The following is a 55,921-nucleotide window of genomic DNA, read 5'->3' as shown; positions in this document are numbered from 1 at the left end:
CCAGGGCGATTTCATGCCCGTCCATGGCAACGCCGTGGAACTGCTGACCGACTACGACGACTCGCTGCGCACGTTGATCGCCGATATCGACCAGGCCGAGGACCGTGTCCACCTGCTGTACTACCTGATGTTCGACGATGCGGTGGGCGAGGCCATCGTCGATGCCCTGCAGCGCGCCGCCGCCCGTGGCGTGCAGTGCCGCGTGCTGCTGGATGCGGTGGGTGCCAAGCGTGGCCTGCGTGCCTACCGGCAGCGGCTGGAAGCACGCGACATCGAGGTGCGCGCGATGCTGCCCGGTGGCCTGCGCTGGCGCCGCAGCGGGCGCATGGACCTGCGCAACCACCGCAAGATCGCCGTGATCGACAACGAAGTGGGCTATGTAGGCTCGCAGAACCTGGCCCGGCCCGAGTTCGTGCCCGGTCATCCCAACCGCGAACTGGTCGCGCGCGTGCGCGGCCCGGCCGTGGCGCACCTGGAAGCCGTGTTCGCCAGCGACTGGTACATGGAAACCGGCCAGCGCCTGGATGTGATCGCCAACGTGCCGGTCTGCGCCGATGACGTGCCGACCCAGCTGCTGCCCAGCGGCCCGGCCTACCCGTACAGCAACGCGCGCGATGCGGTGAACGCGCTGATCCACCTGGCACGCCACCGGCTGGTGCTGGTGACGCCGTACTTCGTGCCCGATGAAGCCACCCTCAGCGCACTGCGCATCGCCGCGTTGTCCGGTGTGGACGTGCAGCTGATCCTGTCGGCCAGCAACAACCAGCGGCTGACCTCGTGGGCGCAGGAAGCCTATTACGATGAACTGCTGCGCTGTGGCGTACGCATCGCGCTGTACGAACCACAGTTCCTGCACGCCAAGCACATGAGCGTGGACGATGACATCGCCGTGCTCGGTTCGATCAACATGGACATCCGCTCGTTCGCGCTCAACGCCGAGATCGGCCTGATCTGCTACGACCCGCGGCTGGTGCAGCAGCTGCGTGAAATCGAAGACGGCTACCTGGTGCAGTCGCGGCCGTTGCAGCTGGCGCAGTGGCGCCGCCGCCCGGCATGGCGCCGCAGCCGCGAAGGCATCGCCCGCCTGGCCGATGCGCTGATGTGACGGCGGCGTGGCGATGCGCCTGGCCGCCCGCCGATCCCCCGGGCCGTTGGCCTACAATCACTGCATGAGTGATCCGTCCTTCCTTCCCCTGGACCTGGCGATCATCGGGGGTGGTGCCGCCGGCGTGCTGGTGGCGCTCCAGGTGCTGCGCCAGGCCCGCTCGCCGCTGGCGGTCGCCCTCGTCGAACCTGCACCGTCGCTGGGCCAGGGCATCGCCTATGCGACAGCATGGCCGCAGCACCTGCTCAACGTGCCGGCCGCGAAGATGAGCGCCTTCGTGGATGTGCCGGGCGATTTTGTCGATTATCTGCAGCAGGCCGCCGCCTACCCGCAGGACACGCGTGAACAGCTGGGCGAGCGCTTCGTGTCGCGCCTGCATTACGCACGCTACCTGCAGCAGCGCCTGCAGGACGCTGTGCAGGCCAGCCCCGCGCAGTTGCAGGTGGTGCCGTACGCTGCCGTGGGCCTGCACCCGGAGGATGGCGGCTACCGGTTGCAGCTCGACGGTGGCCCCCTGCTGCATGCCGCGCAGGTGGTGCTGGCCTGTGGCAACAGCATGCGCCCGCTGCCGGTCGCCGGAGCCGAGGCCCTGCCAGCCGGCGCGGTGGTGGAGGCCTGGCACTACGATGCCGTAGGGTCACTGGCCGGTGACCAGCCGCTGGCCATCATCGGCTCGGGCTTGAGCATGGCCGATGCGGTGCTGGCGCTGATCGCTGCCGGCCACCGGGGCCCGCTGCAGGTGTTTTCGCGCCATGGCCTGCTGCCGCTGCCGCATGCCCATGGTGAGCTGCCGCCGTTCGATCCGCAGCCGCTGCTGGCGATGACGCTGCGCCAGCGCGTGCGGGCGCTGCGCGACCATGCGCGCCGGGCCGTTGCCGCCGGCCAGCCCTGGCAGGGCGTGATGGACCGCGTTCGCCCACTGGGGCAGGCGCTGTGGCGCAGTCTCAGCGTGGCCGACCAGCAGCGCTTCCTGCGCCATGTCGTGCGCTACTGGGACATCCATCGCCACCGCGTCGCCGAATCAGTGCATGCGCAGTTGCAGGCCCTGCAGGCTCAGGGCCAGCTGCGCGTGCAGCGCGCCCGTCTGCAGCACCTGGCGGTGCAGGGGGATGCGCTGCAGCTGTCCGGGTGGACCGCCAGCGGCGAACAGCAGTGGTCCGTGGCCGCCGTGGTCAACGCCACCGGTGTGCAGACCCAGGCACGGGCACTGCGCAATCCACTGCTGCGGCAGCTGCTGGCCGATGGCCTGGCCCGCCCTGGGCCGCATGGGCTGGGCCTGGACAGCGTGGCCGATGGCGACCGCTTGCTGGATGCCGACGGCCGAGCGCAGCCGCGGCTGGGCGTGCTGGGCAGCCTGCGTATCGGCACCCTGTGGGAAAGCCTGGCCGTGCCTGAACTGCGCCAGCAGGCGCAGGCGCTGGCCACGCAGGTGGTCGCAGGAGCCGCGACGGCGATGCCGTAAAATGGGGGCATGGATGTCTCCCACCTGCTCGATGGCCTGAACCCGGCCCAGCGCGAAGCCGTTTCCGCTCCCCCCGGCCACCACCTGGTGCTGGCCGGTGCCGGTTCCGGCAAGACCCGCGTACTGACCCACCGCATCGCCTGGCTGCATGAAGTCGATGGCGTGCCCACCCACGGCATCTTCGCGGTGACCTTCACCAACAAGGCCGCCGGCGAAATGCGCCACCGCATCGACGCACAGCTGCCGCACGGCAGCCGCGGCATGTGGATCGGCACCTTCCATGGCCTGGCCAACCGCCTACTGCGCCTGCACTGGCAGGACGCGAAGCTGCCCGAAGGCTTCCAGGTGATGGATTCGGACGACCAGCTGCGGCTGGTCAAGCGCGTGGTGCAGGCCCTTGAGCTGGACGACGGCAAGTACCCGCCCAAGCAGATCGCCTGGTGGATCAACGCGCAGAAGGATGAAGGCCGCCGCCCGCAGCACATCCAGCCCGAGCAGCATGATGCGTGGCTGGAAACCATGCGCCAGGCCTACATCGAATACCAGGCGCGCTGCGACCGTGCCGGCCTGGTCGATTTTGCCGAGCTGCTGCTGCGCGCGCACGAGCTGCTGCGCGACAACCCGGCGCTGCTGGCGCACTACCGCGCCCGCTTCCGCGAAATCCTGGTGGACGAGTTCCAGGACACCAACGCCATCCAGTACGCCTTCGTGCGCGTGCTGGCCGGTGATTCGGGCCATGTGTTCGTGGTCGGCGACGATGACCAGGCCATCTATGGCTGGCGCGGCGCCAAGGTCGAGAACGTGCAGGGCTTCCTGCGCGATTTCCCCGGTGCGCAGACCATCCGCCTGGAGCAGAACTACCGCTCCACCGCCAACATCCTCGGTGCCGCCAACGCGGTGATCGCCCACAACCCCGACCGCATCGGCAAGCAGCTGTGGACCGACAGCGGCGACGGCGAGCCGATCGACCTGTATGCGGCCTACAACGAGATGGATGAAGCACGCTACATCGTCGAGCGTGCCCGCCAGTGGGTGCGTGATGGTGGCAGCTACACCGAGATCGCGGTGCTCTACCGCAGCAACGCGCAGTCGCGCGCGCTGGAAGAAGCACTGCTGAGCGAGCAGGTGCCGTACCGTGTCTACGGTGGCATGCGCTTCTTCGAACGCGCCGAAATCAAGGATGCGCTGGCCTACCTGCGCCTGCTGTCCAACCGCAATGACGACGCGGCCTTCGAGCGTGCGGTCAACACGCCCACCCGTGGCATCGGCGAGCGCACGCTGGATGAAGTGCGCCGCGAGGCACGTGCGCAGGGCATCTCGCTGTGGGAAGCGACCATGCTGGTCACCCAGGGCAACGCCCTGGCCGCGCGTGCCCGCAATGCACTGGCCGGCTTCCTGGTGCTGGTGAATGAACTGCAGGCGCAGAGCGTGCACATGACCCTGGCCGAGCGCGTGGACCACGTGCTGGCCCGCTCGCAGCTGCGCGAGCACTGGAGCAAGGAAAGCCGCAACGCGCTGGATTCGGAATCGCGCACCGACAACCTCGACGAACTGGTGTCGGTGGCCTCGCGCTTCGTGCGCCGTGCCGATGACATCGAGGAAGTGGGTCAGGACATGGACGAGCTGGTTGCGTTCCTGGCCTATGCCGCGCTGGAAGCTGGCGAAGGCCAGGCCCAGGCCGGCGAGGAGGGCGTGCAGCTGATGACCCTGCATTCGGCCAAGGGGCTGGAGTTCCCGCTGGTGTTCCTGGCCGGGCTGGAAGAGGGCCTGTTCCCTAGCGGCCGTTCGCTGGAGGAAAGCGGGCGGCTGGAAGAGGAACGCCGGCTGGCCTACGTGGGCATCACCCGGGCACGGCAGAAGCTGGTGCTCAGCTATGCCGAATCGCGCCGTATCCACGGCCAGGACAACTACAGCCTGCCGTCACGTTTCCTGCGTGAGATTCCGCGCGAACTGCTGCACGAAGTGCGGCCGAAGGTGCAGGTCTCGCGTCCGGCCTCGCTGGGCACCAGCCGCGTGATGGGCCATGCCGCCATCGAGGCGCCGCCGATCAAGCTGGGCGCGCTGGTCACCCATCCCAAGTTCGGCGAAGGCATGGTCACCGACTACGAAGGCAACGGCGCCCACGCCCGCGTGCAGGTCGAATTCGCCGATGCCGGCAGCAAGTGGCTGGTGATGGCGTACGCCAACCTGACGGTGATCTGAGTACCGCGCTGCGTCATCTGCAGCGCGGTGCCGCCGTTCCTGCGCGGGGGCGTGGCGAGGGTGCCGGCCACTGGCCCGCACCCCGCAGGATCAACGGGTGCAGCCGGTGGCGGCCTCACACCGTGCGTTGTCCATTTCTGCCAGGGCCTTCCCGGCGGTGTAGCCGGCCACGACCAGCGTGAATGCCAGCATGCCGGCCAGTAGCAGCACCTGTTCGCTGCGCCGCTGGAGGGAGGGGGTGCGTTCCTGCATCGTCTTCTCCTTGGGGCCCCTGCGGGCGTGTGCATGCAGCATGCACGGGGTGCGCGGTGGGGGCAACCGGGCCCGGACAGTCAGCGGGGCCGGCCACGGGCGGGGCCGCACCCTGTGCCGGATGTGGCGTTCGGCGGCGCATTGATCCTGATCACAGCGCCACCTGCACACCGGGTGTGTAATGGTGGCGTTCCCATTCGGCAGTTCGACACGGAGCCACCATGTACAAGCGCATCCTGATTGCCACCGACGGTTCGGAGCTGGCCGACAAGGGCCTGGCCAAGGGCCTGGAGCTGGCCAAGGACCTCAACGCCGAGGTCGATATCGTGACCGTGTCCGAGCCGTGGGCCGTCGGCATGTACGACGCCATGGGCTGGAGCGTGGGCTACATCAACAGCCCCGAGTACAAGGCCGACCGCGAGGAAGGGGCGCAGAAGATCCTGCAGCCGGCGTTGGCCAAGGCGCAGGAGCAGGGCATTACCGCCAACCCGATCCATGTGCTGGACCGCTATGCCGCCGACGGCATCATCGATACCGCTGCCGAGCGCAACAGCGACCTGATCGTGATGACCTCGCATGGCCGCCGGGGCGTGACCCGCGTGCTGCTGGGCAGCCAGACCGCCGAAGTGCTGGCACGCAGCACCCTGCCGGTGCTGGTCATCCGCTGAGATTCACCGCGTTCCCGGGGAGGGGACCCGACGCCGGTGCGCAGGATGCGTGCCGGCGTCATCTTTTGCGGGCACCGTGATGGTTCATCCACGCATGGCGTGGATCTACCGAACGTGGATCGGCCGTGAGGCGGTTGTAGATCCACGCCATGCGTGGATGGCCCGTCACCGTTTGCCCGCAGCGGGGTTCACCGGTAGATCCACGCCATGCGTGGATGGGGCGTCACCGTTCGCCCACGCCAGGGTCAGCGCCTGCCGGCCCCCACGCTGCACCTCACCAGCTGTACAGCTTCCAGTAGACCGGCGAGACGCCGTCCTTGCTGCTGTCCATGTGGCCATCGCCGTTCTTGTCGTACATGTAATAGGCCGGGCCGCGCAGCGGCGTCACCTTGACCATGCGCAGCTGGCCGCCGATACGGTATTCCGCCAGCGTATCGCCGTTGTCCAGGGTGCGCGTGGCCACCTCGGCCCCGGTCACGTCCATGGGGGGCGCACCGGCACCACCGGTCGTGGCGCAGCCTGCGAGGAGGAGCAGCGAGGCCAGCATCAGGGTCTTCATGGGCCGCAGTGTCCGAAGCAGAGGGAGGCCCTGATTATGCCCCATGCCGCTGTGGGCGCCGTGTCGCCGCGGTGCAGGGGCGGGCGCGTAGAATCGCGGCATGAGCAGATTAGTCCTGATCGACGGGTCCAGTTACCTGTACCGCGCGTTCCACGCGCTGCCGCCCCTGTCCAACGCACAGGGTGAACCCACCGGCGCGCTGTTCGGCGTGGTCAACATGCTGCGCGCCACGCTGAAGGAGCGCCCGGCCTACGTGGCGTTCGTGGTCGACGCGCCCGGCAAGACCTTCCGCGACGACCTGTACGACCAGTACAAGGCCAACCGCCCGCCGATGCCCGACGACCTGCGCAGCCAGGTCGAGCCGATGTGCCGCATCGTCGAGGCATTGGGCATCAGCATCCTGCGCGTGCCCGGGGTGGAGGCCGACGATGTGATCGGCACGCTGGCCCTGCAGGGCGTGGCGCAGGACCTGAACGTCACCATTTCCACCGGTGACAAGGACTTCGCCCAGCTGGTGCGCCCGGGCATCGAGCTGGTCAACACCATGACCGGCAGCCGCATGGATTCGGACGCGGCGGTGATGGACAAGTTCGGCGTGCGTGCCGACCAGATCATCGACCTGCTGGCGCTGATGGGCGATACCGTGGACAACGTGCCCGGCGTGGAGAAATGCGGGCCCAAGACCGCAGCCAAGTGGCTGGCCGAGTACCAGAACCTGGACGGGGTGATGGCTGCCGCGCCGGCGATGAAGGGCAAGATCGGCGAGAACCTGCGCGCGGCCCTGGACCGCCTGCCCCTGAACAAGGACCTGGTGACCATCCGCACGGATGTGGAACTGGAGGCCGGCCCGACCACGCTGGCCCTGCGTGACCCGGACGTGCCGGTGCTGACCGAGCTGTACACCCGCTATGGCTTCACCCAGGCCCTGAAGGAGCTGGGGGCGCCGCTGGCGGCGCCGACCGTGGCCAGCGATGCCGCAACGCCCAGCCTGCGTGGTACGGCGGCCGGTTTTGCCCGGGGCAGCGCCGAGGCACCGCCTGCCGGCGCGGTCGATCCGGCACTGTCAGCCGCCGGTGAGTACGAAACCGTGCTCACCGTCGCGCAGCTGCAGGCCTGGGTCGAGCGCGTGCAGCAGGCCGATCTGGTCAGCTTCGATACCGAAACCGACGCGCTCGATGCCATGCGCGCGCGCCTGGTGGGCATCAGCCTGGCGGTGGAGCCGGGCAAGGCCGCCTACATCCCGGTGGGCCATGACTATCCCGGCGCGCCGGCGCAGCTGGCGCTGGACACGGTGCTCGATGCGCTGCGCCCGGTGCTGCAGGACCCGGCGAAGAAGAAGCTCGGCCAGCACGGCAAGTACGACCTGCATGTGCTGCGCCGGCATGGGGTGGAGGTGCGTGGCTACCACGACGACACCATGCTGGAGAGCTTCGTGCTCAACTCCACCGCCACCCGCCACGACATGGATTCGCTGGCCCTGCGCTACCTGGGCTACAACACCCTCAAGTTCGAGGATGTGGCCGGCAAGGGCGCCAAGCAGATTCCGTTCTCGCAGGTGGGCATCGACGAGGCCAGCCGCTACGCTGCCGAGGATGCCGACGTGACGCTGCGCCTGCACCACGTGCTGCAGCCGCAGCTGCTGGCCGAACCGGGCCTGGCCCAGGTCTACCGGGGCATCGAGATGCCGCTGGTGCCGGTGCTGGAGCGCATCGAGGCCAACGGCGTGCAGATCGACACCGATGAGCTGCGCCGGCAGAGCCAGGACCTGTCCTCGCGGATGCTGGCCGCCCAGCAGAAGGCCACCGAACTGGCCGGGCGCAGCTTCAACCTGGATTCGCCCAAGCAGCTGCAGGCGGTGCTGTTCGATGAACTGCAGCTGCCGGCGGTGGTGAAGACCCCCAAGGGCCAGCCCAGCACCAATGAAGAAGCGCTGGAAGCCATCGCCGACCAGCACGAGCTGCCGCGGGTGATCCTGGAGTACCGCGGCCTGGCCAAGCTGCGCAGCACCTATACCGACAAGCTGCCGGAGATGGTCAATCCCGATACCGGCCGGGTGCATACCAGCTACCACCAGTCCGGTGCCGCCACCGGCCGCCTGTCCTCCTCCGACCCCAACCTGCAGAACATCCCGATCCGCACCGACGATGGCCGCCGCATCCGCCGCGCGTTCGTCGCGCCGGCCGGCTGCCAGCTGCTGGCGGCGGACTATTCGCAGATCGAACTGCGGATCATGGCGCACCTGTCCGAAGACCCGGGCCTGGTGCGTGCCTTCGAGCAGGGCGCCGATGTGCACCGCGCCACCGCGGCGGAAGTGTTCGGCCGCACGCTGGAGGAGGTCACCCCGAACGAGCGCCGCGCCGCCAAGGCCATCAACTTCGGCCTGATGTACGGCATGAGTGCCTTCGGCCTGGCCCGCAACCTGGGCATCGACCGCGGCCAGGCGCAGGATTACGTGGCGCTGTACTTCAGCCGCTACCCGGCCGTGCGTGACTTCATGGAGCGCATGCGCCAGCAGGCCCGTGAACTGGGCTACGTGCAGACCCTGTTCGGCCGCCGCCTCTACCTGAACGACATCAACGCCCGCAACCAGGGCCTGCGCGCCGGCGCCGAGCGCGCCGCCATCAACGCACCGATGCAGGGCACCGCCGCGGACATCATCAAGCGGGCGATGGTCGAGGTCGACCAGTGGCTGGCCGAGCGCAAGGCACCGGCGCGGATGATCCTGCAGGTGCACGATGAACTCGTTTTTGAAAGTGAAACCGGGTTTATCGACGAGCTGCGGGAAAACGTCGTTCGATTGATGTCACAGGCCGCGCAGTTGCGGGTGCCGTTGGTGGTGGATACCGGCACCGGCAGCAACTGGGATGAAGCGCATTGATTCTCGTTTAAAGCCAAAAACGACGTGAATTTGTTCAGATGGCTTTACATTCTGACTAAAGCATGAATATCGCCCTCAGAACGTTTGTATAAATTGGCTTCCTTCACGAACTATCAATGTTGAAAGTGCTTCCATAACCCTCGACAGGCGCAATGCCTGTCGTGGATCTCTCCCATCCCCTGGAGCAGATCTCGGAACGGGGGCTCCTCCCCAAGCGCCCGTTCCCCGGCCCCGTTGACCTCCCCCTGGTCAGCGGGGCTTTTTATTTGCGGCCGTGGAAAGCAGCCCCCCTGGAGGGCTTGCGCTTGCCGGGGTCGTGCGCGAGGCTGCCTGCGACTCCCCGGGACCCGCGTTCATGTCCGATCTGTTCACGCTGGCGATGCCGTGGTGGGAATTCATCCTGCGCGCGGTGGTGGTGTACGTGGTGGTGCTGGGCATGGTGCGGCTGAGCGGCAAGCGCCCGCTGGGGCAGATCACGCCGTTCGACGTGCTGCTGATCGTGCTGCTGGGCAATGCGGTGCAGAACGCGCTGCTGGGCCAGGACACGTCGCTGGGGGGCGGCCTGCTGTTGGCGGCCACCCTCATCCTGCTCAACTATGGCGTGGGCTGGCTGACCACGCGCAGCAACCGCATGGAACGGCTGATCGAAGGCGAGCCGGTGGTGATCGCCCGCGATGGGCGCCTGCTGGAGGCCGTGCTGCGGCGCGAGCAGGTCACCCGCGCCGATGTCGAGGCGGCGCTGCGGCAGCAGGATTGCCGGGGCGTGGAGGACGTCCAGCTGGCGCTGCTGGAAACCAACGGCCACATCACCATCATTACCAAGCGGTAGCGCGCCGCCAGACGGCACGGTACCGCCCCCGCGCGGGGGCTACACCCAGTCGCGCGGCACCAGGTAATCGGCCAGTCGCGCCTCGGCACTGCCGGCGTCCGGGGTGAAGCCGTACTCCCAGCGTACGCGCGGCGGCAGGCTCATCAGGATGCTCTCGCTGCGGCCGCCGCTCTGCAGGCCGAACAGCGTGCCGCGGTCATAGACCAGGTTGAACTCCACATAGCGGCCCCGGCGGTACAGCTGGAACTCGCGCTCGCGCTCGCCGTAGGGCGTGTCCTTGCGGCGCGCCACGATCGGCAGGTACGCCTGCAGGAAGCCGTCGCCCACCGCGCGCAGGTAGTCGAAATCGCGTTCGAAATCACCGTGCAGGTCGTCGAAGAACAGGCCGCCCACGCCGCGCGTTTCATTGCGGTGGCGCAGGAAGAAGTATTCATCGCACCAGCGCTTGTGTGCCGGGTAGCGCTCGGGCCCGAACGGCGCGCACAGGTCGTGCGCGACCTGGTGCCAGTGCCGCACGTCCTCGTCCTGCGGGTAGAAGGGGGTCAGGTCGAAACCGCCGCCGAACCAGCTGGCCACCACCTCGCCATCGCGCTGGGCCTGGAAGAAGCGCACGTTGGCGTGGGTGGTCGGCACGTAGGGGCTGAGCGGATGGAACACCAGCGAAACGCCGGTGGCGCGCCAGGAGGCGCCGGCCAGCTCAGGCCGGTTGGCCGAGGCCGACGGCGGCAGGCGGCTGCCGGACACATCGGAGAAGCCGATGCCGGCCTGCTCGAACACCGCGCCGTCGCGCAGCACGCGGGTACGCCCGCCGCCCCCCTCGGCCCGCTGCCACAGATCTTCGCGGAAGCGGGCCTGGCCATCGAGAGATTCGATGGACGCGCAGATGCGATCCTGCAGGCCGGTGAGGTAGCTACGTACGCGCTCGAAATCGTTCATGGCGCCTACTTTACCGCAGGGCCTGCATGCCCCTGCAGTGGGGGAACAGGTACGCCCGCGCAGCGGCGATCAATGGAACAGGCGGCGCACATCCGGCCGCAGCAGGCGCCAGGCCAGCCAGCCCTGCAGCAACAGCATCAGCACGGCGCCGCCATACAGGGCCAGGCCGGCCACCACGCGCTGCACCTGTAGCTGGCCGGCCTGCCGCGGGTCATCCAGCAGGGCGCCGAAGCGGGCCAGCAGGTCATCGACCCACCAAGCTGCGGCGAAGTTGAACACGATGCCCAGTACCAGCAGGACCACGAAGCTCCACAGGCCCCAGCGCCGCCAGCGGTACATCCCCCAGCTGGACAGCGTGGACAGCAGGCACAGCAGCACTGTCCACAGGCTCAACGGGAACAGGTGTGACAGTGGCCACATCGCACTGCCGGGCCAGTTCCCGGCCTGCCCCAGCGTGACCAGCTCCTGCCATCTGTCGCCGCCCTGGAACCCCCATGCCATCAGGGCTGCAGCGAGGCTGCACAGCGTCAGCGCGGCACCGACCAGGGTCGCGGCCAGGGCCAGTGGGCGCACCAGGTTGTGGGCGATACCAGCAGGATGGGGGGGCGCAGACATCCGCTGTCCTCGGGGAAGCCGGGGCGCAGGATAGGCGGTGCGGGCGGGAGTGCCAAGCGCTGGCGGCTCACGCGCCGCCGGACAGGGTCCGCGCCGCAGGCAGGATGTGGTGTTCGCTCAGCGGCGCCAGCGGCCGGCCATGGGGCGGCAGCAGCGGTACCCAGGCCAGTTCGGCGATCTCCGCGCGGGCGCAGGGTTCGCCGTCCACCCGCACCTGCCACACCTGGGCGCTGACGCGCTGGCCGGGCTCGTTCACCGCCCAGTCCTCGAACGTGCCCAGCGGGCGTGCCGATGCCGTCAGCAGGCGCACGCCCAGTTCTTCGTGCAGTTCGCGGGCCAGCGCCTGCAGCGGTGCTTCGCCTGGATCGGGTTTGCCGCCGGGCTGGATGAAGCAGGTGGCCCCGTGCTTGCGGACCACCAGCACGCGGCCCTGGCCGTCCTCGACGACGGCCGCCACGATGCGGATCGTGGCGGCGCCGGCCGGCATCACTTCAGCGTGGTCTCGAACAGCTTCAGGATGCGCTTGTACTGGTCCAGCCAGGAATCGGCACGCACGTAGCCATGGCGCTCCAGCGGGTACGGGGCGATGGACCAGTTGTCCTTGTGCAGCTCGATCAGGCGCTGGGTCAGGTGCACCGAGTCCTGGAAGAACACGTTGTCATCCATCATGCCGTGGGCGATCAGCAGGTTGTCCTGCAGGTTCTGCACGTACTCGATGGGCGACGAGGTGCGGTACGCCTCCGGGTCGATGTCCGGGGTGTTGAGGATGTTGGCGGTGTACCCGTGGTTGTAGTTGTGCCAGTCCAGCACCGGGCGCAGCGCGGCACCGGCCTTGAAGGTGCCCGGGGCACGGAACAGCGCCATGAAGGTCATGAAACCACCGTAGGAGCCGCCGTAGATGCCGGCGTGGTCACGGTCACCCTGCTGGGTCTGCACCAGCCAGTCCAGGCCGTCCTGGTAATCCTCCAGCTCCGGGTGGCCCATGTTGCGGTAGATCGCCGTGCGCCAGTCGCGGCCGTAGCCCTCGCTGCCGCGGTAATCCATGTCCAGCACGATGTAGCCCTTCTGCACCAGCAGGTTGTGGAACATCTGCTCGCGAAAGTAGGCCGGATAGCGCTGGTGCACGTTCTGCAGGTAGCCGGCACCGTGCACGAACATCACGATCGGGTACTTCTTCCCCGGTTCCTTGTGCTCGGGTTCGTAGTACTTGGCCCAGACCACGCCGGCACCGTGCTTGGACGGCACGGCCACCAGCTTCGGCTGCACCCACTGGCGCGCCTTGTATTCGGCGGTGCGGGTGTCGGTCAGCACGCGGGCCTGGCCACCGGCGGCCGGCAGCACGGCCAGCTGCGGCGGCAGGTAGGCGCCGGAATAGCGCACCAGCAGCTGCTGGCCGTTGGGCGAAAGCGAGAAATCCTCCACGCCGTTGAGGTCGGTCAGCTCGCGCACCTGGCGGCTGGCCACGTCCACCGCGCAGACTTCGTAGTCATGCGGGGCCTGCTGGTTGCACAGGAAGTAGAAGCCCTTGCCATCGGCCGACAGCACCGGCGCGGAGGTTTCCCACTTGCCGCTGGTCAGCGCCTGCGGCTTGCTGCCGCCGGCCTGGGTGTACAGGTGCGAGAAGCCCGATTCCTCGGAGAGCAGCCACAGCGTGCGGCCATCGGCCATCCAGCCGAAATCGTTGAAGCCCCAGTTGATCCAGGCGTTGTCGGTCAGCCGGTGGCGGTTCTGCACACGGCCGTCGGCCGCACCGACGCTGATGATCCAGCGGTCCTTGTTGTCGTTGGCGCGCAGCATGATCGCCACCTGCTGGCCATCGGCGCTCCAGCGGATGCCACCGCCCATGAAGTCGCTCATCACTTCCAGCGGGCGGTTGCCCTTGAGCGCGTCCTTGCCGGCCTTGCGGCGCAGCTCGGCCAGCGGGTCGGTGCCGATGCCCGGCAGGCTGTCCAGCGCGATCTTCTCGACCTTGCCGCTGCGCGCGTCCACGCGCCACAGGGTGTGCGGTTCGGGATCGTTGCGGCCGACGCGGGTACGGGTGTCCTCGGTTTCCTCATAGCCCGATTCGGTCACGTACAGCGGCATCTTGCTGGTACGGCCCTCGTCGAAATCCTTCGGCTTGGTCACCACGATCAGGTGGGTCAGGTCCGGGCTGAGCACGCTGCTGACGATGGCCACATCGGCGCCCAGGTAGACCGGGCCCGGTGCGCGGGTCGGGTCGGCCTGGCGCCAGCGCTGGTCCTGGTCCTTCAGCGCTTCGCGCTGGTCGCGGTCACGGCGCAGGGTTTCCAGGGTACGCAGCTGCTGGTCGCGCAGCAGGTCGTCCTTGGGCTTGGCGGCCGGGTCCTTCTCGGCCTTCAGCACCGCCACCTGCGCCACCGCACCGTTCGGCGCGGCATGGAACCAGGCCTGGCCGATGCGCCAGATCACGCCGCCATCGGCGGCAAAATCCACGCCGGCCGCGCGCTCGTTGCTGCGGGTCAGCTGGGACAGGGCACCGCTGCGCAGGTCGCGCACGAACACGTCGCCGTTGCGCACGAAGGCCATGCGGGTGCGGGTGCGGTCATAGACCGGGTCGGCCACGTCCAGGGTGCCGCGCTGGTCGTCGGCCACCTGGGCGGCGGTGCCACCGGCGATCGGCTGGCGGAAGGTGTCGCGGACCGGGCTGCCGGTGCGCTTGAGCTGGTATTCCACCTGCTGGCTGTTCCACGACCACCAGGCCTTTTCCACCGGCGGACCGATCCAGTCCGGGTCGGCCATGGCCTGTTCGATGGTGATCGGTGTAGGCGCGGCATGCGCGGCCGGTGCGGCCAGCACCGCTGACAGCAGGAGGGAAAGGGGCAGCACTCGGGACATGGGCGGACAGCACCAGGAAGGGTAACCGGGCAAGGGTAGCAGCCCGGTCCGGCCACGGGCTGGGCCACAGGTCATGCCAGCCCGCTTCGGCAAAGTGGCGCTGCCGCTGCAACCGGTCCGCCTGCCCGCGCATCCAATGTCATGAACCCGCATCATCCACCTCAAAGGAGCACGACCATGCAGGAACTCATCCCGATTTCCCTCTTCATCTGCATCGCCTATTCGATCCATGCGCTGGCCGACGCGCGCGCCCGCGGCAAGCTGGTGGCACCGCATGTGCCGGAAGAGGTGATCCGCTCGCTGGCGTTGCTGGAAGAAGAACGCCGCCGCCAGGGGGCACTGCGCTGGGGCATCAGCCTGCTCAGCCTGGCCCTGGCGATGGGCCTGCTGGAAGCCATGGGGGCGCGTGACCTGAGCTTTGGCGCCGCCGCCGCGCTGACCGGCAGCTTCGGCCTGGGCCAGCTGCTGGCCTGGCGCCTGGCCCGCCCTGCCGGCGCCCGTTGAGCCACGGTCTGCCATCAGGACAGGGGGAACGTCACGGATGAGCCTGCTGGGGGAGGCACTGGCGGTACTGCGGCGCCCAGGGCCGGCGGCCGGGCGTGGGGACCCACCCGCGCCGGTCGTGGAGGGTGGGGATGACCGCGCGCTGGTGCTGGCGATCACCTCCGGTTCGCAGGACGCGTTCACCCGGCTGGTGGCCCAGCACCAGCGCACCTGTGCGCACGTGATCGGGCGGATGGTCGGCGACCGTGACCAGGTGGCCGACCTGCTGCAGGAAACCTTCCTGGCGGTGTACCGCCAGCTGCACCGGTTCCGCTTTGAATCCTCGCTGCGGACATGGGTATCACGAGTGGCGTACACGACGGCACTGCAGTACCTGCGCCGTCGCCGGCTGGAAGCGCAGTGGATGGTGGCGGTGGCGGTGCCCGAGGAGCTTGGCATCGGCGACGAGGGCCCCGGCCCGGTGGCGTTGAGCGAAGCACTGCAGGCGGGCCGCCAGCTGAACGCGGCGCTGGAGCGGCTGACCGCGCCGCAGCGCCTGATCGTGGGCCTGCACTACCTGGAGGATTTCGATCTGGCGGAGATTGAACAGGTGACCGGGCTGGCGCGCGGTACCATCAAGAGCCATCTGTACCGTGCGCGCCAGGTCCTGAAGCAGGAACTGACGCGGCACGCCACCGCCGGAGAGCTGCTGTGAGCGAACCCAACGCCCCCCGCGATGCCGACGCGCGCGCGCTGTCGCAGGCGCTGCGCGAGCAGGAACAGCAGGTGCCGGTGCTGGATGTGAGCGAGGCCGTGCAGCAGCGGCTGCAGGCGGAGACGCGCGACAACGGCGTGGTGTACGTGCTGGTGCAGGTGCTGCTGCTGGGCGCGCTGCTGGGTGCGGCCGCCTGGTATTTCTGGCACTGACCGTAGCTGCCGGGCCGTGCCGGGAAGGCCCCATCCACGCCATGCGTGGATGCATTTGATTCCGCGCACGATCATCCGCGCCGCTGGCGCCGGGCCATGCCCGGCGGCCTTCACGCCTGCCTGCGACCAAGTGAAGCAGCGCGACACCACGTCGCATCCCGGCACGCCGATATCTTCCTAAAGTGGTCCGGTATCCCCACCGGCACCTGGCAGGAGGCGTCCCTTGGACGCGTTGTTGTTGTCGCGGATCCAGTTCGGATTCGTCATCAGTTTCCATGTCCTGTTCCCTGCCTTCACCATCGGCACGGCCAGCTGGCTGGCGTTCACCGAATGGCGCTGGCTGCGCACGCGTGACCCGGTCTGGCGCGCGCTGTATTTCTTCTGGCAGAAGATCTTCGCCGTGTCCTTCGGCATGGGCGTGGTCAGCGGCATCGTCATGGCCTTCCAGTTCGGCACCAACTGGCCACGGCTGAGCGAAGTGGCCGGCACGGTCATCGGCCCGCTGCTGACCTACGAAGTGCTCACCGCGTTCTTCCTGGAAGCCAGCTTCCTGGGCGTGATGATGTTCGGCTGGGGCAAGGTCTCGCCGCGCCTGCACTTCTTCTCCACCTGCATGGTGGCGCTGGGCACGCTGTTCTCCACGTTCTGGATCCTGGCCTCCAACAGCTGGCTGCACACGCCGGCCGGCTTCGAGATGGTCGATGGCATCATGCACCCGGTGGACTGGTGGCAGGTGGTGTTCAACCCGTCCTTCCCGTACCGCCTGGCGCACATGGCGCTGGGTTCGTTCATCACCACCTGCTTCGTGATCGGGGGCGTCGGTGCCTGGTACCTGCGCCGTGGCACGCACGTGGAAGCGGGGCGGCGCATGCTGGTCGCCGCCGTGGTGTTCGCGGCCATCACCCTGCCGCTGCAGATCTTCGTGGGCGACATGCATGGCCTGAACACGCTCAAGCACCAGCCGATGAAGGTCGCGGCGATGGAGGGCCACTGGCATGAGAGCGCGCCGGGGCAGGGCCTGCCACTGGTGGTGTTCGGACTGCCCAACGAACGCCAGGAACGCAACGATTTCGAGGTGGCGATTCCGCGTGCGGGCAGCGTGATCCTGACCCACACGCTGGACGGCACCATCGATCCGTTGACCTCGGTGCCGGCCAGCGAGCGGCCACCGGTGGCACCGGTGTTCTTCGCCTTCCGCATCATGGTCGGGCTGGGCACGGCGATGCTGCTGCTGGCCTGGGTCTCGGCGTGGGCCCTGTGGCGGAAGCGGCTGCTTACCTCGCCATGGCTGCTGCGTGGCTGGAACCTGATGCTGCCGGCGGGCTTCATCGCGCTGCTGTCGGGCTGGTTCGTCACCGAGATGGGCCGCCAGCCGTGGGTGGTGTACGGCGTGCTGCGCACGGCCGATGCGGTCGGGCCGCAGAGCGCGTGGATGACCGCGCTGTCGTTGGCCGTCTACGTGGTGGGCTATGCCTTCGTGTTCGGCTGGGGCATCTGGTACCTGGTGAAGATCCTGCGCCACGGCCCCGACCCGCAGCCGCACGGGCCGTCGCTCGATGGCGGCGGCCACACCCCGGCCCGGCCGCTGTCGGCGGCTGACGAACCGCTGGAGGAGCGCTGACATGGAACTGACGACCTGGCTGCCGGTGGCGTGGTTCGCGGTGATCGGCTTCGGCGTGCTGATGTACGTGGTGCTGGATGGCTTCGTGCTGGGCATTGGCCTGCTCACGCCGTTCGCGCACAGCGAGGAAGAGCGCGACCTGATGATGAACACCGCCGCGCCGATCTGGGACGGCAATGAAACCTGGCTGGTGCTGGGCGGTGCCGGCCTGCTGGCCGCCTTCCCCAAGGCCTACGCGGTGCTGCTGTCGGCGCTGTACCTGCCGGTGCTGCTGCTGGTGATGGCGCTGGTGTTCCGTGGCGTGGCCTTCGAGTTCCGCTTCAAGGCCCACCGCTCGCGGCGGCTGTGGAGCGTGGCCTTCGCCCTGGGCTCGCTGCTGGCCACTTTCGCCCAGGGGGTGATCCTGGGCACGCTGGTGCAGGGGCTGCCACTGGTCGACGGTGCCTACCAGGGCGGCGCGTTCGGGTGGTTCAGCCCGTTCGCGATGCTGACCGGCGCGGCGCTGGTGGCCGGCTACGCCCTGCTGGGCAGCACCTGGCTGATCCTGAAGACCGAAGGCCCGGTGCAGGCCCTGGCGCGGCAGCTGACCCGGCCGCTGGTGGTGGCGGTGATCGCGGTGATGGGCCTGGTCAGCAGTTGGTTGCCGTTCCTGGATTCGCGGCTGATGGCGCGCTGGTTCAGCGATGGCAACTTCTGGTGGCTGTCGCCGGTGCCGGTGCTGACCCTGCTGGTGGCCGCCGCGCTGTGGCGCAGCACGATGCACCCGCGCCGCGACCTGCCCCCGTTCCTGCTCACGCTGGGGTTGTTCCTGCTGGGCTTCGCCGGGCTGGTGCTGGGCATGTGGCCGTACCTGCTGCCGCCCTCGATGACGCTGTGGCAGGCCGCCGCACCGGCCTCCTCGCTGGGTTTCAGCCTAGTCGGCCTGGTCGCGCTGCTGCCGGTGATCCTGGGCTACACCGCGTGGTCGTATCGCGTGTTCCGCGGCAAAGTGCGGGCCGACGCGGGTTATCACTGAGGCGGCGGCACGCTGAACGCGCCGACGACATAGATGAACCCCGTGCAGGAAAATGCCGTCGTACGCGCCAATACGTGGCATGACGGCTTTTCCCGGTGTCGGCTTTCCGACACAATCATGTCTCTTCCCGGGTTATTGTCCCGCGGACATGCACGCCTACGTCTATAAAAGCCAACGCAAGCCTGATACCTACGTCTTCCTCGCCCGGCGCGACGACTTCGAGGCGCTGCCCGCGCCGTTGTCGGCGTCGCTGGGGGCGCTGCAGTTCGTGCTGGAGCTGACCCTGGACGACAACCGCCGCCTGGCCCAGGCCGATCCGGTGCGCGTGCGCGCCGAGCTGGCCGAGCGCGGCTATTACCTGCAGGTGCCGCCGTCGGTGAAAAGCCTGATGCCGCGCCACAATGATTGAGTCCCCGCGTCCGCGCCTGCCCGGCGCCGCCCTGGCCCTGGGTGCCCTGCTGGCGCTGGGTTCGGCCGTGGGGGGATGGCCGGGTGCCGTGCTGGCCGCGCTGGCCCAGCCGGCCTATGCCCTGGGTACTTCGTGGTGGCGGCACAGCCGCGCGCTGCGGCCGCTGCCGCTGGTTGCCCGCCAGGATGTGCCGGCGCTGCTGGTGCTGTGGGTGTCCGGCCCGTTGCTGCTGGCCGTGCTGCTGGCCTGGCCGCTGGCGGCGCTGCGCGACAGTGGCAGCCTGGCGGCAGTGCTGGGCCTGAGCGTGCTGGTCAGCGCCGGCCTGCTGGCGGCCTGGCGCACCTGGCCGTTGTGGAACGATGTCGAACGCCTGGATGGCACGCTGGGCCAGCATTGGCAGGCCCTGGCCGGCCGTGACCTGGGCGCATGGCGTGGGCTGGGCGTGGCCGCGCTGGTGATGGCGCTGGCCGCGCTGGTGGTGCTGCCGGCGTGGCCCGGCCTGCTGCCGGACGCGCTGCACTGGCCCGCCGTGGCGGCCGTGGTGCTGCTGTCCCCCCTGCTGCATCTGGTGCTGCAGCGGGTGCAGCCGGCCCCCCTGGTGGCAGTGCGTGCATCGCTGCGCAACGCACATGCGCCGGTGTTCGGCGCCGATGGCGAGCCGGCACCGGTCGAACTGGCCCCGCTGGAGGGCATGGCACCGCAGGAACTGACCCCGGCGCTGTACGAAGCAGCACGGCAGGGCCGCATCGACCGTGCGCTGCAGCTGCTGCAGGCCGGTGCCGATCCGCATGCGCTGCCGGAGACCCACTGGCGCGACCAGCGCGCCCTGGCGGTGCTGGCCGCGGTGCTGCCCGACCTGCGCCTGCTGCGCGAGCTGATCGGGCGTGGCGTCAACGTCAATGCACCGCACCGGGGCATGACCCCGCTGCTGGCCGCTACCCGTGACAGCTGGCATGGCCGGCCCGAAGCGGTGATGACCCTGCTGGCCAACGGTGCCGATTCGCGGGCCACCGATGGCGACGGCAACACGCCGCTGCACCATGCCGCGCGCAGTTCCGACCCGGGCGTGGCGGCGCTGCTGCGCGACGCCGCCGCCGAGGTGGATGCGCTCAACCGGGAAGGCTGGTCGCCGTTGGCGGTGGCCTGCCAGGTCGGCAACTGGCGCCTGGCCCGCTTCCTGCTCGAACGCGGTGCCCGCACCGAGCCGGCCGAAGGCACGCCGGTGCTGCTGGCCGCCGCCGCCACCGAAGACGACGATCCGGCCGGCGTGCAGCTGCTGCTCAAGCACAAGGCCCGTGCCGATGCCCGCGACCGGCAGCGCCGCAGCGCCCTGCATGAGGCCGCACTGGCCGGCCACGTGGACATCATCGCCACCCTGCTGGCGGCCGGTGCCAACCTGGAAGCACGCGATGCGCTGGGCCGCACCCCGTTGCTGGAAGCCGCCCGCGCCGGGCGTGCGGCGGTGATCGAACACCTGCTGCCGCACCAGCCGGACCTGGCGGCGGTGGATGGCGAAGGCCGCAACGCGGTCCTGCTGGCGGCCATGGCCGAGGATGTCTCGCCGCTGCTGGTCAAGCGCCTGCTGGACCTGGGCATCGCCGCCGATGCGGGCGATCCGCTGGGCCGCCGTGCGGTGGACTACGCCGCCGAAGCCGGCCGCTGGGCCATCGTCTCGTTGCTGGACCCGGCGTACCCGTTGCCGGCGGCGGTCAGCGACGGCCTGGCCGAGCGTGGTGACGCGGCCAGCGGCAGCCCGCTGCTGCCCGACCGCCCGCCGCTGGCGCTGCTGCGCGAGGCGTTGGGCTTCGGCAATACCGATGGCATGGCCGCGTTGGCGCGCCTGTGCCAGCCGGCCGAACTGGGCGGGCTGCTGCACGAACCGGAACTGGCGCTGGATGCCCACGCCGTGCAGTGGCTGCTGGCGCACGGTGCCGACCCCTACGTGCGCGATGCCTGCGATGACACCCCGATGTTCGCGCTGCTCTCGCGCGGCATCGACGCGGTGCCGGCCCTGCAGGCCCTGCTGGACCGTGGCATTTCGCCGGCCGGCCGGGGGGGCCTGGCCCGCTTCCTGGCGGCCTGTGCGCAGCACGACCAGGCGGCGCGTGGGCTGGAACAGCGCGCGCTGGAACTGCTGGAACGCGGCGCCGATCCCTTCGCACCGTCGCCGGCAGGGGATCCGCCGCTGTCGCTGGCCGTCCGCCTGGGCTGGCTGCGCCTGCAGCAGGCGCTGCTTGCCGTGGGCGTGGACCGTGAAGCGCGTGACAGCCATGGCATGACCGCCCTGCACCTGGCCACCGCGTTGGCCCGCGAAGGCGCGCTGAAGCTGCTGGTGCAGCACGGCGCCTCACCGGAAGCACGCGCGGCCGATGGCCAGACGCCGCTGGGCGTGGCCCTGTCGATCGGCCGCCGCGACCTGGCTGACTGGCTGGACTGGCGGGTGTGGCCGCTGCCGCGCCGCACCCTGCGTGAATCCGACCTGCCCTCGGCCGCCACCGCCGGTGACGTGGATGCGGTCCGCCGCTTGATCGACCTGGGCTTTGCCGTCGATGCGGTCGATGCCCAGGGCTGCACGGCATTGCTGCGCGCGGCCGGTGGCGGGCACCTGGCGGTGGCCGACCTGCTGCTGGCGCGGGGCGCCAACCCGCAGCATGCTGCGGCCAGTGGTGCCACGCCGCTGTCGGCGGCGGTCAGCATGCGCCAGGTGGATATCGTGTCGGCGCTGCTCGATGCCGGTGCGCAGCTGGAACACCGCCTGCCCGGTGGCGTGACCGTGCTGATGCTGGCGGCGGCGCTGGGCCTGCCGGACATCGTCGCGCGCCTGCTCACGGCCGGCGCCAACGTGCATGCCGGTGATGCCCAGCAGCTGGGCCCGCTGCACTGCGCAGCGCTGTATGGATTCAGTGCGCGTGACCGTTCGCGCCTGCTGGCCCTGCTGGATACCCTGCTGCTGGCCGGCGCCGAGCCGGACCAGGCGGCGGCGGGCGCGGTGACACCGCTGCTGCTGCTGTTGGGCGCGCGTGCCGAGCCGGGCACTGCCTGCGATGAGCAGGTCGTGCTGGCGGCGGTGGAACGCCTGCTGGACGAGGACGTGTCGCTGGACGTGCGCGACCCGCGCGGCTTCGGCCCGCTGCACCTGGCGGCCCTGCATGGGTTGCCGCTGCTGGTGCAGCGCCTGATGCGTGCCGGTGCCGACCCGGACGTGCGCGATGGCCTCAACCGCAGCCCGCGCGAGATCGCGGTGATGCGTGGCTTCATCGACGTGGCCGGCGAATTCGAACCGCGCGTGCCCGGCGTGTCCTCGATGGCACGGTTCCTGCGCGACAACCCGTAGATCCACGCCATGCACGGCGCACCGTAGGCCGGTTCGCCTTCGGTAGATCCACGCCATGCGTGGATGCTTTTGATTCGGCGCACGATCAGCCACGCATGGCGTGGCTCTACTCGTCCTTGCGTTCCGCATCGGCCTCGAACAGGTGCATCAGGTCGTTGCGGGCATCGCGCGAGGTCTGGATGACCTTGGCCTCGTCGTCATACACCAGGTACTGGTCGCGCAGCAGTTTCTCGTCATGCTCGCGGAAGCGCTGCACATGGCGCTTGGCCACGTCTTCGGGCACGCCCAGCGCAGTCAGCACGCGCCCGCTCAGCGTCAGGCTGGTGCCGAACACCTCGCGGAAAGGCTCGGCGGACATGTCCATCAAGCGCCAGGCATGCTGGCGGTTGCGCGCACGGGCCAGCACCACCGCATCGGGATAGTGGCGGCGCACCATGCGCACCGCGCGCAGGTTCGATTCGGGGTCGTCCAGGGTGATCACGAACACACGGATGTTCTCGCCGCCGGCGGCACGCAGCATTTCCGGCTTGGTGGGATCGCCGTAATACAGCTGGTTGCCGAAGCGGCGCAGGTCGGCCACCGTGTCCGGATTCGCCTCCAGGGCGACGAACGGCACCTTCTGTGCGGTCAGCAGGCGCGCGATCACCTGGCCGAAACGGCCCATGCCGGCGATCAGCACCTTGGGCTGGTTGTCCGGTGCCACCGTGTCGGCCTCCGGCGCGGTGCGCTGCGGTGCCGGCTCGCGCCCGAGCAGGCGCATCAGCGCGAGCATCAGCAGCGGCGTGACCGCCATCGACAGGCCGACCACCGCCACCAGCCGGTCATGGTTCGCATCGCCCAGCAGGTGCACGCGCTGGGCCTCGTTGAACACCACGAAGGCGAATTCGCCGCCCAGCCACAGCACGCTGCCCAGCAGCAGGGCATGGCGCGGCGTCAGCTTGGCCAGCCGGCCGATGCCGTACAGCAGGCTGAACTTGACCACCAGCAGCACCACCACACCGGTGGCGATCAGCCACGGTTCGGCGGCGATGCGGTTGAGGTCGATGCCCATGCCCACGGCGATGAAGAACAGCCCCAGCAGCAGGCCTTTGAACGGCTCGATCTGGGCTTCCAGTTCGTGGCGGTATTCCGAATCGGACAGCAGCACGCCGGCCAGGAAGGCGCCCAGACTGGCGCTCAGCCCCGCCTGCTGCATGAACCAGGCCGTGCCCAGTACCACCAGCAATGCCGAGGCGGTGAACGCTTCGGGGCTGCGGGTACGGGCAATGACGCCGAACAGGCGGCGCAGCACCGGCCGCCCGCACAGGATCACCAGCGCCAGCGCGCCCAGCGCCACCGCGGCATCTTCCAGGCGCAGGGTTTCGTTCTTCGACCCGCCCAGCAGCGGGATCGCCGCCAGCAGCGGAATGGCGATCAGGTCCTGGAACAGCAGGATGGCAAAGCCCAGCCGCCCGTGGTCGCTGTTGATCGCCTTGTGCTCGGACAGCAGCTGCAGGCCCACCGCCGTGGACGACAGCGCCAGCGCCACGCCCACCACCAGCGCGCTCTTCCATTGGAAGTGATCGAGCATCAACAGGCTGCTCAGCACCACGCCGGACAGGGCCACCTGCAGCGCACCGGCACCGAACACCGAGCGCCGCATGACCTTCAGGCGTGCCGGCGAAAGCTCCAGCCCGATCACGAACAGCAGCATGACCACGCCGGTCTCGGCCGCGCCCAGGATGCGCTCGGCGTCCTGCACGAAGCCCAGCCCGTCCGGCCCCAGCACCACGCCTGCGGCCAGGTAGGCCAGCACCGCGCCGAAGCCGAGCTTGCGGAACACCGGTACGGCGATCACCGCCGCCAGCAGCAGCACCAGGGCCAGTTCAAGACCGCCGCTATGCATGGAAATATCCGCTCATGCTGTCGGGGTCCGGCCCGCAGTGCATCCGTATGGGGGTGGGGAAGTGAAAGCCGGCGAGGGCCGCCGGGCCATTATGCGCGCGATGCCGTGCAGGGCGTTGCATGGCCGTGCCCTGCATGGCGCCAGCCCTTGCCGGGCAAGGGTTGACGTCGCACGGCCGCAGGTCCAGACTGCCCGCCGCTGTCGGCACGTCCGCCAGTACACCCAGCCGGAGTTCCCCAACCCATGTCCAGCGACAGTAGAAGTCGACCTCGTTCGACGCCAGCGATGGCGACCGCCTGACAGGGACGGTCCGCCTGCGTTGGCGTTGCGATGTCGCACCCCACGCACCAAGGCGGATCACGATGAACCAGAAGCAAATGCTGCGTCCGGTGGCCGACGCCGCGGCCCTGGCCGCACCCCTGGCCAACTTCAACACCGCCGATGCGGTGGAGTACCTCAACACCCTCGAACGCGAGCGCGCCGCCGATACCCTGGCCGCGCTGCCGTTGCCGCGTGCGGTGAAGATGCTCGAAGCGCCGGAGCTGCATCATGCCGGTGAACTGGTCGCCGCGCTGCCGCCGTCGCGCGCTGCGGCCCTGCTGGGCCTGATGGCCGATGACCGCGCCACCGACATCGTGCACGAACTGGACGAAGACGAGCGCGCACGGTTGATTCCGCTGCTCGGCGCCGAGGCGCGCACGGCCATCCAGAAGCTGCTGGGCTACCCGCCCAACACCGCCGGCGCACTGATGACCACCGAGTACGTCAGCGTGCCGGCCACCTGGACCGTCGCCCAGACCCTGCAGCACATCCGCCAGGTCGAGCGCACCCGCGAAACCGTGTACGCCATCTACGTGCTCGACCCGGCCACCCAGCAGCTGCAGCAGGTGGTGACCATGCGCCGGTTGATCACCGGCCTGCCCGAGGAATCCATCCTGGACGTGGCGCAGGTCAATCCGCCGGTGACCGTCGATGCGCTGCTGGACCAGGAAGAAGTGGCGCAGCTGATCCGCCGCCACGACCTGCTGGCCATCCCGGTGGTGGACGCGCAGCTGCGCATGCTGGGCATCGTCACCGTGGACGACATCCTCGATGCACTGATCGAGGAATCCACCGAGGACGCGCACAAGTTCGGTGGCATGGAGGCGCTGGACAAGCCGTACATGCAGATCGGCTTCCTGGAGATGCTGCGCAAGCGCGCTGGCTGGCTGAGCGTGCTGTTCATCGGCGAAATGCTGACCGCCAGCGCGATGCAGCACTACGAGGATGAACTGGCGCGCGCGGTGGTGCTGACGTTGTTCATTCCGCTGATCATGAGCTCGGGCGGCAATTCCGGCTCGCAGGCCACCTCGTTGCTGATCCGCAGCCTGGCCCTGCGCGAACTGCGCCTGCGCGACTGGTGGAAGGTGGCCCTGCGCGAGGTGCCGACCGGCATGGTGCTCGGCGCCATCCTGGGCACCCTGGCGATGGTGCGCATCGTCATCTGGCAGCTGGGCGGCCTGCACGACTACGGCCAGCACTGGGTGCTGCTGGCCGTGACCGTGGCGGCCGCGCTGGTGGGCATCGTGACCTTCGGCTCGCTGTCCGGCTCGATGCTGCCGTTCATCCTCAAGCGGCTGGGCTTCGATCCGGCCAGTGCCTCGGCGCCATTCGTGGCCACGCTGGTGGACGTGACCGGCCTGGTGATCTACTTCAGCATCGCCGCGATGATCCTGCACGGGACCTTGCTGTAACGGCAGGCCCGTCCACGGGGCCTGACGTTGCCGGGGATCATGCGCCACGGCCGCCGGTGCGTGTACCGTAGCGGCATGAGCACCTACCACCTGCAATCCGTGTTCCGCCCGCAATCGGTCGCGGTGATCGGCGGCAGCCCGCGCGAGCGTTCGGCGGGCCGCGCGGTGATGCGCAACCTGCGCGCCACCGGCTTTCCCGGCAAGGTGGCGTGGATCAACCCGCGCCACGCCGAAATCGATGGCATCCGCACCGTCAAGCGCCTGAAGGACCTGGACTGGGTGCCGGACCTGGTGGTGATCACCGCCCCGGCCGCGATCGTGCCGCAGGTGGTGCGCACCGCCGCCGAGCGTGGCGTGCAGGCCGCCATCATCCTCACCGCGCACCTGGGCGAGGGCCCGGGCTCACTGTCGGCGCAGGTGGAAGCAGCGGCCCGTGCCAACGGCCTGCGCATCCTCGGCCCACACTGCCTGGGCGTGATCGCGCCCCATGCGCGGCTCAATGCCAGCATCGCCGCCCACTTCCCGCAGGCCGGCGACCTGGCGCTGGTTTCCGAATCCTCGGCGATCGCCGCCGCGCTGGTGGAATGGGGCGTGGCACGCTCGGTGGGCTTCTCCGCCGTGGTGTCGCTGGGCGATACGCTGGACGTGGACTTCGGTGACCTGCTCGACTACTTCGCCACCGACTACCGCACCCGCGCCATCCTGCTGTACGTGGAACAGATCAAGGATGCGCGCAAGTTCATGTCCGCCGCGCGTGCCGCCGCGCGCGCCAAGCCGGTGGTGGTGGTCAAATCCGGCCGTGCCGAGCGCATCGTGCCGGGCAATGACACCCATGTGCAGGCGCTGGCACGGGCCGATGATGTGTACGGCGCGGCCTTCAACCGTGCCGGCCTGCTGCGGGTCAGCGCACTGGACGAACTGTTCACGGCGGCCGAGACCCTGGGCCGGCTGGGCACCTTCCCCGGCCGGCGCCTGGCGATCCTCAGCAACGGTGGCGGCGTTGGTCGCCTGGCGGTGGACCAGCTGGCGGCGCTGCGCGGCACGCTGGCCCAGCTGTCGCCGGACACGGTGCGCCAGCTGGATGCGGTGCTGCCGCAGGGCTGGTCGCGCAGCAACCCGGTGGACATCGTGGTCGATGCCGATGGTGAGCGTTACGCTGCCGCCATCGAAGCCCTGCTGGCCGACAACGAGAACGATGCGGTGATGGTGGTCAACGTGCCGACCGCCTTCACCTCCTCGGCCGATGCCGCGCAGGCGCTGACCCGTACGCTGGGCCTGCGCCCGCGCCACCATCGCGACAAGCCGGTGTTCGCGGTGTGGCTGGGCAACGATGACCAGGCCACGGCCACGTTGAACGCCGCGCGCGTGCCGACCTATCCCACCGAAGCCGAAGCCGTGCGCGGGTTCCAGCACCTGGTGCGCTACCGCGACGCGCAGAACGCGTTGATGGAAACGCCACCCAGCCTGCCCCAGGATTTCGTGGTGGACACCGCCGCGGTGCGTGCGCTGGTGGACGCCGCACTGGCCAATGGCCAGCGCTGGCTGGACCCGCTGGCCACCCATGCGTTGCTGGAGGCCTACGGCATCGCTTCGGCGCCGGTGCTGCACGCGCGCGATGCGCACGAGGCCATGGACCTTGCCCAGCCGCTGCTGGAGCAGGGCGCCACGGTGGCGCTGAAGATCCTGTCGCCGGACATCCCGCACAAGTCCGAAGTCGATGGCGTGCGCCTGAACCTGGCCACGCTGCCGGCGGTCCAGGCCGCCGCCAACGGCATCCTGGCCCGTGCCCGCGAGCGCCGCCCGGACGCGCGCATCGATGGCCTGCTGGTGCAGCCGACCATCGTCCGCCCGAAGGCCCGCGAATTGATCGCCGGCATTGCCGACGATGCGACCTTCGGCCCGGTGGTGGTGTTCGGGCGCGGCGGTACGGCCGTGGAGGTCATCAATGACAAGGCGCTGGCGTTGCCACCGCTGGACCTGCGCCTGGCCCATGAGCTGATCGGCCAGACCCGCGTCTCGCGCATCCTCAAGGCCTACGGCGATGTGCCGGCGGCCGACGAACGCGCCGTCGCGCTGGCCCTGGTGAAGCTGGCACAGCTGGCCGCCGATATTCCCGAAGTGCGCACGCTGGACATCAACCCGCTGCTGGTCGACCGCGATGGCATCCTGGCGCTGGATGCCCGCGTAGCCGTGGCGCCCTCGCGCATGCTGCACAAGGGCCGTGGCCATCCCCGCTTTGCCGTGTTCCCTTACCCGAAGGAGTGGGAACGCACGCTGCAGCTGTCCGATGGCAGCCGTGCGTTCGTGCGCCCGGTGCGCCCGGAGGACGATGCCCTGTTCCGCGCGTTCTTCGCCCGGGTCAGCGATGAAGACCTGCGCCTGCGCTTCTTCCAGTCGGTCAAGCACTTCAGCCATGAATTCATCGCCCGCCTGACCCAGCTCGACTACGCCCGCTCCATCGCCCTGGTGGCCATCGACCCGCGCAACGGCGACATGCTCGGCGCGGTGCGCCTGCATGCCGATGCCGATTACCAGCGTGGCGAGTACGGCATCCTGATCCGTTCGGACCTGAAGGGCCATGGCATCGGCTGGCGCCTGATGACCATCATGATCGAGTACGCGAAATGGCTCGGCCTGGATGTGGTGGAAGGCCAGGTGCTGCGCGAGAACAGCACCATGCTGGCCATGTGCCAGAGCCTGGGCTTCACGACGAAGCTGGATCCGGACGACCCGACCGTGATGGTGGTGACCTTGCCGGTGCAGGACGTTGATGTGCCCGGGCTGCCTCCGGTCACCTGACCCGGCGCCCCAGTGGTCGCGGCCGGGCCGTGCCCGGCCGCGGGATCAACGCGCGGGTTCCACCACCACGGCCGTGCCGTAGCACAGCACTTCGGTCAGCCCGGTCATCACATCGGTGGCGTCGTAGCGCATGCCGATGATGGCATTGGCGCCCAGCACGCGCGCGTGCTTGACCATGTCGCGGTAGGTTTCCTCGCGCGCCTGCTCGCACAGCTCGGTGTAGATGGTGATGTTGCCGCCGAACAGGGTCTGGATGCCGCCGAGGAAGTTGCCGACGATCGAACGCGAGCGCACGGTGATGCCGCGCACCACGCCCAGGTTGCGCGCGACGCGGTAGCCGGGCAGTTCGAACGCCGTGGTGACCATCGAGTCATCAAAGCGCAGGGCCGGGGGAGTAGGAATGCCGCTGTTGTAGGGGTCTGCCATGATCGTCCAGTTCCATGTCGAGGGTCAGCCAATGCATCGGTGGCAGGAGGTGCCGTGCGTGCAGGACACCCGGACGCGCAACACATCGGACCGGCCACCGTATGGCCGCAGGTGCCCCGCGGCGCGACAATAGTGCCATGACCGACCGCATTCCCCTGCTGTTGTTGCCCGGCCTGCTCAACGATGCCGAGCTGTGGCGCGCGCAGCTGGCTGATCTGGCCGATGTTGCCCAGTGCATCGTGGGCGACCAGACCCGGGGCAGCACGATGCAGGCCGTCGCCGAGGACGTGCTGGCACAGGCGCCGGCACGGTTCGCGCTGGCGGGTTTCTCGCTGGGCGGCTTCGTGGCCCAGCACATCCTGCGCATCGCGCCGGAGCGGGTGCTGCAGCTGGCCCTGGTGGATACCTCGATCCATGCCGATTCGCCCGAACGCGCCGCGCAGCGCCGTTCGCAGCAGGCCAGCGTGCGCCTGCCGGGCAGGTTCAACGGGTTCGGCGATGCGCTGATGCGCAGCTACATCGATGCCTCGCGGCTGGATGACTATGTGCTGGTACAGCGCGTGCGTGACATGACCAGCCGACTCGGCGCCGGGGTGTTCCTGCGGCAGAGCGCGCTGGAACGGGTGGATGGCCACGACGTGCTGGCCGGTTACCGCGACCCGCTGCTGATCGTGTGCGGGGCCAACGACCGCATCACGCCGCTGGCGATCAGCGAGGAGATGCACGGGCTGGTGCCGCATTCGCAGCTGGTGGTGCTGCCCGATTGCGGGCACCTGGCACCGATGGAAAAGCCCGAAGAGGTCAGTGCCGCGCTGCGCGGGTGGCTGCTGCATCCCTGAGGAACTGGCCAGGCAGGGCCCGGCGGCGTTTCCACCGCGCGGGCCGTGCGGTGCTGCAACGGTCGATCAATCCCAGGCCGGGGCGATGCCCTCCGGGTTGGCCAGGCGATGGCCGCGATCGAGCCGGGCGATCTGTGCCATGTCTTCCTCGGTCAGGCGCAGGCCCGCCGCTTCCAGGTTGCTGGACAGGTTCTCGCGCTTGGTCGAGGACGGAATCACCGAATAGCCCTGCTGCAGCGCCCACGCCAGCGCGACCTGCGCCGGGGTGGCCTGGTGGCGGCCGGCGATGGACTGCAGCACCGGGTCCTTGACCACTTCACCGTAGGCCAGGCTCATGTAGGCGGTCACGTGGATGCCCTGTTCCTTCAGGAACGGCGCCAGCAGGCGGTTCTGCAGGTACGGGTGCACTTCGATCTGGTTGGTGGCGATCGCACCGGTGCCGAGAATGCCCACTGCCTTGCGGGTCTGGGCGATGGTGAAGTTGGAGATGCCGATGGCCCGGGTCAGGCCCAGTGCCTTGGCCTCGGCCAGGGCCGGCAGGTAGTCCTCCATCGGCACGTCCACCGTGTCGTTGGGCGAGGGCCAGTGGATCAATGCCAGGTCGACGCGGTCGGTGCGCAGCTTCTGCAGGCTGGTGCGCAGGCTGGCCAGCAGCGCATCGCGCTTGAATTCGCTGATCCATACCTTGGTGGTCAGGTAGATCTCATCGCGCGGCACGCCCGATTCGGTGATGGCCTGGCCGACCTCGGCTTCATTGCCGTAGATCTGCGCGGTGTCGATGGCACGGTAGCCGACGTCGAGTGCAGCGCGCACCGAGTCGATGACGGTCTGGCCCTTCAGGCGGAAGGTACCCAGGCCAAAGGCGGGAACGGACATGCGGAACTCCAGCGGGGGGAAACAACCTGCGAAGGGTAGGCCACGCGCCGTGCCCATGCCGGCAACGGCGCGTTGCATCCACCGTGACAATCAATGCGCGGCGACCACGATGCCTTCGGCACGGTCGTCCACGCCGTCGCGACGGTCCAGGCGGCCGCTCAGCGCGGTCAGCGCGTAGGCCCCGATCACCACCAGCGCGCCCAGCCACGGGGTATGCATCAGGCCGATGTGCTCGACCACCAGGCCGCCCAGCGATGCACCGAAGGCGATGCCGATGTTGAACGCGGCGATGTTCAGGCCCGAGGCCACATCGCTGGCCTGCGGTGCGAAGCGCTGCGCCTGCTTGACCACATACACCTGCAGGCCCGGTACGTTGCCGAAGGCCACCGCGCCCAGTGCCAGCACGGTCAGCAGCACCAGCCAGGTGTTCCAGGCGGTGAAGGTGAGCACGAACAGCACCAGTGCCAGCAGCGCGAAGATGCGCTTCAGTGCGGGCACCGGGCCGAGGCGGTCGGCCAGGCGGCCCCCCCACAGGTTGCCGATCGCCACCGAGATGCCATACACCAGCAGTACCAGGCTGACCGCGTTGGGCGAGAGCCCGGTGACATCCTGCAGGATCGGCGCCAGGTAGGTGAAGGACAGGAACGTGCCGCCATAGCCCAGTGCGGTGATCGCATAGACCATCAGCAGGCGCGGCTGCGCCAGTACGCCCAGCTGCTGGCGGAAGCTGGCCGGTGCGCTCTGCGGCAGGCCACGCGGCACGAACAGCAGGCTGCCCAGCAGCGCGATCACGCCCAGCCCGGCCACGGCCAGGAAGGTCGCCCGCCAGCCCAGATGCTGGCCGATGAAGGTGCCCAGCGGCACGCCGGTCACCAGTGCCACGGTCAGCCCGGTGAACATGATGGCGATCGCGCTGGCGGCCTTTTCCTTCGGCACCAGCGCGGTGGCGATGATCGAGCCGATGGAGAAGAACACGCCGTGGGCCAGGCCGGTCAGCACGCGGGCCACGATCAGCGAGGTGTAGCCCGGTGACATCCAGGCGATGACGTTGCCGACGGTGAACAGCACCATCAGCGCCACCAGCAGGGTCTTGCGCGGCACGCGGCCGGTCAGGGCGGTCAGCACGGGGGCACCGACGGCCACGCCCAGTGCATACAGGGACACCAGCAGGCCGGCCGAGGGCAGGCTGACGTGCAGGTCGGCGGCGATGGTCGGAATGAGGCCGACGATGACGAACTCGGTGGTGCCGATGGCGAAGGCACCGAGGGTCAACGCCAGCAGGGCGAGGGGAATGCCACGGGTCATGACAGGTTCCAGCGGAGGGGACAGGGGGCGCAGTCTGCGCCGCCGACCTTTGCTGAAAAACCGGTCTTCACGCCAATCACTCTTGCCGCATGGTCAATAATGGTGGCATGAAGACCACCCTCGATGAAATGCAGGCCTTCCTGGCGGTCATCGACAGCGGCTCGATCAGTGCCGCCGCCGAGCAGCTCGGGCAGACCCCGTCCGGCGTCAGCCGCGCGCTGGGCCGGCTGGAGGACAAGCTGGGCACCACGCTGCTGACCCGCACCACCCGCCGCCTGCACCTGACCGCCGAAGGCGAGGCGTTCCTGCGCCATGCGCGGGCGATCATCGATGCGGTGGAATCGGCCGAAGAGCAGATGGCCGCGCGCCGCGAACGCCCCGCCGGACGCCTGCGGGTGGATGCGGCGATGCCGTTCGTGCTGCACGTGATCGCGCCGCTGGTCAATGGCTATCGCGCGCGCTACCCCGATGTGGCGCTGGAACTGAACAGCTCCGAGCGCTACATCGACCTGCTGGAACGGCGTACCGATGTGGCCATCCGCATCGGCCCGCTGGCCGATTCCACCCTGCACGCGCGGCCGCTGGGGCGCAGCCGGCTGCAGGTGCTGGCCAGCCCGGCCTACCTGGCCGCGCAGGGCCAGCCGGCCAGCGTCGCGGCGCTGGGCCAGCACACCCTGCTGGGCTTCAACGAACCGGATTCGCTGAACCGCTGGCCGTTCCCCGGTGATGCCGATGGCCAGCTGCTGGTGCGGCCGGACATCGCCGTGTCCAGCGGTGAAACGCTGCGTCGTCTGGCGGTGGAAGGCGTGGGCCTGACCAGCCTGTCGGATTTCGTCACCGAGCGTGACCGTGCCGAAGGCCGGCTGGTGCCGGTGCTGCCGGCGCAGACGCTGGATGTGTACCAGCCGATCCACGCGGTCTACTACCGCAACACCGCCGTGTCCGCGCGCATCAGCTCGTTTCTGGATTACCTGGCCGAGGCGATGCAGCAGTCCAGCTACCTGCGCTGACGGCCGCCACGCCCGGCAGCGCCATCACGCCGCGCGTGCCATCGCATCCTTCGTCGTTGCCGTGGTCGAGAGATCAAACACATCCACCGCTTCGATCAACCGATCGGCCTGCTGTTCCAGGCTGCGTGCGGCGGCAGAGGCTTCCTCCACCAGCGCGGCGTTCTGCTGGGTGGTGCCATCCATCTGCACCACGGTCTGGTTGACCTGGTCGATGCCGGCCGACTGTTCCTGCGAGGCCGCAGCGATCTCGGCCATGATGCCGGTCACGCGCTGCACCGAGGCGACGATCTCGCCCATCGTCGCACCGGCCTGGCGTACCAGCTGGCCGCCTTCGGCGACCTTGCCCACCGAGCCGTCGATCAGTGCCTTGATCTCCCTGGCCGCCGTTGCCGATCGCTGGGCGAGGGTGCGTACCTCGCTGGCGACCACCGCAAAGCCACGGCCCTGGTCACCGGCACGGGCGGCCTCGACGGCGGCGTTCAGCGCCAGGATGTTGGTCTGGAAGGCGATGCCGTCGATGACCGCGATGATCTCGGCGATCTGCCGCGACGAGGCTTCGATGGCCGCCATGGTGTCCACCACATCGGCCACCACCGCGCCGCCGCGACCGGCCACATCAGCGGCCCCGATGGCCAGCTGGTTGGCCTGGCGGGCATGCTCGGCGTTCTGGCGCACGGTGGAGGTCAGTTCCTCCATCGATGCAGCGGTCTCTTCCAGGTTGGCGGCCTGCTGTTCGGTGCGGCGCGACAGATCGTGGTTGCCCGCGGCGATCTCCGCCGCGGCGGTCTGGATGTTGCCGGCCGCGTGCTGGATGTCGGCGACGATGGTGCCCAGCTGCGCAGCGGTGGTGTTGGCATCGCTGGCAATGCGTGCGAACACGCCCTGGAAATTGCCGTGCATGCGCGCGCCGAGGTTGCCGTTGGCGATGGCACGCAGCACGGTCGAGACCGCGCCGAGGTCATCCTCGGTGGTCTGCATCAACCGGTTCAGGCCGTCGATCATCACGCGGAAATCGTGGTCGAAGCGTGCGGCATCGCCGCGCTGGCTGAAATCGCCGGAGGCCGCAGCGCCGGCCAGGCGGGTGATTTCGGCGTTGATCGCGCCCAGGTTCGCCTTGACCGTATCCAGCGCCTGGGTGATGACGGCCTTCTCGCCGGGCAGGCGCTCCATGTCCTGGCTGAGGTCGCCCACCGCATAGCGGCCCATGATGGCGATGGCGCGCATCTTCACCTGGATGTGGGTGTCCACCAGCGCATTGGTGTCGGTCACCATGCGCCCGTAAGCGCCAGGAAAGACCGTGGCGTCCATGCGATGGCTGACCGTGCCTTCGTCGTGGCGGCGTGCCATCGTTGCCTGCGCGTCGAGCACGCCGCGCAGGGTCGCCTGTACGGCGTGCATCGCCTGGGCGAGGCGGCCGATCTCATCGGTGCCGGACACCTGTATGCGGTGATCCAGATCGCCGGCGGCCACGGCGCGTGCGGCCGCTTCCACCGCCAGCACCGGGCGCACCACGGCACGGCGCAGCCACCCGGCCAGCACCAGCAGCAACACGGCGGCGGCGGCCACCGTGAGCACCGCGCTCAGCAGCAGCTGGCGGCGCGCGTGCGTCACCCCGGCGGCCGTCGCCGCCTCGGCCACCGCGGCGGTGCGCGTGCTCAGCGTGTCCAGGGCGGCGGCCACGGGCCGGTCCTTGCCACGCACGAGTTCGTCACCGGCAGCAGGGGCATAGCCGGCGGCGGCGAAGGCCTGCAATGCGGCGTGGTAGTCGCGCTGCAGCTGGGCATGGGCGGCGATGAACGCCTGCGCGTGCTGGCGGGTCTGCGCATCGGGGCTGTCCTGCAGGCCCGCCGCCAGTTCGGCTACGCGGGCACCGTCGTGGTCGAAGGCTGCCAGGTGCTTTTCGCGCAGTGCATCGTCATGGCCGCGCAGCAGCACGTTCTTCCATTCCTGTACCTGCGTGCGGAACTCGCGTTGCAGCTGCTCGGCATCGCGGTTGTGCGCCACGTCCGGTGGTGGCTGCGTGGACAGCCGCAGCCAGGCCGCGCCGAGGCCGGCCAGGGCACACAGCAGGACGACGGCCAGGCCGATCGAGAGGGCGCCCAGCAGCTTGGACTGCAGGCGGGCAACACGGGCAGGGGAGGGCATGACGCAACCGTTCTGGAAGGGGGCTGGCCGGGTATCGACCGGGGACTGAAGGCACTGAAGTGCGGTCGGCATCACGCTTTTTGTTTCGTTCAATGATGTGAAGAACGTATTTCAGTGCCCCCGGTGTCACCGCTGGAACGATGATGCATGGACATCGACATTAAATGTAACTATATTGGTTACATGAAATCCGCAAACCCGCTTTCCGATGCCCTGCATGTGATGGCCCACCTGGTGGGGCAGGAAGGGCCACGCACGTCCGAACAGCTGGCGACCTGCCTGCCGACCCATCCGGTGGTGATCCGCCGCCTGCTCTCGCAGCTGGCCAAGGCCGGCCTGGTGCGCAGCGTGCGCGGCCATGGCGGCGGCAGCCAGCTGGCGCGTGATGCGGCCGCCATCACCCTGCATGACATCTACCTGGCCGTGGGCGCACCGGTGCTGGTGCAGGTGGGCACGCGTGAAGGCGGGGGCGGCTGCCCCATCCAGCAGCTGGTCAACCAGGCCCTGCTCGACGGCGCGCGGCAGGCCCAGCAGCTGCTCGAACAGCGCCTGCAGGCCACCACGCTGGACCGCCTCGGCGCCGATTTCGCCCGTCATCTTGCCCATCACTCTGCCCTTGGAGGTTCCCATGCACCCTGATGTCCTCATCGTCGGCGGCAGCTACGCCGGCATCGCCGCCGGCCTGATCCTGGCGCGTGCGCGCCGGCCGGTCACGGTCATCGACGCGGGCCAGCCCCGCAACCGTGCCGCCAGCCATTCGCACGGCGTGCTTGGCCAGGACGGCATCGCCGGTGCCGACCTGCTGAGGAACGCACGCCAGCAGCTGCTCGATTACCCCAGCGTGCGCTGGGTCCATGCCGAGGCCGTGGAGGCGCAGGCCGATGTCGGCGGCGTGCAGGTACGCACCGGCGATGGCCAGGTGCTGTCGGCACGCAAGCTGCTGCTGGCCACCGGCGTGGCCGACCAGCTGCCGGACCTGCCGGGCCTGGCCGACCGCTGGGGCAGCACCGTGCTGCATTGCCCCTACTGCCACGGCTATGAAGTGGGCGGTGGGGCGATCGGCCTGCTCGGTGGCCATCCGATGTCGGCCGCCAAGGCACCGTTGTTCGCCGACTGGGGCAACGTGACCTTCTTCAGCCAGGGGCTGGCGATCACCGATGAGGAGCGTGCGGCCATGCACGTCCGTGGCGTGCAGATTGAAGAAACGCCGGTGGTGGCGGTACAGGGCGAACAGTCCACCTGGCTGGAGGTGGAGCTGGCCGATGGCCGCCGCGTTGCCCAGCGTGCGCTGTTCGTGCCGGCGCTGCAGGCGATGGCCACGCCGCTGGTGCAGCAGCTGGGCTGCACGCTGGCCGAAAGCCCGATGGGGGTGCTGGTGGAGGTCGATGCGATGAAGCAGACCAGCATCGCCAACGTCTACGCCGCCGGTGATGCCACCACGGTCGGCAACATCACCCTGGCCATGGCCGAAGGCGTGCGCGCGGGCATCGGCGTGCACCACGCACTGGTGAGTGAAGACAGCCAGCCCTGAGCCGGGCTGGCGTCCTCACCTGCCGGGCGCATGCCACCGTCGACATGCGCCCGGCCCTTCACCCCTTCACGCACAGCACCTGGCGCAGGGTATGCACCACCTCGACCAGGTCGCGCTGGGCGGCCATCACATCGTCGATCGACTTGTACGCCGCCGGTGATTCGTCCAGCACGCCGCTGTCCTTGCGGCATTCGACGTGCGCGGTGGCTTGGCGGTGCTGGGCCAGCGTGATCTGCTGGCGCGCCGTGCCACGGCTCATCGCGCGGCCGGCACCGTGGCTGCAGCTGTGGAAGCTGTCCGCGTTGCCCTTGCCGCGCACGATGTAGCTGCGCGTACCCATGCTGCCGGGAATGATGCCCAGCTCGCCGGCGCGCGCACTCACCGCGCCCTTGCGGGTGACCAGCAGGTCCTGCCCGTGGTGCGTTTCCTTCTGCACGTAGTTGTGGTGGCAGTTCACCGCCATCGCCGCCAGCTGGAACGTCGGCAGGCGGTGGCGCATCTCGGCCAGCACGCGCGCCATCATCGCTTCGCGGTTCTGCCGTGCGTAGTCCTGGGCCCAGGACACCGCTTCGACGTAATCGTCGAACAGCGCCTCGCCTTCCATGAAGAACGCCAGGTCCTTGTCCGGCAGGTGGAAGCCGAGCACGCGCCGTGCCAGTTCCTCGCGCGCCTTCTCGATGAAGTACGTGCCGATCAGGTTGCCGGTGCCGCGCGAACCGCTGTGCAGCATCACCCACACCGCGTCCGTCTCGTCCAGGCACAGTTCGATGAAGTGGTTGCCACCGCCGAGCGTGCCCAGCTGGCGGTCCAGCTTGTCGGTACGGATGCGGCGGTGCTTGTCCTTGATCCGTTCCAGCCCCTGCGCCAGCCCGGATTGCACCAGGCGGGTGTGGATGCTGTCGGGCATGCGCTGGTGCTCGCCGCCGCGGCCGTTGCCGACCGGGATGCTGCGCTCGATGCTGTTGCGCAGCTGCCGCAGGTCATCGGGCAGGTCGCTGGCGCGCAGGGTGGTGCGTACCGCGGCCATGCCGCAGCCGATGTCCACGCCGACCGCCGCCGGAATGATCGCGCCACGGGTCGGGATCACCGAGCCGACGGTCGCGCCCTTGCCCAGGTGCACGTCGGGCATCACCGCCACCCACGGCCCGACGAATGGAACGGCGGCGATGTTGTGCAGCTGCGCATGCGCCTGCGCTTCCAGCGCCACGCCGTTCACCCAGCCCTTGATCGGCGTGGTGCCCTCGGCGTGCAGCCATTGGTAGTTCTGTTGCGTATCCATGAGAGTGTCCCTCTTCCTGTGGGGCCGGCGGCGCGTCCCTGCGCCACCGCAGCCCCCCTTACTTCATCGTCACCAGCTGCTTCAGCACGCCATCCAGGCCGCCGAACACGGTGAGCTTGTCGATCTTCTCGGTGACCTTTTCCAGCGCTTCCAGTTCCTTCAACCGCATCAGCACCGGGTTGTCCTCGATCAGCTTGGCGGTGTTGAGCTGCGAGCGGGTGGCGTTGGCCTCCTCGCGGCGGCGGATCACGCTGGCCTGTGCCTGCTTCTCGGCCAGTACGACGCCGTTGAGGATCTCCTTCATCTCGCCGGGCAGGATCACGTCCTTGATGCCCACGCCCAGCAACTGCACGCCGTGGCCGTCGATCGCCGCCCGCACGTGGCTGGCGATCTCGCCATCCAGTGCCGCCTTGTCGGCCAGCAGTTCGTCCAGGCTGCGCGTGGCGATCGCCTGGCGCAGGCCGAACTGCAGCTGCCGGTAGACGAACTCATCGGCCTGGCTGAGCGTGCGGTGCGCCAGCACCGGGTCCACCACCTGCACGGTCGCGGCCAGGTTCACCCGCAGGGTCACCTTGTCGCGGCTGAGCAGTTCCTGGCCGGCCACGTCCAGCGAACGCGCACGCAGTTCCACACGCTCCACCGACACATTGCCGTTGAAGTTCCAGAAGGCGTGCAGGCCCGCGCCGAGTGCCCGCCGCAGCGTGCCGTCGATGAACAGCAGGCCGACCGATTCGCTCGGCACCGTGCTGAGCGTGGCCACCCGCGGCAGCACGCCCAGCTGGCCCAGGCGGTGCAGCACGGCCGTCGGCACGCGCGGCTCGTCCTCCAGCGGCAGCAGCTGCACTTCGGTGGCGACCGCACCCTGCCAGTACAGGCGGCGGCTGCCCGGCGGCAGTACCTCGTCGATGCGGCCGTTGCGCAGCAGCAGGCCTACCTGCTGTGCACCGACGTTGGCCAGCACGAAGTGCGGGCCGAGCTGCGTGCCGAGTGCCTCGAGCAGGCTGTCCTGGTCGTTGCCGGCATAGGCGGCGCCGTTGGCGACGTTGTGCACGCTCACCTGCGGCACGCCACCGAACACCGACAGGCGGTGCACGCCGGGCAGCAGGATCTGCTGGAAGCGGCGGTTGCGATACACCAGGCCGCGCTCGCCGTCGCCGATCACGACCTTCTTGGTCCAGAACATGGGAGTGTCTCCTTGATAGGGCTCTGGTGGTTCGACCCGGGGAAATCGCCGGTTCCGGCCCGGGTCGAACCGGTCGGGGCGAGGGCCGGCCGTGCAGGGGCACGGCCGGCGGAAGAGGGCGGCCATCGGGGACGCGCGGCACGCGGAGCATCCGGTGTGTCGTTGCTGCCGCCTGCGCTGCACCCGGTACGGTGTACCCGGTGGAGCGGGGCGGGCGTGGACGACGGGCCGGGGCCCGGCGTGCGGCGCGTTGCCAGCCCGGCCGCACCCGAAGGTGGGGCCGGGACGGCAGCGATGGCCGCTGGGGCGGTTGCCCCGGGTGTTGCGCGATGTCATGACGTGACAGGTCATGTGTGGAGTGGGAATCGAACCCACGACAGACGGACGCACTGTCCGTTGCTCTACCCGACTGAGCTATCCAGTGGGAACCGCGCGGAATCGAACCGCGACACCGGCAAGCCGGTGCCTGCGTCCAGCAGGCGATCCAGTCAATGGCCTGTCCACGACCTCCGGCATACGCCACGGCACTGCCGCGCGCACCAGCCCGTGCTTGAAACGGGACCGTTGGAAAATCGCAGGTGCAGGCCACCGGCATTATCGACAGGCGATAATGTTCTGAGGCGATGCAGATAATATCCAGGCGCCGCCACGCGGCCGGAAGATAATCCTCCGGCGCGCCGGCAGGGCGGCTGTCAGTGCGCGGCGCTAAGCCGCTGGCAACGTGCTTCTGGCATCACGGGTCCTTGTGCCGACGCAAACGAAAACGCCCCCGGGACTTGCGTTCCGAGGGCGTCGTCAGGCCTCGGAGATCGGGGTGGCCGATCTCCGCAGGGCGGGAATCAGGCCGTTGTGAGCTGCGTGTCCGTGCGCCGCGCACGCGACGTCACGTCCATGCAGAAGCATGGCAGCAGGTCGTGTTTGGCAAAAATGGGCGCGTTCATGGCGGAGCAGCAGTTCATCTGTGTGGTTTGGATGGTGCGCACGATAAACCACGGTTTAATCGTGCGCAACCATTTTCTTCAATTATTTTCCGTCGCGGTTTCTTCGGCATCCACGCTGGCTTCGTCCAGCTCGGCCAGGTCCTGTGCAGACAACGACAGCGTCGCCGCCTTGAGCAGGTCGTGCAGCTGCTCGACCGAGGTCGCGCTGACGATCGGCGCGGTGACCGACGGGCGTGCGATCAGCCACGCCAGCGCGACCTGCGCGGCACTGGCACCGTGCTTGCTGGCCACGTCATCGAGTGCGGCCAGGATGCGCAGCCCGCGTGCATTGAGGTAACGCCGGACCACGGTCTCGCCACGCGCGCTGCTGCGCGCGGCGTCCTCGCTGCGGCGGTACTTGCCACTGAGGAAGCCGCTGGCCAGCGAGTAGTAGCCGATCACACCGATGCCTTCGCTGCGGACCAGCGGTTCCAGCTCCGCTTCATAGCCGGTGCGGTCGTACAGGTTGTACTCCGGCTGCAGCGTTTCATAACGCGGCAGCTTGTAGTCGGCCGATACCTTCAGTGCGTCGGCCAGGCGCGTGGCGCTGTAGTTGGATGCACCGATCGCACGCACCTTGCCCTGCTCGATCAGCCGGCCGAACGCGGCCAGCGTCGCTTCCAGCGGCGTGGATTCATCGTCCTCATGGGCCTGGTACAGATCGATGGCATCGGTCTGCAGGCGGCGCAGCGATTCCTCGACCGCCGCGTTGATGTTGTCGGCCGACAGGCCGGGGCGTTCGGCCCATTTGCCGACCTTGGTCGCCAGCACGATCCGGTCGCGCTTGCCGCTGCGGGCCAGCCATTTGCCGATCAGCGTTTCCGACTCGCCACCGGCATTGCCGGGCGCCCAGGCTGAATAGACATCGGCGGTATCGACCAGGTTGAAGCCGGCATCGACGAAGGCGTCGAGCAGGGCGAAGGTCGCCTTCTCATCGGCGCTCCAGCCGAACACGTTGCCGCCGAAGGCGATGGGACGCACATGCAGGCCGGAACGGCCCAGTTCGCGGGTTGCCGTCATGGGCACGGTCTCCGTGGGGGACAAGGAAACCAGCATACGGCGCAGCGTGTTACCGCGTTGCGGCGGTGACCACAAAACAGTGTTCCGCGGTGTGCGGATGTATAACGTTTTGTGAACACTCGCGTGCGGTTCGCTGCTAGGCTCGCGACACCATCCGCTGGAGTCGTTCCGATGAACCGTGCCCCGTCCCTGCGTGCCTGCCGCGTGCTGCTTGCCTCGGCCCTGCTGGCCACCGTTCCCGCTTTTGCTGCGCCTGCCGTGGTGGCACCGGCAAAGATCCAGGTGTCGCCGGCCATCGATGCCGCCGTGAAGTCGCCCACGCGCGATCCGGCCAACGTCAAGCGCGATGGCTTCCGCCATCCGGCGCAGTCGCTGGCGTTCTTCGGCGTGGCACCGGAAAAGACGGTCATCGAGATCACCCCCGGCGGTGGCTGGTATTCGGAAATCCTGGGGCCGCTGCTGCAGGCCAAGGGCCATTACATCGCCGCCGTGGTCGATCCGCAGGCGGTGCCGGAAGGCCGTGGCCGCGACTACCAGCAGCGCAGCCGCGACAGCCTGGAAAAGAAGTTCGCCGCCGCACCGGCGCAGTTCGGCAAGACCACCGTGGTGGCCTATGATCCGGCCCGGCCGGTGTTCGGCCCGGCCAACTCGGCCGATGTGGTGCTGACCTTCCGCAACGTGCACAACTGGCGCAAGGCCGGCCAGGCGCAGGGCATGTTCCAGGGCTTCTTCAACGTGCTCAAGCCCGGCGGCGTGCTGGGCGTGGTCGAGCATCGCGCCAAGGCGGACGTGGCCGAGGACGACGACACCGGCTATGTCGGCCAGCAGCAGGTGATCGCGATGGCCAAGGCGGCCGGTTTCCAGCTGGCGGCCAGCACCGAGGTCAACGCCAACCCGCGTGACACCAAGGATTACCCGAACGGCGTGTGGACCCTGCCGCCGACCAACCAGCATGACGCCGCTGATGCCGCCAGATACCAGGCCATCGGTGAAAGCGACCGCATGACGCTGCGCTTCGTGAAGCCGTAAGCCGGCAGTGCCGGGCCGCGCCCGGCGAGCGTGCAGCGCGGCGTGGGACAATGCAGCCCCCGCCGCCTGCCGTTCCCGAAATGCTGATCGCCTTCAACAAGCCGTTCAACGTGCTGTGCCAGTTCACCGACCGCAGCGAGCCGCCGCGGCCGACCCTGGCCGGGTTCGGCCTGCCGCCGCGCGTGTATGCGGCCGGCCGCCTGGACCACGACAGCGAAGGCCTGCTGCTGCTGACCGACAACGGCCCGCTGGCGCACAAGCTGACCGACCCGAAGCACAAGGCGGACAAGACCTACTGGGTGCAGGTGGAAGGCCTGCCCAGCGATGCGCAGCTGCAGCAGCTGCGCGAGGGCGTGCTGCTCAATGATGGGCCGACCCTGCCGGCCAGGATCGAACGCCTCGACCCGGCGCCGGCGCTGTGGCCGCGCGATCCACCGGTACGGTTCCGCAAGACCGTTCCCGATGCGTGGCTGGCCATCACGATCCGCGAAGGACGCAACCGCCAGGTGCGGCGGATGACCGCCGCAGTGAACCTGCCGACCCTGCGCCTGGTGCGGGTAGCGATGGGGCCATACCGCCTGGATGATCTGCAGCCGGGGCAGTGGCGGCAGATCGGCTGAAACGAAAAGGGCCGGGGCCTTCCTGCCGAAGGCACCCGGCCCGGGCAACGGGCAACGCGCTCAGGTGTCGCTGCCGATGTCGCTGTGCTCGTCCACCACCGTGGCATTGCGGCGATCACGCGCGCTGATGCGCTGCGCCTGGCCATCGACGACCTGGCCGTTGGCTGCCTTCTTCTTCTGCTGCTTGCGGTACAGCGCGTAGCCGAGCAGGCCGACGCCGACCGCTGCGGCGGCGATGGTCACCGCCGGGTTGCGGCGCACGAACTTGCCGGCCACCTTGCCGCCGGTCTTCACCGCGCCCAGGGCGGCACCGGTCTTGATCCAGTCCGCATTGCGCAGGCTGCCACCTGCCTGCTTCAGGCCATCGCCCGCACTGTGGGCCAGGTCCAGGGCGCGCTCCAGCGCACGGTCGGTGATCACGGTCAGTCTGCTCATGTGGGGTCCTTTACCTCGGGTCGAAGTCCAGTGTGGCGCGGTGCCTGTAAACGGTATGTCAGCCCGTGCACCGCGTCGCGTGACTCTACCCCAGTCATTCAGGATCAGGCAGGAAACCCGGGGCCACCGCGCCGTGGCGGCTACGTGCCGCGTGGCTTGGCGCGGTGGGTGGCGGTTGCCGTCCACGGGTCGTCCGGCCAGGGATGGCGGGGATAGCGGCCCTTCATTTCCTTCTTGACCTCGGCATAGGTGTTTTCCCAGAAGTTGCGCAGGTCCTGGGTGACCTGCAGTGGCCGCCCCCCTGGCGACAGCAGGTGCAGGGTCAACGGCACGCGGCCGTCGGCGATGCGCGGCGTGTCGGCCAGCCCGAACAGTTCCTGCAGTTTCACGGCCAGCACCGGCGGTTGCGGCTGGCCGGTCTCGCTGTCCAGCGCGTAGGTGACCGGCCGCTCCAGCCCGGACGGCACGCTGATGCGGGTCGGCGCGAGCTGTTCCACCCGTTGCCGCTGCGCCCATTCCAGCGGTGTCTTCAGCGCCTCGCCGAAGCTGGCTTCATCCAGGGCATCCAGACGTGACTTGCCGGCAAAGGCCGGTTGCAGCCAGTGCGTGCGGGTGGCCAGCAGCGCGGCATCGCTGCAGTCCGGCAGTGCCAGGTCGGGCATCCAGTGGCGCAGCGATTCCACCCGTGCCTGCCATTGGCGCAGGCCGTCGGTCCACGGCAGTGCCTGCAGGCCCAGTTCGGCCACGGCATCGGTCAGGGCCTGTGCGGCATGCCGGGGATCGACGCGCCCGGCCGATCGGCTGTCCAGCACGATGCGGTCGAAGCGGCTCTCGCGCAGGGCGACCAGTGCACGCCGCTCGCCATCCCAGCGCACGACGTCCTCGCTGACGAAGCGCTCACCGAACGCCCTGCGCAGGTAACCTTCGTCCACTGGCGCGGCACGCAGCAGCAGCGCATCACGCGCTTCAAAGCGCAGCTCGCTGGCCACCAGCCACGGCTCGCCACGCAGGTCGCTCAGTTCATGCAGGCGCGCGCTGCGCCCGTTGGCCAGCAGGTAGCGCAGTGCGTCGCTGGGATGCTGGACCGCGATGCGGTCAGGGAACGCATGGGCCAGCAGATCGCCCAGCGCATGGGCCTCGACGCTGGCCGGTGGTGTGGCCTCGCAGCGCAGGCGGCGGCGCCACTGTTTCGCCGCGGCATCGATGGCGGCCAGGCCGCTGCGGTTGGCATCGCCGGGGGCACGGCCATGGCGGAATGCCGCCAGCGCACGCCAGCGGGCCGCCAGCGCATCACCGCCCTGGCGCAGCGGGTCGCGCGCTTCGAGCAGGGCGGCCAGATCGGCGGCCAGTGCCTGCGGCGCGCCCTCGGCGGCGGACAACAGCATCACTGCCAGCCGGGGATGGGTGCCCAGCGCCAGCACACGCCGGCCCAGTGCAGTGATCGCCCCGCTGTCGGACAGCGTACCGAGCCGTTGCAGCAACGCGCGCGCGGCAGCCATCGGGCCGACCGGTGGTGGATCAAGGAAGCGCAGATCGCTGCTGCCCCACGCGGCCAGCTCCAAGGCCAACCCGGCCAGTTCCACCTGGTCGATCTCCGCACGCCGCTGCGGCTCCAACCGTTGCGACTGCGGCCACAGCCGCCATGCCACGCCCTCGGCCACGCGCCCGGCACGGCCGGCACGCTGGTCGGCCGAGGCCTGTGCGATGGGCACCACATCCAGGCGGGTGAAGCCGCTGTTGGGGTCATAGCGCGGTTCGCGGGCCAGCCCACTGTCGATCACCACCCGCACGCCGGGCAGGGTGACCGAGGATTCGGCCACATTGGTGGCCAGCACGACGCGGCGGCGGCCATCGCCGGCGGCCTGCAGCACGCGGGCCTGCTGTTCCACCGGCAGTTCGCCATGCAGGGCCAGCACCTCCACGGCGGTGCCGTCGATGGCGTCCTGCAGGCCGGCCTGCACGCGCGCGATCTCGCGCTGGCCGGGCAGAAACACCAGCAGGTCGCCGGGGTGCTCGGCCAGGGCCTGCTGCACGGCGCGGCGCACCTGCAGTTCCAGTGCTTCCTCGCGGCGGGCCGGGAAGTGGCTGACCGCCACCGGGTAGCTGCGGCCTTCGCTGCTCAGCCGCGGGGCATCCAGGAAACGCGCCAGGCGCTCGCCATCGAGGGTGGCCGACATCACCACCAGGCGCAGGTCGTCACGCAGCTGCGCCTGCACGTCCAGCGCCAGGGCCAGGCCCAGATCACCGCTGAGATGGCGTTCGTGGAATTCATCGAACAGGATCGCGCCGACCGTCTCCAGCATCGGGTCGTCCTGCAGCATGCGGGTCAGAATGCCTTCGGTGACCACCTCGATGCGGGTACGCGCGGAGACCTTGTTCTCGAAACGGATGCGGTAGCCGACCGTGCCGCCGACCTCTTCGCCCAGTTGCCGGGCCATGAACAGTGCGGCGCTGCGGGCCGCCACCCGGCGCGGTTCCAGCAGGATGATCTTCCTGCCCTGCAGCCACGGCGCATCGCGCAGGGCCAGCGGCACCTGGGTGGTCTTGCCGGCGCCGGGCGGGGCTTCCAGCACCAGCCGGGGGGACGCGGACAGGTGCTGCTGGATCTGCGGCAGCAGCGGGGAAATCGGGAAGTGCGGGGCGCTCATGGGCAAAGGATAAGGGGCCAGCGCGGGCGCAGGTACAATGGAGGGGTTTTCCTGTCCCCGCTGCCCCCATGCACCTGATCGACATCGGCGCCAACCTCACCCACGATTCCTTCGACCGGGACCGCGATGCCGTGCTCGAACGCGCGCGTGCGGCCGGCGTGGTGCAGATGGTCATCACCGGTGCCAGCCGCGAGCACTCGCCGCTGGCGCTGCAGCTGGCCCGGCAGCACCAGGGATTCCTGTACGCCACTGCCGGCGTGCACCCGCACCACGCAGTGGAATACACCGACGAATGCGATGCGGAAATGCGCGCGCTGCACGCCCATGCCGAAGTGGTGGCCGTGGGCGAGTGCGGGCTGGACTACTTCCGCGATTTCTCGCCGCGCCCGGCCCAGCACCGTGCTTTCGAGCGCCAGCTGCAGCTGGCGGCGGACACTGGCAAGCCGTTGTTCCTGCACCAGCGCGATGCGCATGCCGATTTCATGGCGCAGATGAAGAATTTCGACGGTCGCCTCGGCCCGGCGGTGGTGCATTGCTTCACCGGCGAGCGTGACGAGCTGTTCGACTACCTGGACCAGGACTGGTACATCGGCATCACCGGCTGGCTGTGCGACGAGCGCCGCGGCGCGCACCTGCGCGAACTGGTGAAGAACATCCCGGCCAACCGCCTGATGATCGAGACCGATGCGCCGTACCTGCTGCCGCGCACGCTCAAGCCGATGCCCAAGGACCGGCGCAACGAGCCGATGTTCCTGTCGCACATCGTCGAGGAGCTGGCCCGTGATCGTGGCGAGGACGTGGCCGTGACCGCCGCCCAGGCGACGGCGGCAACGCGCACGTTCTTCCGCCTTCCCGACGCCGGCTGACCGGTAGCGCCGCAGCGCGCACGTCAGCGGCCTGCGAACAACCCGCGCAACCCTTCGCGATAGCTCGGAAACGCCGGCGTCCAGCCCAGTGCGTCGCGCGTGGCGCGGCTGTCGATGCGCTTGTGGCCTGCGTAGAACCGCCGCAGGGCCGGGCTCAACGCCGGGTCATCCCAGGCCACCGCCGGTGGCAACGCGAAGCCGCCCAGCTGCGCGGCAAAGGCCAGCACATCCTGTGGCGGTGCCGGCTCGTCATCGGCGGGCAGGTACACCGCATTGGTCCGGGGGCGCTGCATCGCGGCGATGACCACCGAGGCCAGGTCGTCCACATGCAGGCGGTTGAACACCAGCCCGGGGCGCACGACATGCCGCGCCCGGCCCTGGGCCAGCTGCACCAGCGCGTTGCGCCCGGGCCCGTACAGGCCTGGCAGCCGCAGCACGGCCGAGGCGATGCCGCGCTCCTGCGCGAGGGCCTGCCACTGTGCTTCTGCCAGCCGCCGCTGCACGCCGGTGGGCTCAACGCTGTCGGCGGCGCTGTCCGCATCGATCCAGCCGCCCTCACGGTCGGCGTATACCGAGGTCGAGGACAGGTAGCCGATCCAGCGCAGTGCCGGGCTGGCGCGCAGCGCGGCCTGCAGCAGGCGCAGTGCCGGATCGCCATCGGCGTCGGGCGGCACGCTGCACAGCACGGTGTCGGCGGCGGCTACGGCGTGCAGCAGCTGCGCAGGAAGGGCGGCGTCGGTGCTCAGCCGGTAACGCTGCAGGCCATCGTCGGTGACGGCGGCGGGGTCACGCACCGTGCCCGCCACCTGCACGCCACGCGCCTGCAGGCGCCTGGCCAGCACGCGCCCGCTCCAGCCCATGCCGAGGATCAGCACGTGCCGTGGCAGTGCGCCCTGCGGCGAGGGAATGCTCACGCCGTGCGCTGCGCCTGGTAGGCCTGCAGGCTGCTGTAGGCGACCTGCAGCAGCAGGCCGTGCTGGCCCGCCGCGCGCGCACGCGCCAGCATGTCGCCGACGATGTGCGCCGCTTCCACCTGCTGGCCGGCTTCCAGGTCACGCAGCATCGAGGCCTTCAGGGCAGAACCGGCCCGGGTCAGGGTGTCGCGCGCCGTGTCCTGCGCAGCCTGCGGCACCGGTTCGCCGGCTGCTCCGGCCACGGCCAGGCATTCGTCATACAGGCCACGCACGATGGCCTGGCCATCATCGGTGGCGACGATCGTGCCGATGTCCGCGCGCAGCAGGCAGGTGGCCGCGGCCAGCGCGGTCAGGAAGGTGTACTTGATCCACTGTTCCTGGCCGATGTGCCCGCTGGCCAGGTGGTCCAGGTTGGCCTGCGTGCAGGCGGCGGCAAAGGCACGCACGCGCTCGGAGATCGCACCACCGTCGCGCTCGCCGAAGGTCAGCTTGGCCGGCCTGCCCAGGTGCAGCACCGCACCGTCATCGGCCTTGGTCGCGCTGATGAAGCACAGGCCGCCCAGCACGGCATCGCGGCCGAAGCGTGCATCCAGTGCGGCATAGTGGTGCAGGCCGTTGAGGATGGGCAGTACGGTAGTGCGCGCACCCATTGCCGGGGCGATCGCATCGATTGAACTGTCCAGGTCATAGGCCTTGCAGCTGAGGATGACCAGGTCGAACGGCCGCTGTGCCGCAAGCGCGGGCAGGGCATCGGCGGTGACGTGCTGCACCGGGAAGCGGGCATCGCCGATGGGGCTGCGGATGACCAGGCCATCGCGGTCCAGCTGTGCGGCACGCGCCGGGCGCACCAGGAAGGTCACGTCCACGCCGGCCTGGGCCAGGCGGCCACCGAAGTAACCGCCGGTACCACCGGCGCCGAGGATCAGGATGCGCATTGCACGTTCACCGTCTTCTGGGGGAATCAGAACTGCGATTGTGCCGGAGACTGCAGCCGGTGTCGGTGCCTTTCAATGCATGCGGTCAGATCCGCTTTACGCAGGAAAACGGATCCGACCCCAGCGGTCTTCAGCGCTTCATCCACGCATGGCGTGGATCTACGGGTGCCGGCCGGCAGCCGGCGCCCCCACGGCAGGCCTCAGCTGCGCATGCCCACGCCGCGGCGCAGCAGCCACAGCGCCAGCGCGGTCAGTACCGCCACGAAGCCCAGCATCAGCGCATACGCCACCCACAGCGGCACATCGCTGCTGCCCAGCAGCCCATAGCGGAACGCATTGACCATGTAGAAGATCGGGTTCGCGTGGGTCGCGGCCTCGGCCCAGCCGGGCAGCAGCTTCACCGAATAGAACACGCCGCCCAGGTAGGTCAGCGGGGTCAGGATGAAGGTCGGCACGATCGCCACGTCATCGAACTTCTTGGCATACACCGCGTTGATGAAACCGGCCAGCGAGAAGATCGTCGCGCCCAGCAGCACCGTGGTCAGCGTCACCAGCGGGTGCGGGATGCGTACCGGGGTGAAGAACATCGCGATGATCAGCACGATCACGCCCACCATCAGCCCGCGCAGCACCGCACCGGCCACGTAGCCCCACAGGATCACCCAGTTGGGCATCGGGCTGACCAGCAGCTCTTCCACGTGGCGGCCGAACTTGGCGCCGAAGAACGAGGAACTGATGTTGCCGTAGCTGTTCTGGATGACGCTCATCATCACCAGGCCCGGCACGATGAACTGCATGTAGCTGTAGCCGCCCATGTCGCCCACGCGCGAACCGATCAGGCCGCCGAAGATCAGGAAGTACAACGTCATGGTGATCGCCGGCGGCACCAGGGTCTGGCCCCAGATGCGGATGATGCGCGCCACTTCGCGGCGCACGATGGTCATCAGCGCGATGCGGTTGCGCTGGCCGTCGGTGATCGGTGCGCTCGGGATGGTGCTCATGCGGCGGTCTCCTGGTTGCCGGTGAGGCGCACGAACAGCTCCTCCAGGCGGTTGCTCTTGGTACGCATCGAGCGCACGCGGATGCCGGCCTCGTTCAGCGTGGCGAACACGCGGTTGAGGTCCATGGCGCGTGGCATGTCGATGTCCAGGGTATGGGCATCGGGGGCGGTGAGGGTGGCGCCTTCGATCAGCGGCAGCTGGGCCGGCAGGTCACCATCGATGTCCAGCAGGAAGCCTTCCACGTCCAGTTTGGCCAGCAGCGAGCGCATCGGGCCCTGCTCGACGATCCGGCCGTGGTTGATGATGGCCAGGTGCCGGCACAGGTACTCGGCTTCTTCCAGGTAGTGCGTGGTCAGGATGATCGTGGTGCCGGCGGCGTTGATTTCCTTCAGCACGCGCCACATGTCGCGGCGGATCTCGATGTCCACGCCGGCGGTGGGCTCGTCCAGGATCAGCAGGCGCGGGCGGGTCATCATCGCGCGGGCGATCATCAGGCGGCGCTTCATGCCACCGGACAGGGTGCGGCTCATCACCTGCGCCTTTTCCCACAGGTGGGCGCGCTTGAGTTCCTCCTCGGCGCGCTTTTCCGCTTCCTCGCGCGCCACGCCGTAGAAACCGGCGTAGTTGACCAGGATGTCGAAGGGCTTCTCGAACAGGTTGAAGTTGATTTCCTGCGGCACCAGGCCGATCAGGCGCATGGTGGCGCTGCGGCTGCGCACCAGGTCGCTGCCGAACACTTCCACCTGGCCTTCGCTGAGGTTGACCAGGGAGCTGATGATGCCGATCAGGGTCGATTTGCCGGCACCGTTGGGGCCGAGCAGGGCGAAGAAATCGCCCGGGGCCACTTCCAGGGAAACGCCCTTGAGCGCCTGGGTGCCGTTGTCGTAGGTCTTGCGGAGGTCGCGCACGCGCAGGGCGGGCGCTGTATCGTTCAGGGAAGCCAAGCTCGAAGCCTTCGCGCCCATGGGCTGGCGCTGGAGAGGGGCGGGGAAGGTCTATTATAGAAGACCCCGAGGGCTTGCCCCGGCTACACACTGTCCCGAAAAGTCGTGCCTGTCCAATTCCCCCTCAAGCTGGTCGGCCACCGCATGGTGGCGCCGACCGTCGGCCATTACCAGTTCGTGCGTGACGACGGCCAGCCGCTGGATTTCCAGCCCGGCCAGTTCATCCAGGTCCATTTCAGCTACGCCGACGGTACCGAAACCAAGCGCAGCTACTCCCTGGCCACGATCCATGACCATGCCCTGGGGCCCGGCGAAGCGGTGGATATAGCCGTCAGCTTCGTGCCCGGCGGGGCCGCCACGGCCCTGTTCGAGGCGCTGCAGGTCGGCAGCCAGCTCAACGCGTCCGGCCCGTATGGCCGCTTCTGCCTGAACCCGGGCGACCACAATGCCCGCTACCTGCTGATCGCCACCGGGACCGGGGTCACCCCGTACCGGTCGATGCTGCCGCTGCTGGAACAGGCCATGGCCGAGCGTGGCGTGCAGGTGGTGCTGCTGCAGGGCGCGCGCAGCCCGGCCGAACTGCTGTACAGCGACGATTTCCAGGCGTTCGCCGAAAAACACGCCAGTTTTCGCTACGTTCCTTGCCTGTCGCGCGAACTTCCCGCGGCCCCCGGGCCCGATGTACACCACGGCTACGTGCAGCAGGCGCTGGCCGGTTTCACGCCGGACCCGGCCACCGACATCGCCTACCTGTGCGGCAACCCGGACATGGTCGATGCCTGTGCCGAGGCGCTCAAGGCCGCTGGCCTGGGCAACCCGCAGATCCGTCGCGAGAAGTACGTCAGCAGCAAGTAGCCCGGACGGACCGGAGGCGGCCGTGGCCGCCCCCGGTGCCTGTGTTCAGCGGCTCAGTACGGAATCCAGGCATCGCGCCAGGCCGAGCCCACGCCGGGCCGGTAGGCCTCGCCGGCAACATTGCACCAGCCGCCCTGCGGGAACGGCCGGCAGGCGTACAGCTTGCCGTCGGTGCCCTTCACCACGGTCTCCCCGGCCTTGTAGCTGCCGATGCCGGCCGGGTACACGTAGTCGAACGTGCCGTTGCCGCCGCCGGGCGGGGTGCCGGTATCCGGGACCCGGGTGTCGAGCTGGAAGCGCTGGCCGGCCTTCAGATAGACCCGGTTTTCGGTGGCCGATGCCACCGGCGTGATCACGCCATCGCGCAGCACGCCCACGCGTGCCTGCTGGGCCGATGCGTTGACCTTGCGGGCCAGCGCCAGCGGCCACTGCGCCGGCGTGGTCTGTCCGGCCGCCAGCGTGGTTTCCACGCGCTCGACATCGTTGCCGCCGGCATTGAACACGCGCAGCGCCAGGGTGGTGCCCACCGGCAGGTCACCACGGGCGGTCACCGGGCCGGCATCCTGCCACTGCGCCACCGGCGGGGTACCGCCGCCACTGCCTTCAAAGCGCACATCCATGCAGGTGTAGAACGCTTCGGTGGAATCGGAGCGCTGCCAGGTGTTGTAGATCACGTGCTGGCCGCTGCGCTGCGGCAGCGTGCACTGCAGCTTGTAGGTGCCATCGGCCGACAGCGGCGTATTGCCCAGCGTGCAGAATTCCTGCAGGTCGGCCCAGCGCAGCGGGCTGCCCGGCTGCCAGCCGTCGCGGGTGACGAAGAAGCGCCAGTCACGCGTGGCATGCGGGGCGGTGGCCTTGAACACGAAGGTGAACCTGCCGTTGGCATCGGGCTGGATCGGCGTGGTGCTCCAGTCGCTGCGGTTCAGATCCAGGCCGCGGAAGGTGGGGTTGTTGCCGCTGCACAGCTTGCCATCGGGCACCACGGCCTGGTGGTTGCCGTTGGCGTTGGCCTGGTTGATGCCGTTCCAGTCATAGAAGGCCTGCGAGCCGGCCACCGCCTTGGCCGCGGCGCAGGCCGGATTGGTGGGGTTTTCCGGGTTGCCCTGGAAACAGGCGTAGACCCGGCTGGCCGGGGTGGTCATGGTGCCGTGTGCGGCTGCGGTGCCGGCCATGCCGAGGCCGCCCCCCAGCACAGCGGTGGCCAACAGCAGTGGGGTGAATCGCATTGACATGGCGCATCCTTGTGGTCGTCGAAGGGAACGGTGACCGCAGGGCCTGTGCGACATGGCGGCGGCACCGCCGCGAGTATCCCGGAGCGGTGCACGGCCGCACACCGCGGAAATGCGATTCCGTGACTGTGCATGTGAAGCCCTTCCCGCCGGCTTCACGCCGCGCTGAACGCGTGAGCGGTGTTTCACGTCAACAGTGCGGTATCGATCACATCCAACGTGTTGTCGCTTTCAACCAGGTCACGCCCGGCCAGGCGCCGTGTGGTGCGTGCGCATCGTGGGAAAGGGCGGCCCCGGGTGCGGTCAGGCTGCGCGCCTGCAAGTGATGCCGGTGGCGCCCGGGGCCTGCCACCGGTGCAGCTAGGAATGCTCTGAAATGTCTGCCGCACGCGGAAAACGAGCGGGTGCCAGGTGTACAAGGTGGCGCCATCTCCCATCGATACGCGTGCGGCCGTCATGATTCCCACTGCCTTCCGTTCCGGCACGGCGCCGGGCTTCACCCTGCTGGAACTGCTGGTCACCGTGGCGGTGCTGGCCATTCTTGCCACGGTCGCATTGCCCACCCACTTCAGGCTCGTTGCCAGCCACCAGCTCACGGCGGCGGCAAACGATCTGTTCGTGGCGCTCCAGTACGCGCGGCAGGAATCGGTACGGCGCAATGCACCGGTGCAGGTCTGTGGCTCGGCGGGCGGGCAGGCCTGTGATGGCGGTGGCTGGCAGCAGTGGATCGTCCGGAGTACCACCGGTGAGGTCCTGCGCACCGGGCGTATTCCGCCTTCGGTGTCGGTCCAGCCCGCGGGCCTGTTTGATGCTGGAACGCAGTTCACTGCAGGGGGCCTGTTCCACCAGGTCGGCGGCCGCCAGCAGGAAGGCCGGATGCAGATGTGCAGCGCCCGCGCAAAGCGCGGCCTGGAACTGGAAGCACGCGGTGGCGTGCAGCTGCGCTTGGCTGCGGCTGCACCGGTGCAGTGCCCATGACCAGCCGGCGCGAACAGCGGGCAGGAGCGCGGCGCACCCAGGCCGGGTCCAGCCTGATCGAAGTGCTGGTGGCGGTCCTGCTGCTGGCCGTGGGGGGACTGTCGGCGGCGATGGCCCACGCCAGCGCGCTGCGCCGTACGCAGGGCGCGATGTACAGCACCACCGCCGTGCATGCCACCGCCAGCTTGGCCGAGGCCATGCGCGCCAACCGGGCGGCGATGCACGACGGGAAATACGATACTGCCGGCGATGTGTGCGCCGGCAGTACGCCGCCGGGCGCCGAGGATCTTGCCCGGCAGGACCTGCGCCGCTGGGTGGAGGCGTTGTCAGCGGGGATGGGCCCGCAATCGTCGGTCTGTGGCAGCGTGAGCTGCCAGGGCGGTATCTGCCAGGTTGCCGTGCACTGGGATGACAGCCGCGCGGCAGGTGGCGAAGGGCCGGCGCGTTCGCGCCTGGTGCTGGGGGTTGCGCCATGAACACGTGCCGCATGCGCGGGCTGACCCTGGTCGAACTGTTGATCGGCATGGTGCTGGCCCTGTTGGTGCTCGGGGCCTGCCTGCACTTCTACCTGGGTTCGCTGCATGGCACGCAGGACACGCTGGGCATCGCGCGCGTGCAGGAATCGGGACGGCTGGCGATGGAGCTGCTCGGTAACGACATCCGCGGGGCCGGCGATCCGCTGTGCGACCAGCGCCATGCCGTGGCCAGCCTGCTGGCCGATCGCCAGCGGCCGTCCTGGGCCACCTTCGGGGAACCGCTGAAGGGCCTGGCTGCCGCTGCCGGCCCGGGGTTCGAGGATCCCGTGCTTGTCACCGGTACAGCGGCCGGGCAGCGCCTGCCCGACCGGCCGGCCCTGCGGTTGTGGACGGTCACGTCGCTGGTACTGGGGACGCCCGGCCAGTCTGCATCCGACCAGCCCATCGCCGTGACCGGCAACGACCTGCCGGCGGTGGGCTCCCCGTTGCTGCTGTGCGATCCCACCCGGGCCGTGCTGGTGCGGGTGACGGCTACCGGTGCGGCCATCGGGCACGATGCGCCGGCCAACTGTGTGGCGTACTTCGCCACCGGCGAGGCCTGCCCGGCGCAGCCGCCAGCACAGTCGGCCCGGTACCGCTTCGGTGCGGACACGGCGTTCGGACAGCCCTGGCAAGTGCGTTGGTTCGTCGGCAACGACGAGCAGGGTGTGGCCTCGTTGTACCGGCAGCAACTGGTGGACGGTGCGATCGTGGCCGGCGGCGCCGTGGCCAGCGGCGTGACCCATTTCTCGCTGCGCTATCTGCTGGACGGTCAGGCCGACTATGTGCCGGCGATGCAGGTCGCGCCGGGCCAGTGGAACCAGGTACGCGCGGTAGACGTGCAGCTGCAGCTCGAAAGCAGTGCCGGCAAGGCAGGCGATGCCCGCATCGTGCGTGCGTTCCAGCAGACCTTCAGCATACGGAACCGCCTGCCATGACACCGGCCTTTTCCCGCCCCGAGCGTGGCGTGGTGCTGTTCGCGGTACTCATCATGCTGCTGCTTGTCTCGCTGCTGGTGGTGGTGAGCCTGCGCACCAGCCTGCTGCAGGAGCGCATGACCTCCGGTACCCGCGACCGCGCGATGGCCCTGCAGAATGCCGAATCCGCACTGGTGCAGGCCGAACAGCTGCTGGCGGGCATCGGCCCGGACGGCGGGCCGGTCGGCCTGGATTGCTCCCAGCGCGAGGGCACCCCCGATGTGCTGTGCATGCCACACCCCTCGCTGGGAGGGGTATCGGCGCCGGGCCGCGGCTGGACGGCGACAGCCGATCTTCAGCCTGACGGCCTGGGCGCGGGAGCCCCCGCCTTCGCCGTGCAGTACCTGGGGCGGCGCGATGCCGGCAACGCGCTGGGCCTGGAAGACGAGCCGAATTACGGGGAAGCATCGGGCCGGGTTGAAGCCGAGTTCTACCGCGTCATCGCACGCGGCGCCGACCCGCAGGCCACGCCTGATCGCGCGCAGGTCCTGCTGCAGTCCACCGTTGTTCGTGAGTGAGGTGATGTCCGTGCGTGTGTTGTCCTTTCCACATCCCACCGCTGCCGTCCTGGCCGGTTTCTGCCTGGGCCTGGCCGGTGCCCTGGGAGCGCCGCCGGTGCAGGCGCAGATCGCGCAGGCGCCACTGTCATCGCAGATCAAGGTGCCGGGCAACCTGGTACTGGCAGCGTCGGTCGAATTTCCGACATTGATCAGTGCAGCCAACATCGATGCCTACAGTCGTGCAGCCGCCTACGACGGCTACTTCGATTCGAACAAGTGCTACCGCTATGTCTATGCACCCGACGAAGCCGAC

49 protein-coding genes (2 of these 49 cut by a window edge) are annotated in these 55,921 nt (G+C 69.1%); 28 read left to right on the top strand and 21 right to left on the bottom strand.

Annotation, left to right across the window (positions count from 1 at the left end; all coding sequences use genetic code 11):
* The 3 genes in view from cls to uvrD are tightly spaced (at most 46 nt apart) and all read left to right on the top strand, a layout consistent with a single transcriptional unit that may run on beyond the window.
* Positions 1-1,105, top strand: the 3' portion of a protein-coding gene (gene cls / locus Q9R17_RS07775; RefSeq protein ID WP_308158308.1) for a cardiolipin synthase. 314 nt of this gene lie to the left of the window's left edge; the window shows 1,105 of its 1,419 coding nt (coding positions 315-1,419); its start codon lies off the left edge, out of view; the stop codon is at positions 1,103-1,105.
* 46 nt (positions 1,106-1,151) lie between these two features.
* A complete protein-coding gene (locus Q9R17_RS07770) occupies positions 1,152-2,567 on the top strand; it encodes an FAD/NAD(P)-binding protein (RefSeq protein WP_308158307.1) in 1,416 nt (471 codons plus the stop codon).
* Between the two features lie 9 nt (positions 2,568-2,576).
* Positions 2,577-4,769 (top strand): DNA helicase II, encoded by a 2,193-nt coding sequence (gene uvrD, locus Q9R17_RS07765; protein ID WP_308157848.1) that lies wholly within the window; start codon positions 2,577-2,579, stop codon positions 4,767-4,769.
* Between the two features lie 90 nt (positions 4,770-4,859).
* Here uvrD and Q9R17_RS07760 read toward each other — a convergent pair whose 3' ends face one another.
* Positions 4,860-5,021, bottom strand: coding sequence for a hypothetical protein (locus tag Q9R17_RS07760; protein WP_308157847.1), 162 nt, complete (start codon positions 5,019-5,021; stop codon positions 4,860-4,862).
* A 221-nt stretch (positions 5,022-5,242) separates the two neighbouring features.
* On the opposite strand from Q9R17_RS07760, the gene Q9R17_RS07755 reads away from it, so the two are divergent.
* Positions 5,243-5,689: a universal stress protein gene (locus Q9R17_RS07755; RefSeq protein ID WP_308157846.1), complete on the top strand. Its 447-nt coding sequence runs from the start codon at positions 5,243-5,245 to the stop codon at positions 5,687-5,689.
* 274 nt (positions 5,690-5,963) lie between these two features.
* On the opposite strand, the gene Q9R17_RS07750 is transcribed toward Q9R17_RS07755, so the two are convergent.
* Positions 5,964-6,248 (bottom strand): DUF2782 domain-containing protein, encoded by a 285-nt coding sequence (locus Q9R17_RS07750; RefSeq protein WP_308157845.1) that lies wholly within the window; start codon positions 6,246-6,248, stop codon positions 5,964-5,966.
* 100 nt (positions 6,249-6,348) lie between these two features.
* Here Q9R17_RS07750 and polA point away from each other — a divergent pair, with 100 nt between their 5' ends.
* Positions 6,349-9,126, top strand: a complete 2,778-nt coding sequence (gene polA / locus Q9R17_RS07745) for a DNA polymerase I (RefSeq protein WP_308157844.1) — start codon at positions 6,349-6,351, stop codon at positions 9,124-9,126.
* Between the two features lie 355 nt (positions 9,127-9,481).
* Complete coding sequence (locus tag Q9R17_RS07740; RefSeq protein ID WP_308157843.1) at positions 9,482-9,955, top strand: YetF domain-containing protein; 474 nt, start codon at positions 9,482-9,484, stop codon at positions 9,953-9,955.
* A 39-nt stretch (positions 9,956-9,994) separates the two neighbouring features.
* Here Q9R17_RS07740 and hemF read toward each other — a convergent pair whose 3' ends face one another.
* The 4 genes from hemF to Q9R17_RS07720 all read right to left on the bottom strand — a co-directional run bounded on the left by hemF (position 9,995) and on the right by Q9R17_RS07720 (position 14,362).
* Positions 9,995-10,891, bottom strand: coding sequence for an oxygen-dependent coproporphyrinogen oxidase (hemF, locus tag Q9R17_RS07735; RefSeq protein WP_308157842.1), 897 nt, complete (start codon positions 10,889-10,891; stop codon positions 9,995-9,997).
* Between the two features lie 69 nt (positions 10,892-10,960).
* Positions 10,961-11,506, bottom strand: a complete 546-nt coding sequence (locus tag Q9R17_RS07730) for a hypothetical protein (RefSeq protein WP_308157841.1) — start codon at positions 11,504-11,506, stop codon at positions 10,961-10,963.
* Between the two features lie 67 nt (positions 11,507-11,573).
* Complete coding sequence (locus Q9R17_RS07725) at positions 11,574-11,993, bottom strand: NUDIX domain-containing protein (protein ID WP_308157840.1); 420 nt, start codon at positions 11,991-11,993, stop codon at positions 11,574-11,576.
* The gene (locus tag Q9R17_RS07720) at positions 11,993-14,362 is read right to left on the bottom strand and encodes a S9 family peptidase (RefSeq protein ID WP_308157839.1); all 2,370 of its coding nucleotides are present in this window, start codon (positions 14,360-14,362) and stop codon (positions 11,993-11,995) included. The genes Q9R17_RS07725 and Q9R17_RS07720 overlap by 1 nt, the downstream gene beginning before the upstream one ends.
* Before the next feature lie 177 nt (positions 14,363-14,539).
* Here Q9R17_RS07720 and Q9R17_RS07715 point away from each other — a divergent pair, with 177 nt between their 5' ends.
* The 7 genes from Q9R17_RS07715 to Q9R17_RS07685 all read left to right on the top strand — a co-directional run bounded on the left by Q9R17_RS07715 (position 14,540) and on the right by Q9R17_RS07685 (position 22,151).
* A complete protein-coding gene (locus Q9R17_RS07715; protein WP_308157838.1) occupies positions 14,540-14,866 on the top strand; it encodes a hypothetical protein in 327 nt (108 codons plus the stop codon).
* A gap of 37 nt (positions 14,867-14,903) precedes the next feature.
* Positions 14,904-15,560 (top strand): sigma-70 family RNA polymerase sigma factor, encoded by a 657-nt coding sequence (locus tag Q9R17_RS07710; protein ID WP_308157837.1) that lies wholly within the window; start codon positions 14,904-14,906, stop codon positions 15,558-15,560.
* The gene (locus Q9R17_RS07705) at positions 15,557-15,772 is read left to right on the top strand and encodes a hypothetical protein (RefSeq protein ID WP_308157836.1); all 216 of its coding nucleotides are present in this window, start codon (positions 15,557-15,559) and stop codon (positions 15,770-15,772) included. Before Q9R17_RS07710 ends, Q9R17_RS07705 begins: the two co-directional genes overlap by 4 nt.
* Before the next feature lie 223 nt (positions 15,773-15,995).
* Positions 15,996-17,393, top strand: coding sequence for a cytochrome ubiquinol oxidase subunit I (locus tag Q9R17_RS07700; RefSeq protein ID WP_308157835.1), 1,398 nt, complete (start codon positions 15,996-15,998; stop codon positions 17,391-17,393).
* 1 nt (position 17,394) lies between these two features.
* On the top strand, positions 17,395-18,408 hold the full coding sequence (gene cydB, locus Q9R17_RS07695) for a cytochrome d ubiquinol oxidase subunit II (RefSeq protein WP_308157834.1): 1,014 nt from the start codon (positions 17,395-17,397) through the stop codon (positions 18,406-18,408).
* Positions 18,409-18,556: 148 nt separating this feature from the next.
* Complete coding sequence (locus tag Q9R17_RS07690) at positions 18,557-18,817, top strand: YcgL domain-containing protein (RefSeq protein WP_308157833.1); 261 nt, start codon at positions 18,557-18,559, stop codon at positions 18,815-18,817.
* Positions 18,810-22,151, top strand: coding sequence for an ankyrin repeat domain-containing protein (locus tag Q9R17_RS07685; protein ID WP_308157832.1), 3,342 nt, complete (start codon positions 18,810-18,812; stop codon positions 22,149-22,151). Before Q9R17_RS07690 ends, Q9R17_RS07685 begins: the two co-directional genes overlap by 8 nt.
* 106 nt (positions 22,152-22,257) lie before the next feature.
* On the opposite strand, the gene Q9R17_RS07680 is transcribed toward Q9R17_RS07685, so the two are convergent.
* Positions 22,258-24,036, bottom strand: coding sequence for a monovalent cation:proton antiporter-2 (CPA2) family protein (locus Q9R17_RS07680; RefSeq protein ID WP_308157831.1), 1,779 nt, complete (start codon positions 24,034-24,036; stop codon positions 22,258-22,260).
* A gap of 362 nt (positions 24,037-24,398) precedes the next feature.
* On the opposite strand from Q9R17_RS07680, the gene mgtE reads away from it, so the two are divergent.
* Both mgtE and Q9R17_RS07670 read left to right on the top strand, forming a co-directional pair.
* Positions 24,399-25,769: a magnesium transporter gene (gene mgtE, locus Q9R17_RS07675; RefSeq protein WP_308157830.1), complete on the top strand. Its 1,371-nt coding sequence runs from the start codon at positions 24,399-24,401 to the stop codon at positions 25,767-25,769.
* Positions 25,770-25,844: 75 nt separating this feature from the next.
* Positions 25,845-28,568 carry a bifunctional acetate--CoA ligase family protein/GNAT family N-acetyltransferase gene (locus tag Q9R17_RS07670; protein ID WP_308157829.1) on the top strand — a complete coding sequence of 908 codons (2,724 nt, stop codon included), beginning with the start codon at positions 25,845-25,847 and terminating at the stop codon, positions 28,566-28,568.
* A 45-nt stretch (positions 28,569-28,613) separates the two neighbouring features.
* On the opposite strand, the gene Q9R17_RS07665 is transcribed toward Q9R17_RS07670, so the two are convergent.
* Complete coding sequence (locus Q9R17_RS07665; RefSeq protein WP_308157828.1) at positions 28,614-28,994, bottom strand: YbjQ family protein; 381 nt, start codon at positions 28,992-28,994, stop codon at positions 28,614-28,616.
* A gap of 137 nt (positions 28,995-29,131) precedes the next feature.
* Here Q9R17_RS07665 and Q9R17_RS07660 point away from each other — a divergent pair, with 137 nt between their 5' ends.
* Positions 29,132-29,833 carry an alpha/beta hydrolase gene (locus Q9R17_RS07660; protein ID WP_308157827.1) on the top strand — a complete coding sequence of 234 codons (702 nt, stop codon included), beginning with the start codon at positions 29,132-29,134 and terminating at the stop codon, positions 29,831-29,833.
* 66 nt (positions 29,834-29,899) lie between these two features.
* Here Q9R17_RS07660 and dkgB read toward each other — a convergent pair whose 3' ends face one another.
* The gene (dkgB, locus tag Q9R17_RS07655) at positions 29,900-30,709 is read right to left on the bottom strand and encodes a 2,5-didehydrogluconate reductase DkgB (protein ID WP_308157826.1); all 810 of its coding nucleotides are present in this window, start codon (positions 30,707-30,709) and stop codon (positions 29,900-29,902) included.
* A gap of 90 nt (positions 30,710-30,799) precedes the next feature.
* Positions 30,800-32,014, bottom strand: a complete 1,215-nt coding sequence (locus Q9R17_RS07650) for an MFS transporter (protein ID WP_308157825.1) — start codon at positions 32,012-32,014, stop codon at positions 30,800-30,802.
* A 107-nt stretch (positions 32,015-32,121) separates the two neighbouring features.
* Between Q9R17_RS07650 and Q9R17_RS07645 the strand changes: the two genes are divergently transcribed.
* A complete protein-coding gene (locus Q9R17_RS07645) occupies positions 32,122-33,024 on the top strand; it encodes a LysR family transcriptional regulator (RefSeq protein WP_308157824.1) in 903 nt (300 codons plus the stop codon).
* A 24-nt stretch (positions 33,025-33,048) separates the two neighbouring features.
* Here the strand turns inward: Q9R17_RS07645 and Q9R17_RS07640 are convergent, their stop codons facing one another.
* The gene (locus tag Q9R17_RS07640; protein WP_308157823.1) at positions 33,049-35,169 is read right to left on the bottom strand and encodes a methyl-accepting chemotaxis protein; all 2,121 of its coding nucleotides are present in this window, start codon (positions 35,167-35,169) and stop codon (positions 33,049-33,051) included.
* Between the two features lie 183 nt (positions 35,170-35,352).
* On the opposite strand from Q9R17_RS07640, the gene Q9R17_RS07635 reads away from it, so the two are divergent.
* Positions 35,353-35,808, top strand: a complete 456-nt coding sequence (locus Q9R17_RS07635) for an Rrf2 family transcriptional regulator (protein ID WP_308157822.1) — start codon at positions 35,353-35,355, stop codon at positions 35,806-35,808.
* Positions 35,798-36,700 carry an NAD(P)/FAD-dependent oxidoreductase gene (locus tag Q9R17_RS07630; protein ID WP_308157821.1) on the top strand — a complete coding sequence of 301 codons (903 nt, stop codon included), beginning with the start codon at positions 35,798-35,800 and terminating at the stop codon, positions 36,698-36,700. Before Q9R17_RS07635 ends, Q9R17_RS07630 begins: the two co-directional genes overlap by 11 nt.
* Before the next feature lie 58 nt (positions 36,701-36,758).
* On the opposite strand, the gene Q9R17_RS07625 is transcribed toward Q9R17_RS07630, so the two are convergent.
* The 3 genes from Q9R17_RS07625 to Q9R17_RS07615 form a co-directional block, all read right to left on the bottom strand.
* Positions 36,759-37,979, bottom strand: coding sequence for an RtcB family protein (locus Q9R17_RS07625; RefSeq protein ID WP_308157820.1), 1,221 nt, complete (start codon positions 37,977-37,979; stop codon positions 36,759-36,761).
* Between the two features lie 58 nt (positions 37,980-38,037).
* Positions 38,038-39,162 (bottom strand): slipin family protein, encoded by a 1,125-nt coding sequence (locus Q9R17_RS07620; RefSeq protein ID WP_308157819.1) that lies wholly within the window; start codon positions 39,160-39,162, stop codon positions 38,038-38,040.
* Positions 39,163-40,181: 1,019 nt separating this feature from the next.
* On the bottom strand, positions 40,182-41,162 hold the full coding sequence (locus Q9R17_RS07615) for an aldo/keto reductase (protein WP_308157818.1): 981 nt from the start codon (positions 41,160-41,162) through the stop codon (positions 40,182-40,184).
* 171 nt (positions 41,163-41,333) lie between these two features.
* Here Q9R17_RS07615 and Q9R17_RS07610 point away from each other — a divergent pair, with 171 nt between their 5' ends.
* On the top strand, positions 41,334-42,191 hold the full coding sequence (locus Q9R17_RS07610; RefSeq protein ID WP_308157817.1) for a methyltransferase: 858 nt from the start codon (positions 41,334-41,336) through the stop codon (positions 42,189-42,191).
* Between the two features lie 80 nt (positions 42,192-42,271).
* Positions 42,272-42,811, top strand: coding sequence for a pseudouridine synthase (locus Q9R17_RS07605; protein ID WP_308157816.1), 540 nt, complete (start codon positions 42,272-42,274; stop codon positions 42,809-42,811).
* Between the two features lie 60 nt (positions 42,812-42,871).
* On the opposite strand, the gene Q9R17_RS07600 is transcribed toward Q9R17_RS07605, so the two are convergent.
* Both Q9R17_RS07600 and hrpB read right to left on the bottom strand, forming a co-directional pair.
* Positions 42,872-43,246: a hypothetical protein gene (locus tag Q9R17_RS07600; protein ID WP_308157815.1), complete on the bottom strand. Its 375-nt coding sequence runs from the start codon at positions 43,244-43,246 to the stop codon at positions 42,872-42,874.
* Positions 43,247-43,386: 140 nt separating this feature from the next.
* Positions 43,387-45,894 carry an ATP-dependent helicase HrpB gene (gene hrpB / locus Q9R17_RS07595; RefSeq protein ID WP_308157814.1) on the bottom strand — a complete coding sequence of 836 codons (2,508 nt, stop codon included), beginning with the start codon at positions 45,892-45,894 and terminating at the stop codon, positions 43,387-43,389.
* Positions 45,895-45,962: 68 nt separating this feature from the next.
* On the opposite strand from hrpB, the gene Q9R17_RS07590 reads away from it, so the two are divergent.
* Entirely contained in the window at positions 45,963-46,760 is a 798-nt protein-coding gene (locus Q9R17_RS07590; protein WP_308157813.1) for a TatD family hydrolase, read from the top strand.
* A 23-nt stretch (positions 46,761-46,783) separates the two neighbouring features.
* Here the strand turns inward: Q9R17_RS07590 and Q9R17_RS07585 are convergent, their stop codons facing one another.
* The 4 genes from Q9R17_RS07585 to Q9R17_RS07570 all read right to left on the bottom strand — a co-directional run bounded on the left by Q9R17_RS07585 (position 46,784) and on the right by Q9R17_RS07570 (position 50,575).
* Positions 46,784-47,674: an NAD-dependent epimerase/dehydratase family protein gene (locus tag Q9R17_RS07585; RefSeq protein WP_308157812.1), complete on the bottom strand. Its 891-nt coding sequence runs from the start codon at positions 47,672-47,674 to the stop codon at positions 46,784-46,786.
* Positions 47,671-48,609, bottom strand: a complete 939-nt coding sequence (gene panE / locus Q9R17_RS07580) for a 2-dehydropantoate 2-reductase (protein WP_308157811.1) — start codon at positions 48,607-48,609, stop codon at positions 47,671-47,673. The genes Q9R17_RS07585 and panE overlap by 4 nt, the downstream gene beginning before the upstream one ends.
* Positions 48,610-48,809: 200 nt before the next feature.
* The gene (locus Q9R17_RS07575; RefSeq protein ID WP_308157810.1) at positions 48,810-49,610 is read right to left on the bottom strand and encodes an ABC transporter permease; all 801 of its coding nucleotides are present in this window, start codon (positions 49,608-49,610) and stop codon (positions 48,810-48,812) included.
* Positions 49,607-50,575 (bottom strand): ABC transporter ATP-binding protein, encoded by a 969-nt coding sequence (locus Q9R17_RS07570; protein WP_308157809.1) that lies wholly within the window; start codon positions 50,573-50,575, stop codon positions 49,607-49,609. Before Q9R17_RS07570 ends, Q9R17_RS07575 begins: the two co-directional genes overlap by 4 nt.
* 84 nt (positions 50,576-50,659) lie before the next feature.
* On the opposite strand from Q9R17_RS07570, the gene Q9R17_RS07565 reads away from it, so the two are divergent.
* The gene (locus Q9R17_RS07565) at positions 50,660-51,409 is read left to right on the top strand and encodes a ferredoxin--NADP reductase (protein ID WP_308157808.1); all 750 of its coding nucleotides are present in this window, start codon (positions 50,660-50,662) and stop codon (positions 51,407-51,409) included.
* A 53-nt stretch (positions 51,410-51,462) separates the two neighbouring features.
* Here Q9R17_RS07565 and Q9R17_RS07560 read toward each other — a convergent pair whose 3' ends face one another.
* Positions 51,463-52,641, bottom strand: coding sequence for a lytic polysaccharide monooxygenase (locus Q9R17_RS07560; protein ID WP_308157807.1), 1,179 nt, complete (start codon positions 52,639-52,641; stop codon positions 51,463-51,465).
* A 417-nt stretch (positions 52,642-53,058) separates the two neighbouring features.
* Between Q9R17_RS07560 and Q9R17_RS07555 the strand changes: the two genes are divergently transcribed.
* The 5 genes in view from Q9R17_RS07555 to Q9R17_RS07535 are tightly spaced (at most 10 nt apart) and all read left to right on the top strand, a layout consistent with a single transcriptional unit that may run on beyond the window.
* Positions 53,059-53,616 carry a GspH/FimT family pseudopilin gene (locus Q9R17_RS07555; protein ID WP_308157806.1) on the top strand — a complete coding sequence of 186 codons (558 nt, stop codon included), beginning with the start codon at positions 53,059-53,061 and terminating at the stop codon, positions 53,614-53,616.
* Positions 53,613-54,092 (top strand): type IV pilus modification protein PilV, encoded by a 480-nt coding sequence (gene pilV, locus Q9R17_RS07550; protein ID WP_308157805.1) that lies wholly within the window; start codon positions 53,613-53,615, stop codon positions 54,090-54,092. The genes Q9R17_RS07555 and pilV overlap by 4 nt, the downstream gene beginning before the upstream one ends.
* Positions 54,089-55,069 carry a hypothetical protein gene (locus Q9R17_RS07545; RefSeq protein WP_308157804.1) on the top strand — a complete coding sequence of 327 codons (981 nt, stop codon included), beginning with the start codon at positions 54,089-54,091 and terminating at the stop codon, positions 55,067-55,069. The genes pilV and Q9R17_RS07545 overlap by 4 nt, the downstream gene beginning before the upstream one ends.
* Positions 55,066-55,626 (top strand): PilX N-terminal domain-containing pilus assembly protein, encoded by a 561-nt coding sequence (locus Q9R17_RS07540; protein ID WP_308157803.1) that lies wholly within the window; start codon positions 55,066-55,068, stop codon positions 55,624-55,626. The genes Q9R17_RS07545 and Q9R17_RS07540 overlap by 4 nt, the downstream gene beginning before the upstream one ends.
* 10 nt (positions 55,627-55,636) lie before the next feature.
* Positions 55,637-55,921: the 5' end (the start) of a PilC/PilY family type IV pilus protein gene (locus Q9R17_RS07535; protein WP_308157802.1), read on the top strand. 3,429 nt of this gene lie beyond the right edge of the window; 285 of the gene's 3,714 nt are visible here — the first part of the coding sequence; it begins with the start codon at positions 55,637-55,639; its stop codon lies beyond the right edge, outside the window.

Origin of the sequence: Stenotrophomonas sp. 24(2023) (assembly GCF_030913365.1) — a bacterium.
Taxonomy (GTDB): Bacteria; Pseudomonadota; Gammaproteobacteria; order Xanthomonadales; family Xanthomonadaceae; genus Stenotrophomonas.
The sequence above is the reverse complement of the archived record's forward strand: the minus strand, read 5'-3'. Positions and strand labels throughout refer to the sequence as shown.

Excerpts from the sequence above, each read along its gene's own strand:
- uvrD (WP_308157848.1), top strand. The coding sequence starts at position 2,577 with ATGGATGTCTCCCACCTGCTCGATGGCCTGAACCCGGCCCAGCGCGAA.
- Q9R17_RS07760 (WP_308157847.1), bottom strand. The coding sequence starts at position 5,021 with ATGCAGGAACGCACCCCCTCCCTCCAGCGGCGCAGCGAACAGGTGCTG.
- Q9R17_RS07755 (WP_308157846.1), top strand. The coding sequence starts at position 5,243 with ATGTACAAGCGCATCCTGATTGCCACCGACGGTTCGGAGCTGGCCGAC.
- Q9R17_RS07750 (WP_308157845.1), bottom strand. The coding sequence starts at position 6,248 with ATGAAGACCCTGATGCTGGCCTCGCTGCTCCTCCTCGCAGGCTGCGCC.
- polA (WP_308157844.1), top strand. The coding sequence starts at position 6,349 with ATGAGCAGATTAGTCCTGATCGACGGGTCCAGTTACCTGTACCGCGCG.
- Q9R17_RS07740 (WP_308157843.1), top strand. The coding sequence starts at position 9,482 with ATGTCCGATCTGTTCACGCTGGCGATGCCGTGGTGGGAATTCATCCTG.
- hemF (WP_308157842.1), bottom strand. The coding sequence starts at position 10,891 with ATGAACGATTTCGAGCGCGTACGTAGCTACCTCACCGGCCTGCAGGAT.
- Q9R17_RS07730 (WP_308157841.1), bottom strand. The coding sequence starts at position 11,506 with ATGTCTGCGCCCCCCCATCCTGCTGGTATCGCCCACAACCTGGTGCGC.
- Q9R17_RS07725 (WP_308157840.1), bottom strand. The coding sequence starts at position 11,993 with ATGCCGGCCGGCGCCGCCACGATCCGCATCGTGGCGGCCGTCGTCGAG.
- Q9R17_RS07720 (WP_308157839.1), bottom strand. The coding sequence starts at position 14,362 with ATGTCCCGAGTGCTGCCCCTTTCCCTCCTGCTGTCAGCGGTGCTGGCC.
- Q9R17_RS07715 (WP_308157838.1), top strand. The coding sequence starts at position 14,540 with ATGCAGGAACTCATCCCGATTTCCCTCTTCATCTGCATCGCCTATTCG.
- Q9R17_RS07710 (WP_308157837.1), top strand. The coding sequence starts at position 14,904 with ATGAGCCTGCTGGGGGAGGCACTGGCGGTACTGCGGCGCCCAGGGCCG.
- cydB (WP_308157834.1), top strand. The coding sequence starts at position 17,395 with ATGGAACTGACGACCTGGCTGCCGGTGGCGTGGTTCGCGGTGATCGGC.
- Q9R17_RS07690 (WP_308157833.1), top strand. The coding sequence starts at position 18,557 with ATGCACGCCTACGTCTATAAAAGCCAACGCAAGCCTGATACCTACGTC.
- Q9R17_RS07685 (WP_308157832.1), top strand. The coding sequence starts at position 18,810 with ATGATTGAGTCCCCGCGTCCGCGCCTGCCCGGCGCCGCCCTGGCCCTG.
- Q9R17_RS07680 (WP_308157831.1), bottom strand. The coding sequence starts at position 24,036 with ATGCATAGCGGCGGTCTTGAACTGGCCCTGGTGCTGCTGCTGGCGGCG.
- mgtE (WP_308157830.1), top strand. The coding sequence starts at position 24,399 with ATGAACCAGAAGCAAATGCTGCGTCCGGTGGCCGACGCCGCGGCCCTG.
- Q9R17_RS07670 (WP_308157829.1), top strand. The coding sequence starts at position 25,845 with ATGAGCACCTACCACCTGCAATCCGTGTTCCGCCCGCAATCGGTCGCG.
- Q9R17_RS07665 (WP_308157828.1), bottom strand. The coding sequence starts at position 28,994 with ATGGCAGACCCCTACAACAGCGGCATTCCTACTCCCCCGGCCCTGCGC.
- Q9R17_RS07660 (WP_308157827.1), top strand. The coding sequence starts at position 29,132 with ATGACCGACCGCATTCCCCTGCTGTTGTTGCCCGGCCTGCTCAACGAT.
- dkgB (WP_308157826.1), bottom strand. The coding sequence starts at position 30,709 with ATGTCCGTTCCCGCCTTTGGCCTGGGTACCTTCCGCCTGAAGGGCCAG.
- Q9R17_RS07650 (WP_308157825.1), bottom strand. The coding sequence starts at position 32,014 with ATGACCCGTGGCATTCCCCTCGCCCTGCTGGCGTTGACCCTCGGTGCC.
- Q9R17_RS07645 (WP_308157824.1), top strand. The coding sequence starts at position 32,122 with ATGAAGACCACCCTCGATGAAATGCAGGCCTTCCTGGCGGTCATCGAC.
- Q9R17_RS07640 (WP_308157823.1), bottom strand. The coding sequence starts at position 35,169 with ATGCCCTCCCCTGCCCGTGTTGCCCGCCTGCAGTCCAAGCTGCTGGGC.
- Q9R17_RS07635 (WP_308157822.1), top strand. The coding sequence starts at position 35,353 with ATGAAATCCGCAAACCCGCTTTCCGATGCCCTGCATGTGATGGCCCAC.
- Q9R17_RS07630 (WP_308157821.1), top strand. The coding sequence starts at position 35,798 with ATGCACCCTGATGTCCTCATCGTCGGCGGCAGCTACGCCGGCATCGCC.
- Q9R17_RS07625 (WP_308157820.1), bottom strand. The coding sequence starts at position 37,979 with ATGGATACGCAACAGAACTACCAATGGCTGCACGCCGAGGGCACCACG.
- Q9R17_RS07620 (WP_308157819.1), bottom strand. The coding sequence starts at position 39,162 with ATGTTCTGGACCAAGAAGGTCGTGATCGGCGACGGCGAGCGCGGCCTG.
- Q9R17_RS07615 (WP_308157818.1), bottom strand. The coding sequence starts at position 41,162 with ATGACGGCAACCCGCGAACTGGGCCGTTCCGGCCTGCATGTGCGTCCC.
- Q9R17_RS07610 (WP_308157817.1), top strand. The coding sequence starts at position 41,334 with ATGAACCGTGCCCCGTCCCTGCGTGCCTGCCGCGTGCTGCTTGCCTCG.
- Q9R17_RS07605 (WP_308157816.1), top strand. The coding sequence starts at position 42,272 with ATGCTGATCGCCTTCAACAAGCCGTTCAACGTGCTGTGCCAGTTCACC.
- Q9R17_RS07600 (WP_308157815.1), bottom strand. The coding sequence starts at position 43,246 with ATGAGCAGACTGACCGTGATCACCGACCGTGCGCTGGAGCGCGCCCTG.
- hrpB (WP_308157814.1), bottom strand. The coding sequence starts at position 45,894 with ATGAGCGCCCCGCACTTCCCGATTTCCCCGCTGCTGCCGCAGATCCAG.
- Q9R17_RS07590 (WP_308157813.1), top strand. The coding sequence starts at position 45,963 with ATGCACCTGATCGACATCGGCGCCAACCTCACCCACGATTCCTTCGAC.
- panE (WP_308157811.1), bottom strand. The coding sequence starts at position 48,609 with ATGCGCATCCTGATCCTCGGCGCCGGTGGTACCGGCGGTTACTTCGGT.
- Q9R17_RS07575 (WP_308157810.1), bottom strand. The coding sequence starts at position 49,610 with ATGAGCACCATCCCGAGCGCACCGATCACCGACGGCCAGCGCAACCGC.
- Q9R17_RS07570 (WP_308157809.1), bottom strand. The coding sequence starts at position 50,575 with ATGGGCGCGAAGGCTTCGAGCTTGGCTTCCCTGAACGATACAGCGCCC.
- Q9R17_RS07560 (WP_308157807.1), bottom strand. The coding sequence starts at position 52,641 with ATGTCAATGCGATTCACCCCACTGCTGTTGGCCACCGCTGTGCTGGGG.
- pilV (WP_308157805.1), top strand. The coding sequence starts at position 53,613 with ATGACCAGCCGGCGCGAACAGCGGGCAGGAGCGCGGCGCACCCAGGCC.
- Q9R17_RS07545 (WP_308157804.1), top strand. The coding sequence starts at position 54,089 with ATGAACACGTGCCGCATGCGCGGGCTGACCCTGGTCGAACTGTTGATC.
- Q9R17_RS07540 (WP_308157803.1), top strand. The coding sequence starts at position 55,066 with ATGACACCGGCCTTTTCCCGCCCCGAGCGTGGCGTGGTGCTGTTCGCG.